General features: G+C 75.8%; 39 protein-coding genes (2 of these 39 cut by a window edge). 17 read left to right on the top strand and 22 right to left on the bottom strand.

What is annotated here, in order from left to right; translation table 11 throughout:
- From ABZW14_RS14180 to ABZW14_RS14165, 4 genes are all read left to right on the top strand, one after another.
- Positions 1 to 596: the 3' portion of a dihydrodipicolinate synthase family protein gene (locus ABZW14_RS14180; RefSeq protein ID WP_355345116.1), read on the top strand. Its footprint begins 307 nt before the window's first position; 596 of the gene's 903 nt are visible here — the last part of the coding sequence; its start codon lies beyond the left edge, outside the window; its stop codon occupies positions 594 to 596.
- Positions 597 to 759: 163 nt separating this feature from the next.
- Positions 760 to 2,817 carry a M6 family metalloprotease domain-containing protein gene (locus ABZW14_RS14175; RefSeq protein ID WP_355345113.1) on the top strand — a complete coding sequence of 686 codons (2,058 nt, stop codon included), beginning with the start codon at positions 760 to 762 and terminating at the stop codon, positions 2,815 to 2,817.
- Between the two features lie 71 nt (positions 2,818 to 2,888).
- Complete coding sequence (locus ABZW14_RS14170; RefSeq protein WP_355345110.1) at positions 2,889 to 3,320, top strand: hypothetical protein; 432 nt, start codon at positions 2,889 to 2,891, stop codon at positions 3,318 to 3,320.
- Positions 3,317 to 3,910 (top strand): TlpA disulfide reductase family protein, encoded by a 594-nt coding sequence (locus tag ABZW14_RS14165; RefSeq protein WP_355345107.1) that lies wholly within the window; start codon positions 3,317 to 3,319, stop codon positions 3,908 to 3,910. Before ABZW14_RS14170 ends, ABZW14_RS14165 begins: the two co-directional genes overlap by 4 nt.
- Before the next feature lie 8 nt (positions 3,911 to 3,918).
- On the opposite strand, the gene ABZW14_RS14160 is transcribed toward ABZW14_RS14165, so the two are convergent.
- From ABZW14_RS14160 to ABZW14_RS14150, 3 genes are read right to left on the bottom strand one after another with little or no spacing between them, the layout of a single operon-like run.
- Positions 3,919 to 4,524 (bottom strand): YdeI/OmpD-associated family protein, encoded by a 606-nt coding sequence (locus ABZW14_RS14160; protein WP_355345104.1) that lies wholly within the window; start codon positions 4,522 to 4,524, stop codon positions 3,919 to 3,921.
- A gap of 17 nt (positions 4,525 to 4,541) precedes the next feature.
- Positions 4,542 to 5,948, bottom strand: coding sequence for a CoA transferase (locus ABZW14_RS14155; protein WP_355345101.1), 1,407 nt, complete (start codon positions 5,946 to 5,948; stop codon positions 4,542 to 4,544).
- Between the two features lie 37 nt (positions 5,949 to 5,985).
- Positions 5,986 to 8,298, bottom strand: coding sequence for a transglycosylase domain-containing protein (locus tag ABZW14_RS14150; RefSeq protein WP_355345098.1), 2,313 nt, complete (start codon positions 8,296 to 8,298; stop codon positions 5,986 to 5,988).
- Positions 8,299 to 8,521: 223 nt separating this feature from the next.
- Between ABZW14_RS14150 and ABZW14_RS14145 the strand changes: the two genes are divergently transcribed.
- On the top strand, positions 8,522 to 9,781 hold the full coding sequence (locus ABZW14_RS14145) for a glycoside hydrolase family 6 protein (protein WP_355345095.1): 1,260 nt from the start codon (positions 8,522 to 8,524) through the stop codon (positions 9,779 to 9,781).
- Between the two features lie 44 nt (positions 9,782 to 9,825).
- Here ABZW14_RS14145 and ABZW14_RS14140 read toward each other — a convergent pair whose 3' ends face one another.
- Positions 9,826 to 10,506: a hypothetical protein gene (locus tag ABZW14_RS14140; protein ID WP_355345092.1), complete on the bottom strand. Its 681-nt coding sequence runs from the start codon at positions 10,504 to 10,506 to the stop codon at positions 9,826 to 9,828.
- Between the two features lie 145 nt (positions 10,507 to 10,651).
- Positions 10,652 to 12,043 (bottom strand): hypothetical protein, encoded by a 1,392-nt coding sequence (locus ABZW14_RS14135; RefSeq protein ID WP_355345089.1) that lies wholly within the window; start codon positions 12,041 to 12,043, stop codon positions 10,652 to 10,654.
- A gap of 153 nt (positions 12,044 to 12,196) precedes the next feature.
- On the opposite strand from ABZW14_RS14135, the gene ABZW14_RS14130 reads away from it, so the two are divergent.
- Genes ABZW14_RS14130 through ABZW14_RS14120 form a run of 3 tightly spaced genes read left to right on the top strand, consistent with a single transcriptional unit; the run spans position 12,197 to position 15,102 of the window.
- Positions 12,197 to 13,132 (top strand): diacylglycerol kinase family protein, encoded by a 936-nt coding sequence (locus ABZW14_RS14130; protein ID WP_355345086.1) that lies wholly within the window; start codon positions 12,197 to 12,199, stop codon positions 13,130 to 13,132.
- Positions 13,133 to 13,175: 43 nt separating this feature from the next.
- Positions 13,176 to 13,949 carry a nucleotidyltransferase domain-containing protein gene (locus tag ABZW14_RS14125; protein WP_355345083.1) on the top strand — a complete coding sequence of 258 codons (774 nt, stop codon included), beginning with the start codon at positions 13,176 to 13,178 and terminating at the stop codon, positions 13,947 to 13,949.
- Positions 13,950 to 14,004: 55 nt separating this feature from the next.
- Complete coding sequence (locus tag ABZW14_RS14120) at positions 14,005 to 15,102, top strand: hypothetical protein (protein ID WP_355345080.1); 1,098 nt, start codon at positions 14,005 to 14,007, stop codon at positions 15,100 to 15,102.
- A gap of 15 nt (positions 15,103 to 15,117) precedes the next feature.
- Here the strand turns inward: ABZW14_RS14120 and ABZW14_RS14115 are convergent, their stop codons facing one another.
- From ABZW14_RS14115 to ABZW14_RS14075, 9 genes are all read right to left on the bottom strand, one after another.
- Positions 15,118 to 15,981: a peptidoglycan-binding protein gene (locus ABZW14_RS14115; RefSeq protein ID WP_355345077.1), complete on the bottom strand. Its 864-nt coding sequence runs from the start codon at positions 15,979 to 15,981 to the stop codon at positions 15,118 to 15,120.
- Between the two features lie 413 nt (positions 15,982 to 16,394).
- Entirely contained in the window at positions 16,395 to 18,050 is a 1,656-nt protein-coding gene (locus ABZW14_RS14110; protein ID WP_355345074.1) for a hypothetical protein, read from the bottom strand.
- Complete coding sequence (locus ABZW14_RS14105; protein WP_355345071.1) at positions 18,047 to 19,846, bottom strand: hypothetical protein; 1,800 nt, start codon at positions 19,844 to 19,846, stop codon at positions 18,047 to 18,049. The genes ABZW14_RS14110 and ABZW14_RS14105 overlap by 4 nt, the downstream gene beginning before the upstream one ends.
- A 41-nt stretch (positions 19,847 to 19,887) precedes the next feature.
- The gene (locus tag ABZW14_RS14100; RefSeq protein ID WP_355345068.1) at positions 19,888 to 21,729 is read right to left on the bottom strand and encodes a hypothetical protein; all 1,842 of its coding nucleotides are present in this window, start codon (positions 21,727 to 21,729) and stop codon (positions 19,888 to 19,890) included.
- The gene (locus tag ABZW14_RS14095; RefSeq protein ID WP_355345065.1) at positions 21,726 to 26,240 is read right to left on the bottom strand and encodes a hypothetical protein; all 4,515 of its coding nucleotides are present in this window, start codon (positions 26,238 to 26,240) and stop codon (positions 21,726 to 21,728) included. The genes ABZW14_RS14100 and ABZW14_RS14095 overlap by 4 nt, the downstream gene beginning before the upstream one ends.
- Complete coding sequence (locus ABZW14_RS14090; RefSeq protein ID WP_355345062.1) at positions 26,237 to 31,036, bottom strand: hypothetical protein; 4,800 nt, start codon at positions 31,034 to 31,036, stop codon at positions 26,237 to 26,239. Before ABZW14_RS14090 ends, ABZW14_RS14095 begins: the two co-directional genes overlap by 4 nt.
- A 1-nt stretch (position 31,037) precedes the next feature.
- Positions 31,038 to 34,655, bottom strand: a complete 3,618-nt coding sequence (locus ABZW14_RS14085; RefSeq protein WP_355345059.1) for a DUF6603 domain-containing protein — start codon at positions 34,653 to 34,655, stop codon at positions 31,038 to 31,040.
- 28 nt (positions 34,656 to 34,683) lie between these two features.
- The gene (locus ABZW14_RS14080) at positions 34,684 to 39,045 is read right to left on the bottom strand and encodes a peptidoglycan-binding domain-containing protein (protein ID WP_355345056.1); all 4,362 of its coding nucleotides are present in this window, start codon (positions 39,043 to 39,045) and stop codon (positions 34,684 to 34,686) included.
- A 280-nt stretch (positions 39,046 to 39,325) separates the two neighbouring features.
- Entirely contained in the window at positions 39,326 to 40,186 is an 861-nt protein-coding gene (locus tag ABZW14_RS14075) for a S1 family peptidase (protein ID WP_355345053.1), read from the bottom strand.
- Positions 40,187 to 40,373: 187 nt separating this feature from the next.
- Here ABZW14_RS14075 and ABZW14_RS14070 point away from each other — a divergent pair, with 187 nt between their 5' ends.
- The 4 genes from ABZW14_RS14070 to ABZW14_RS14055 all read left to right on the top strand — a co-directional run bounded on the left by ABZW14_RS14070 (position 40,374) and on the right by ABZW14_RS14055 (position 45,742).
- Positions 40,374 to 43,166: an FAD-binding and (Fe-S)-binding domain-containing protein gene (locus tag ABZW14_RS14070; RefSeq protein ID WP_355345050.1), complete on the top strand. Its 2,793-nt coding sequence runs from the start codon at positions 40,374 to 40,376 to the stop codon at positions 43,164 to 43,166.
- A gap of 24 nt (positions 43,167 to 43,190) precedes the next feature.
- A complete protein-coding gene (locus tag ABZW14_RS14065) occupies positions 43,191 to 43,613 on the top strand; it encodes a glutaredoxin domain-containing protein (RefSeq protein ID WP_355345047.1) in 423 nt (140 codons plus the stop codon).
- 47 nt (positions 43,614 to 43,660) lie between these two features.
- The gene (locus tag ABZW14_RS14060) at positions 43,661 to 44,692 is read left to right on the top strand and encodes a nitronate monooxygenase (protein ID WP_355345044.1); all 1,032 of its coding nucleotides are present in this window, start codon (positions 43,661 to 43,663) and stop codon (positions 44,690 to 44,692) included.
- Between the two features lie 171 nt (positions 44,693 to 44,863).
- Complete coding sequence (locus ABZW14_RS14055) at positions 44,864 to 45,742, top strand: SDR family NAD(P)-dependent oxidoreductase (protein ID WP_355345041.1); 879 nt, start codon at positions 44,864 to 44,866, stop codon at positions 45,740 to 45,742.
- Between the two features lie 79 nt (positions 45,743 to 45,821).
- On the opposite strand, the gene ABZW14_RS14050 is transcribed toward ABZW14_RS14055, so the two are convergent.
- From ABZW14_RS14050 to ABZW14_RS14030, 5 genes are read right to left on the bottom strand one after another with little or no spacing between them, the layout of a single operon-like run.
- A complete protein-coding gene (locus ABZW14_RS14050; RefSeq protein ID WP_355345038.1) occupies positions 45,822 to 47,060 on the bottom strand; it encodes a styrene monooxygenase/indole monooxygenase family protein in 1,239 nt (412 codons plus the stop codon).
- Positions 47,061 to 47,078: 18 nt separating this feature from the next.
- Positions 47,079 to 47,684, bottom strand: a complete 606-nt coding sequence (locus tag ABZW14_RS14045; RefSeq protein ID WP_355345035.1) for an ATP/GTP-binding protein — start codon at positions 47,682 to 47,684, stop codon at positions 47,079 to 47,081.
- Positions 47,662 to 48,003 (bottom strand): DUF742 domain-containing protein, encoded by a 342-nt coding sequence (locus ABZW14_RS14040; protein WP_355345032.1) that lies wholly within the window; start codon positions 48,001 to 48,003, stop codon positions 47,662 to 47,664. Before ABZW14_RS14040 ends, ABZW14_RS14045 begins: the two co-directional genes overlap by 23 nt.
- Positions 48,004 to 48,023: 20 nt before the next feature.
- Complete coding sequence (locus tag ABZW14_RS14035; RefSeq protein ID WP_091258455.1) at positions 48,024 to 48,473, bottom strand: roadblock/LC7 domain-containing protein; 450 nt, start codon at positions 48,471 to 48,473, stop codon at positions 48,024 to 48,026.
- Complete coding sequence (locus tag ABZW14_RS14030; protein ID WP_355345029.1) at positions 48,473 to 49,609, bottom strand: ATP-binding protein; 1,137 nt, start codon at positions 49,607 to 49,609, stop codon at positions 48,473 to 48,475. Before ABZW14_RS14030 ends, ABZW14_RS14035 begins: the two co-directional genes overlap by 1 nt.
- 280 nt (positions 49,610 to 49,889) lie before the next feature.
- On the opposite strand from ABZW14_RS14030, the gene ABZW14_RS14025 reads away from it, so the two are divergent.
- On the top strand, positions 49,890 to 50,513 hold the full coding sequence (locus tag ABZW14_RS14025; protein ID WP_355345026.1) for an SGNH/GDSL hydrolase family protein: 624 nt from the start codon (positions 49,890 to 49,892) through the stop codon (positions 50,511 to 50,513).
- 37 nt (positions 50,514 to 50,550) lie between these two features.
- On the top strand, positions 50,551 to 50,931 hold the full coding sequence (locus ABZW14_RS14020; RefSeq protein ID WP_355345023.1) for a VOC family protein: 381 nt from the start codon (positions 50,551 to 50,553) through the stop codon (positions 50,929 to 50,931).
- Positions 50,932 to 50,975: 44 nt separating this feature from the next.
- Here the strand turns inward: ABZW14_RS14020 and ABZW14_RS14015 are convergent, their stop codons facing one another.
- Positions 50,976 to 54,449, bottom strand: coding sequence for a glycosyl hydrolase (locus ABZW14_RS14015; RefSeq protein WP_355345020.1), 3,474 nt, complete (start codon positions 54,447 to 54,449; stop codon positions 50,976 to 50,978).
- A gap of 235 nt (positions 54,450 to 54,684) precedes the next feature.
- On the opposite strand from ABZW14_RS14015, the gene ABZW14_RS14010 reads away from it, so the two are divergent.
- Positions 54,685 to 54,951: a YegP family protein gene (locus ABZW14_RS14010; RefSeq protein ID WP_355345017.1), complete on the top strand. Its 267-nt coding sequence runs from the start codon at positions 54,685 to 54,687 to the stop codon at positions 54,949 to 54,951.
- A gap of 10 nt (positions 54,952 to 54,961) precedes the next feature.
- Here the strand turns inward: ABZW14_RS14010 and ABZW14_RS14005 are convergent, their stop codons facing one another.
- The gene (locus ABZW14_RS14005; RefSeq protein WP_355345014.1) at positions 54,962 to 56,071 is read right to left on the bottom strand and encodes a glutamate--cysteine ligase; all 1,110 of its coding nucleotides are present in this window, start codon (positions 56,069 to 56,071) and stop codon (positions 54,962 to 54,964) included.
- Between the two features lie 188 nt (positions 56,072 to 56,259).
- Positions 56,260 to 56,607, bottom strand: a complete 348-nt coding sequence (locus tag ABZW14_RS14000; RefSeq protein ID WP_355345011.1) for a hypothetical protein — start codon at positions 56,605 to 56,607, stop codon at positions 56,260 to 56,262.
- Between the two features lie 119 nt (positions 56,608 to 56,726).
- Here ABZW14_RS14000 and ABZW14_RS13995 point away from each other — a divergent pair, with 119 nt between their 5' ends.
- Together ABZW14_RS13995 and ABZW14_RS13990 are read left to right on the top strand one after the other, a co-directional pair.
- A complete protein-coding gene (locus ABZW14_RS13995; RefSeq protein WP_355345008.1) occupies positions 56,727 to 57,347 on the top strand; it encodes an L-threonylcarbamoyladenylate synthase in 621 nt (206 codons plus the stop codon).
- Positions 57,348 to 57,423: 76 nt separating this feature from the next.
- Positions 57,424 to 57,671, top strand: partial view of a Na+/H+ antiporter gene (locus ABZW14_RS13990; RefSeq protein WP_355345005.1) — the 5' end (the start) only. It continues 1,327 nt past the right edge of the window; 248 of the gene's 1,575 nt are visible here — the first part of the coding sequence; its start codon is at positions 57,424 to 57,426; the stop codon falls past the right edge of the window.

The following is a 57,671-nucleotide window of genomic DNA, read 5'->3' as shown; positions in this document are numbered from 1 at the left end:
GGGCGGTGCTCGTCCCGCCGCCGGTCGGCTACCCGGGTGGCCCCGCCGAGGTGGTCGCGCACTACCGCGAGGTGGCCGCCGTCGGGCTGCCGGTGGTGGTGTGCCGCGACCCGGCCGAGGCCACCGTGGACCTCACGCCGGAGCTGGTGGCCCGCATCGCCGAGACCGACGGCGTGGTGGCGGTACGGGAGGACGACGTCCGCCGGCTGCACCGGGTCCGCGACCTCTGCCCCCACCTCGACGTGCTGGCCGGCGCCGACGACGTGCTGCTGGAGCTGACCGTGTGCGGCGCGACCGGGTGGCTCGCGCGCTGCCCCAACGCCCTGCCCCGGCTCTGCCTGCGCCTGCACCGGCTCTGCGCGGCCGGCGACCTGGCCGCCGCGCTGCCGCTCTACGCCCGGCTGCACCCTCTGCTCGGCTGGGGCGCCCGCACCGAGGGTGTGCAGGCCATGAAACTGGCCATGGGGCTGGCCGGCCGGTACGGCGGCCCGTGCCGCCCGCCCCGGGGCGCGCTGGCGCCCGAGCTGGAGGAACGGCTGTGCCGGGACCTGCGGCGGGCCGAGCGGGCCGACACCGCGCCCGTCCCCAGTACGTGACCGTCCTGCACGTGTCGGAAGTCGCCGGCCCACCTGCCGACATCTGCACGGTGACCGCCCCGCCGGCCGGCTCCTAGGGTCGGAATCGGGCGTGATCAATGCGGGCGGCGAGCGCCTCCTGATCGTCCCGCCCTCACCCGCTCCCGACCTGAGAGGTGACTCGATGCACCTTCTGCCCACCAGGCGTGCGGTGTGGCGCTCGGTGCTGGCGGCCGCCGTCACGACCGTCCTGGTCGCGACCGGCTCCGCCGGGCCGGCCGCCGCCGCACCGGGCGACCCGCCGGCCGGACCCGCCCCGTTCCAGCCGCTCGACCCCCAGCGCTGGCAGAACCCCGACACGATGACCTGGGACGACTACCGGCAGGTGCCGGGCCGCAACTGGGCCGACCCGACCGTGCGCGGCTCGGTCCGCAACTTCAACATCGCCCTGGTCACGCTGGACTACGTGGACCAGCCGTTCGTCATCACCCAGCCGGCCGGCTCGACGGTCTTCGGCAACCCGCAGGCGACCGCCGCGAACGTGCCGCGCGACCAGGTCGCGGGGTTCTACACGGACTTCCTCAACAAGCCGGGCGACCTGAACCGGGGACACACCCTGCACGAGTACTGGATGCAGGACTCCAACGGCCGGTACGGGGTGGACCTGAGCGGCTTCGGCCCGTACCGGATGCCGGCGAAGTCCTACCAGTACGGCATCGACAACGGCTTCAACCCCGGCGCCTGCCCGACCGGGGAGGCGTGCGCCAAGAACATCCGCACCGACGGGCTGGGCGCCTGGCGCGCGGCGGTCGGCGACGCGGTGGCCGACAGCTTCGAGCTGGTCTTCATCCTCTCGGCCGGCCAGGACGAGTCGTCGACCTGGCAGGAGTTCGGCCAGATGATGTTCCAGACGAAGGAGGACGTGCCGGACGCGTGGGGCCCGCCGGACCCCACCCTGCCCAACTACGCGAAGACCCGGTACGTCGAGTGGACCTCGTGGAAGGCGGCCGCCACCATCTGGCCCAACGCCGGGGGCGGTTCCTCCACCCAGGCGGAGAGCTCCGGCCAGGGCGTGTACGCCCACGAGCTGAGCCACCTGCTGAGCATCGGCGACAACTACAACAACCCGTACGGCACGCCGTTGCGCCGCGCGTACACCGGCATCTGGAGCATGATGTCGCGCGGGTCGTTCAACGGTCCGGGCGGACCGCACACCCGCTGGCAGATCCCACCGGTCAACGGCGGCTCGATGGGCTCGCTGCACATGCTGCGGGACAAGCTGAAGATCGGTCTGCTCGGTGAGGAGCACGTGCTGCGGCTGTCCCGGGAGGGGCTGGCCACCTCCGGAATGGTGGTCGCCGACGTGACCGCCCGCGCCGTGGACGCCGGTCCCGGCGGTCTCACCGGCCTCAACATCGCGATGAACACCGACCGCTCGCCGGCGTGCAGCGTCACGACCGACCCGCTCTGCGACGGCGGCCGGTACAACAACTACACCGTCGAGGTCGTCGACCGCCTGGGCGCGGACTCGTTCACCCCGGACAACGGCGTGCTGATCAGCAAGACCAAGAACACCGACAGCGCGCCGTTCGTGTGGGTGGTCGACGCCAACCCGCAGGACATCGACATGGTCGACTTCTACCAGCCGAACGGCACCCCGCAGAAGATCACCATGGGCGACTACCGGCAGCTGTCCGACGCGCTGTTCCACGCCGGGGCCAACTCCGGCAGCGAGTACGAGTACGTGGACGAGGCCAACCGGCTGCACTTCTACGTGCTCAACCTGCGCCGGGACGGCGACGGGGTGCTGTCGTACACGGTGGCCGTCCGGTCGCTCGACGGCGCCGGGCCGAGCACGCACGGGGTGGCGTTGTCCAAGGGCCACCTGGTGACCCGGGGCCAGCCCACCGGCACGGGCGCCACCTGCACGTTCGACCTGACCAACACCGGGACGTACGTGGCCGGTGAGCAGCCGCACCCGGAGGACGCGGGGGCGTACCTGCGGTCCGACGTCTACCGGCTGTCGGCGACCGTCGGCGGCCAGGGCTGGCGGGTCGAGCTGCCGAACGAGCTGGCCACGGCCGAGTTCGGGGCCAGCACCCCGGTCGCCGTCTCGGTCGGCGCGGGCTCCGATGCGACCGCGACCACCCTGGTGACGCTCACCGCCACCTCGGAGAGCGACCCGAGCCGGACCGTGACCAGCCAGTGCCGGGTCGAACGGCCCCGGGCACAGCTCGGCTGACCGCGCACCGGGGCGGCGCGGCCCGCGTGGCCGCGTCGCCCCGGACCCGCCCCGACGACCAGGAGGACAAGATGCGCCGCCTGCTGGCAGCGCTGGTGCTGCCGTCGCTGCTCACCGGCGTGCTCACCGCGTGCGGTGACGCCGAGGAGGCCCGGAAGGCGATGACCGTGCGGGTGCTCGTCCGCGACATCAACATACGGCCGGCGGGCGTCGAGTGCGCCGGCACGGGCCCCTACACCCACTTCCACAACCGGTCGCCGTTCCAGGTCGTCGACGCCGCCGGCCGGACGCTCGCCGAGGGCGCGCTCTCCCCGGGCCGGTCGGTGGCGACCTTCGCCGAGGATCTGGAGGTGCCGCGCGTGCCGACGTACTGCGAGTTCGCCGTGCCGGTCGACCTGGTTGCGCGGGACGCCTACCGGCTGATCGTGGACGGTCACCCGCCGGTCGACCTCACCCCGAACGACAGCGAGGGACCGGCCCTGGTCGCGGTGGTGCCGTCATGACCCGGGGGTACGCCGTCCGCCTGGCCGCCGTCGCCCTGGCGGCGGCGCTCGCCGTGACGGGCTGCTCCGGCGGCGACGAGCCGCCCGCGCGGCCGGCGCCGGTCGCCGGTGGCGCCGCGGCACTGCCCGGACCGGCCCCGGCGGGCCTCGCGCTGCGCCCGGCGCCGTCCGGGGCGCCCGGCGCGCCCGCCGTCACCGGCACGCTCACCGACGGCAGCCCGGTCGCCCTCGCCGACCTGTGGGCCGACCGTCCGGTCGTGCTGGTCTTCTTCACCTCCTGGTGCACGGTCTGCGCCGATCGCCAGGCGGCCCTGAGCGAGCTGGCCCGCCGCCACGCCGACGAGGTCGTCCTCGTCGGGGTGGCCACCGAGGACCGGCCCGAGGACGTCCAGCGTTACCTGCGGGAGCACCGGGTCGGGTACCCGGTGGTGCTCGACGCCGACGGCACGGTGTGGCGGTCATACGCGGTCCGCGAGCCCCCGGCCGTGGTGGTGGTCGCCAAGGGCGGCGCGCTGCTGCGCGGCTGGCCGGGCGGCGTGGACGCGGCCACCCTCGACATCGAGTTGCGCCGGCTCGTGCTCGCGGGCTGACCGGGGGATCAGTCCGCTGCGGGAGGCCGGCGCTTCTGCGGGTGCGGGGTCTCGCCCCGGGCCAGCATGTCGACGAACTCGGTGATCCGCCGGGCCCGGGTCTCCGCCCGCTTGAGACTGGCGAGCCGGTAGATGATCGACCACCGGTTCTGGGCCGTGAGCACCTCGAACATCGCCCGGGCGCGGTCGTTCCCGGCCAGCGCGCCGGCCAGGTCCGCCGGGACCTCGGCGGTGGCCTGCCCGGCGTACGCGGCGTCCCAGCGGCCGTCGGCCCGGGCGCGTTCCACCTCGACGAGCCCGGGCGGTCGCATCCGGCCCTCCTCGACCAGGCGGGCGACGATCCCCACGTTCCGCGCCGACCAGGGGCTGCGCCGCCGGCGCGGGGTGAAGCGCTGCTGGAAGGTGGTCTCGTCCCGGCGCCGCTTCTGGCCGTCGATCCAGCCGTGGCACAGCGCCTCGTCCAGGGCCTGGTCGTAGGTCAGGCTGGTGGGGGTGGTGGTGCCCCGCCTGGCCAGCACCAGCCACACGCCCGCCGGCTCGTCGTGGTGGGCGGCGAGCCAGTCCCGCCAGGCGTCCGCGTCCGGCACCACCAGCTCCGGCGGTTCCTGCGCCATCGGTTCCTCCTCCGTGCTCAGCGCGCCGGCCAGGCCGCCGGGTCGCCGCCCCAGCGCGTCGGCGGGGTCGCCCAGGTACGCCGGCCGCCGGGCAGGGTGAGCGGCGGCAGCGCGTACCGGAGGCGGCCCGCGGGGGCGTCCCGCTCGGCGCACCACGGGTCGGGGTCCGGCGGGGCGCCGGCCGGGGCCGATCCGGCCGGCAGGTCGTGCCGCAGCCACCGGGCGGTACGCGCCAGCGACAGCTCCGCCGTCCAGGCGCCCCCGTCGTTCCCGCGCCGGGCCAGCGCCCGGAGCACCGCCGCGGCGAGGAGGTAGCCGGCGCCGTGGTCGAGCGCCTGGGCGGGCAGCACGCCCGGGGTGCCGTCCGGCTGCCGCTCGACCTCGGCGATGCCGGTGGCGGCCTGCACCAGGCTGTCGAAGCCGCGCCGCCCGGCCCACGGGCCGCTGCCGCCCCACGCCGACAGCCGCGCCACCACCAGGTCGGGGCGGTGCCGCCGCAGCGCCTCGGGACCGAGGCCCCACCGGTCCAGGGCCCCCGGCCGGTAGCCGGTGACCACCACGTCGGCGTCGGCGACCAGCGCCGCGAACCGGGCCCGGTCGCCCTCGCGGGTCAGGTCGAGCAGGGCGGAGCGCTTGCCGGCGTCGGTGTCCAGGTGCTGCGGCTCCAGCTCCGGCAGCCCGGGGGAGTCGACGCGCAGCACGTCGGCGCCGAGCAGGGCGAGGAACCGGGTGGCCACCGGGCCGGCGATCACCCGGGTGAGGTCGAGCACGCGTACCCCGTCGGCCGGGAGCCCGGGCGGCGCGGGCGGCGCCGGGCGGGCCGCCGCCGGGGCGTCGGCGCGCAGCCGGACCAGGGGCTCCGCCGCGACGGCTGCGGCCTGCGGGTGGGCGTCCCACTGCTCGGGGCTGCGGGCGGCGACGGCCAGCCCGTCGGCCGCGGTCACCCGCTGTTCGACCTCGGCCGCCGGGCGGGCGGCGATCCGCTCGCCCACCGCCGCCACCAGCGCCTCGTCGTCGGGGCGGTCCGGGTCGAGGTCGAGCGCGGCCAGCAGCCGCCGCCGGTGGTGCGGGTAGTTGGCGTGGGTACGCACCCAGCCGTCCGCGGCCGGCCAGTACCGGGACAGCGGGGCGAAGCCGCTGAACGCCCGCCCGTCCACCCGCAGGTGCCGTTCGCTCGTGAAGGAGACCGCCACGGCGCGGCTGTCCACCGTCAGCGGGCCGTCCGTCGCGGCCCCGCGTTCCCGGGCCAGCTCCAGGGCGGCCAGCCCGGCGGCGGCGACGCACGACACGGCCAGGCCGGTCACCGGCAGCCGCGCCGGCAGCACGCCGTCGGGGCCGGCCGGCCGCACCGCCGACGCGGCGGCCGGGTCACCGCCCAGCGCCGCCCAGGCCGCCCTGATCGCCTCCGTCGTCGGGTCCCCCACGCCGTCGATCATCGCACCGCCGGTGGCGGCCCGGGGCTCACCGGGGCCGCCGGGTCTTCGACGGCGACAGGCTCGGCAACGGGCTGAACGAGGGGGAGACGGTCGGCGGCGCGGTCGGCCGCTCGCTCGGGGTGGGGCTCGGGCGCGACGGCGCCGGGCTCGGGGTCGGCCGGGCGGACGGGGTGGGCGAGGAGGTCGCCGGCGGCGTTGCCGGTGCGCTGGTCTCCGGTGGGTCGTCCGGGAACGCCGGATCCTGGAAGCGGTACTTGCCCGGGTCCAGCTTCAACGCCGCGGTCGCGTCCGCCATGAACTGCCGCCAGATCGGCCCCGGCCCGGTGGAGCCGTAGACCTCGTAGCTGCCGTCCGTCGTCTTGAGCGGCTTGCCGTCGGTGGTGCCCAGCCAGACGGCGGAGGCCAGCGCGCCGGTCCAGCCGACCATCCACGTGTGCACGTTCTGGGTGGTGCTCTGCCCGGCCTGCCAGGTGCCCGTCTTGCCGGCGGAGTCCCAGTCGTTGTCGAGCTTGGCCGCCTTGACGCGGCGCAGCGTCCAGTCGAGCTGGTTGATCGCCTCCTGGTCGAGGCCCAGGTCGGTCGTCTTGAGCTGCTCGCCGTAGATCTTCTCGTCGCCCTTGGTCACCGACCGGACGAAGTGCGCCTCGGCGCGCTTGCCGCCGGCCGCGAACGTGGCCATTCCGTTGGCGTGGTCCTGCACGCTGATGCCGTACTGGCCGATGCCCACCTCGGTGGAGAACCGGCGGGCCACCTCGTCCGCGGGCTCGTTCCGCAGATCCACCCGCTGGGGCTGCGGGTTGCCCTTGACGGTCTCCCACATCGACTCGACCCCGGCCCGCTTCGCCATGTCGATGACCTTGGCGGTGCCGAGCTTCTCGGTCAGCTCGAAGTAGGTGACGTTCAGCGAGGCGACCGTCGCCTCCCAGAGCGCGCAGTTCGGCTGGCAGGCCGCGTGTTCGGCGTTGCGGATCGGGCCGGCCGCGCTGCCCTTGGTCCGCCCCGACTCGGGGAACTCCTTGGTGTCCGGCGAGTCGAACCGCTGCTTCACCGAGATACCGTTCTCCACGGCGGCGGCCAGGTCGTACACCTTGAACGAGGAGCCCGGCGGGTGCTGGCCGAACCCGCGGGCCTGGCCGTTCTCGTCGCGGTACCAGCCGGCGTAGTCGGCGCCGGAACCGCTGCCGCCCCCGTAGTAGCCGAGCACCCGGCCGGTGCCGGGCTCGACCGCGACCAGCGCGGCCTGCCAGTTCTTCGGCTGGTCCCGGACCGCCTTCGGCGCGGTGTCCCGGCGGATGTCGGCGGCGGCCTCCGCGGCGTCCTGCACCCGCTTGTCGATGGTGGTGACGATCTTGTAGCCGCCGTCGCGGATCACCTCGTCCGACTTGCCGCGGAACTCCTCGGTATCCCGCAGTTCGCTGAGCACGTGGTTGACGACCAGGCCGGTCGGCCGGTCCAGGTCCGAGCGGCCCGCGTCGCGGTCGATCGGCCGCACCGAGTCCGGGTACGCGAGGTTCGCCGCCTGCTCCGACGTGAGGTAACCGAGCTTCACCATGCCGTCGCGGATGTAGTTCCAGCGGTCGATCGAGTTCTGCTTCGCGAGGGCGTTGCGCCGGGGGTCGTAGCCGGGGGAGCCCTCGGGGTCGGCCGGGTCCGCCTCCGGCTGCTTCACCATGGCGCAGAGCACCATCGCCTCGGCCTGGGTGAGCTGCTGCTTCGGCGGGGCGTCCCGGCGCACCGTCTTGCCGAAGAAGGTCTGCGCGGCGGCCTCGATCCCGTACGCGCCCCGGCCGAACGGGACGGTGTTCAGGTAGAAGCCGAGGATCTCCTCCTTGCTGTAGGTGTCGTCCAGCTTCCAGGCGACGACCGCCTCGCGCAGCTTCCGCGAGTAGGTCACCCCGCGCAGGTCGGCGGCGACCCGGGCATACTGCTGGGTCAGCGTGGAGGCGCCCTGCCGCTGCCCGCCGGTGACGTTCGCCCAGGCCGCCCGGAGCACGCCCTTGAAGTCCACGCCCTTGTTGGTCCAGAAGGTGCGGTCCTCGGCCGCCACGATGGCCTGCTTGGCCGAGTCGTTCATCTGGTCGTACGGGACGATGGTGCGGTTCTCCGCGCCCAGCTTCGCCATGGGCGTGCGCCCGTCGGCGTAGTAGACGGTGGTCGACTCCGGCAGCTTGAGGTCGGTGGGCGTCGGCACGCTGTCGAAGTAGTAGCCGCCGGCCAGCAGGCCCGAGCCCGCCAGCAGCGCGAACACCGCCAGGAAAACCAGCAGGCGATGGCGTCGACGCTTCCGCCCTGGGGTGGGGGTCGCGGAAGCGTCGTCGTGGTCACCGGTCTGATGCATCCGCACCCGATACCCTCCGACTGCTCGGCCGAATCGTGTCCCTGCCCGGCTCGCAGGCTAGCGGAGCTGCGGCGACGGCACCGGCCTCCGGCGGATCCGGTGTGGTGTTGGTCGCGCGGGCCCGGCGCGGGACATTGACAGTCGCGGCTGCGCCGGGCAGGCTCGGACGAGCTGCGGGAACGCTCCCATCACCCGTTCCCCCGTCCCCCTCAGGAGCAATGACGTGGCCCTGACCCCCTTCCGGCGGCGCGCCCTGACCGGTGTCGCCGCCGTCGCCGCGACCCTCGCGGCAGCCGTGCCCTTCTCGCCCGCACCGGCCGGCGCCGAACTCCGCGACGGCGTGCGGTTCTACACGCCCCGGCCCGACCACGGGGCGGTGGCCCAGATCGCCGAGCTGACCGCCGCCGGTCACCGCCGGGAGGCCGCCGGGCTGCGCGCCATGATCCAGACGCCGCAGGCGGTCTGGGTGACCGGCGGATCCGCCGCCGCGGTCGGCCGGACGGTCAACGCCGAGGTACGCCGGGCGGCCGGCAAGAAGACCGTGCCCGTGCTGGTTGCCTACAACATCCCGTTCCGCGACTGCGCGCAGTACTCGGCGGGCGGCGCCACCTCGGTGGCCGAGTACGAGCAGTGGATCGACGCCTTCGCCCGCGGCATCGGCGGCCACGAGGTGGCCGTCATGCTGGAGCCCGACGGCCTCGGCATCATCCCCTGGTACACCACCATCAACGGCAGCCAGGACTGGTGCCGCCCGGCTGAGGCGGACCCGGCGACGGCCGCCGCCGACCGGTTCGCGATGCTCAACTACGCCGTCGACAAGCTCACCGCGCTGCCCCGCACGAGCGTCTACCTCGACGGCACGCACAGCGCCTGGCTCGGGGTCGGCGACGCCGCTGACCGGCTGGTCAAGGCGGGCGTCGGCCGGGCCGACGGCTTCTTCCTCAACGTCTCCAACTATGAGACGACCGAGCGGCAGCTCAAGTACGGCGACTGGATCTCCAAGTGCGTCCACTACGGCACCGAGGGTCCAGAGTGGGCGCGCGGCCACTTCGACTGGTGCGCCAGCCAGTACTACCCGGCCGACCCGGCCGACTTCAGCACCTGGGGCCGCACCGACGCCTGGTACGCCGAGAACGTCGGCGACGTGCCGGCGGACCGGCTGGCCCACTTCGTGGTGGACACCAGCCGCAACGGGCAGGGGCCGTGGACCCCGCCGGCCGGGGTGAGCTGGCCGGACCCGCAGACCTGGTGCAACCCACCCGACCGGGGGCTCGGGCTGCGGCCCACCACGGCCACCGGTGACCCGCTCGCCGACGCGTTCCTGTGGGTGAAGACGCCCGGCCAGTCCGACGGGCAGTGCGACCGGGGCACCGGCACCGGGCGCGACCCGGCGCGCGGCGGCATCGCCGACCCGGCCGCCGGCGCCTGGTTCGACGAGCAGGCTCTCGAACTGGTGCGGTACGCCAGCCCACCGCTGCGCTGAACCGATCCGGGTCGGGGCGTCGACCGCCCCGGCCCGGATCCCGCTCAGCTCAGGGCCCACCCGGCGGTCCGGCCGTTGCGGGCCCGGCCGCTGATCCGGCGCACCGGCCAGCGCCCGTTGGCGCCGGGCTGTTCGGCCCAGACCGGCGACAGCCGCCACATCGGGTGGGTGGTGGTGTCGCCCGGTCCCGCGAAGGGCTCCCGGTCGGCGTACCCGTGCCGCCGGAACAGGTCCCGGTCGGTCTCCGTGAACGCCTCCGCGTACGTCGGCAGGCTCAGCGTGTCCATCCACCGCTGGGCGCCGGCGAGCACCGCGGCGGCGCGGCGGAGGGTTGCCGGGCCGGGCGCCGCCAGCAGTGCGAGGTGGTTGTGCGCCTCCGCCGGTCGCCGGGCGGCGAGCGCCTCGTCGAGCCGCAGGAAGCGCTCCTCGTCCGGGCCGGCGGCCGCGGCCAGGCGGTCGGCGTACCGGGCCGGCGACGGGATGGGCCGGTAGCGGTGGAACCACACGGTCGCCGCCGTGCCGTCCCCCAGAAGGAACGCGTCGCCGAAGAGCATCGCGTGTTCGGTCCAGATCCGGGCCACGGCGGCCAGCACGGCGGTGCGGCGATGCGCGTCCGGGACGAGCCAGGCCGCGAGGGCGGTGGGGGCGAGGGCCTCGGCGACGAGGTCGGCGATCCGGCCGATGTCGCACCACCGGGCCCGGACCACGGGTGTGGCTGTACTCATGAAAACTCCTGGTCACCAGGGTGATCGCGGAAGTGGGAGGCGCCGGGAGCGGTGGTCGGCCGGCGCCGGCCGTGAGCGGCCGTGCAACTGACGCGGGGCGGAGGCCGGGGCGTCGGATGCCCAGGCGGTTGCTGCCGCCGGCCGCTCAGGCGGGCCGGGTGTCCGGGCGCGGCGAGCGCGACGCCGGCGCCGGGTCGTCGGCCCGGCCGCTGCGGCCGCCGGTCAGCACCGGCGGGGCCCAGGGGGTGGCGCCGACGACGGCCGTCACACCGTGACCGGCGCCCGGCGACCCGGCCGCCGCGCTACCCGGCGGGGCCGGCAACGCCGGGGTCCGGTCCACGTCCGTCTGGGTCGGGCCCGGCCGGGAGGGCTGTCCGCTGCCGGCCTGGCCCGGCCGCGCGGTACGGATGGCGTCCGACGGACCTCTGGTGGCCAGGCCCGCGTCCGCCTCGGCGGCATGGCCGTTGGCGTGGGCCGGAACCCCCGAGGTGTCGGCAGACCCGCGCGGGGCCGGACGATCAGCGCGGCCGGTGGTGCCGGCGGCGTCGGCAGGCGGCGACGCGCTGGGCAGCGTGCCGGGCGGCTTGCCCGGCGGCGACGCGCTGGGCAGCGTGCCGGGCGGCTTGCCCGGCGGGTTGGTGCCGGGTGGTGGCGTGGTGACCGGACCCCTGGGCGGGTGCAGCAGGTCGCTCACGGGCGTCAGCGGCGCCAGGATCGGACCCAGTGGCCGGCGCACCGGCTCCACGGCTCGCCACACGGGGGAGAGAATCGGGCCGAGCGGCCTGGTGACCGGCCGGAGCGCGCCGGCCACCGGGGCGAGCACCCGGTCCCGCACCGGGTCGGTGACCGGCCGCAGCGCCCCGGCCGCCGGGTCGAGCACCCCCGCGCGGATCGGGGCCAGGGCCTTGCCGAGCCCGCCGCCCGCCCGCCGCTCCGGCCCGGTCGCGGCGCGCCGCGGATCGACCGGCCGGCGGGTGCCGTCGCGGGAGTCCGCACGGGACCACCGGGCGCCGTGGGCATCCGCGTTGGAGCGCCGGGCTTCGTGGCGGGCGTCCGCGCCGGAGCGCCGGGCTTCGTGGCGGGTGTTCGGGGCGGACCGCCGGCCGGCGTGGCGGGCGTCCGCGCCGGACCGCCGACCGTCGTGGCGGGCGCTCGGGGCGGACCGCCGATCGTGGTGGCGGGCGTCCGGGGCGGTCCGCCGGCCGGCCGATCCCCAGGTGCGGGCCGAACCGGGACGGGTGGCGGGAGCGGCGGTGCGGCCGTCCGGCCGGGTGACCACCCGGCGGTCCGGTCGCGCCCCGGCGCGATCGCCGGAAACGGGTGCCGACGCCGCGCCGGAGATGGAGTGATTCACCGCGTCGAGGACCGGGCTCAGCGTGCCGGTGAGCAGGCGGACGGCGCCGGACGGGGGACGCTCGGCCGCCTGCGCGGCGCTGCCGGCGGCGGCCTCGTGGACGCCCCAGACCGCCGCGACCCCGCCCAGCAGCAGGCCGAGACGCAGCGCGACCCGCGTCAGCCGTCCGCCGCCTCGCGTCATCCCGGGCACCCCCCCGATCACCGGGCAACGCCGGCGATCGCCCGTACTGTACCGAACGAGGTCGGTCGATCACAGCCTGCGGCTGATCCGAATCGGGCGTGTCCCCCGCCCGGCAGGCGTGGGCGAGCGGGCGGCGGGGTACCAACGAAGGCCATGAGCACGAGCACGGCCGACCGCCCCACCACCGAGACCGGCGTGCCGCCGGCCGGCGTGGTAGCGGTCGTGGCCCACCGGAAGAAGACCTTCGGCGGCGGTCTCGACGAGCTGCGCGCCGGCCTGGTCGCCGCCGGGGTCGGGCGGCTCCTCTGGTACGAGGTGCCGAAGAGCCGCAAGGCGCCGAGGAAGGTCCGCAAGGCGCTGGACAAGGGCGCCGAGCTGGTCCTCGTCTGGGGCGGTGACGGCATGGTGCGGCGTTGTGCCGACACCCTCGCGGGATCGGACGTGCCCATCGGCATCCTGCCCGCCGGCACCGCCAACCTCTTCGCCACCAACCTCGGCATCCCCGCCGACCTCCCCGAGGCGCTCCGGATCGCCCTGCACGGCCGGCGGCGCGAGCTGGACCTGGGCCGGCTCAACGGGGAGCACTTCGCGGTGATGGCCGGCGCCGGATTCGACGGCGACCTGATCCGCGACGCCGATCGCAAGCTCAAGGGCAGGCTCGGCCGGATCGCGTACGTCTGGACCGGGCTGCGGCACGTCCGCGGCGAGTGCGTACGGACCCGGATCCGGGTCGACGGCGCGGACTGGTTCGACGGGGAGGCGAGCTGCGTGCTGTTCGGCAATGTCGGCACCATCACCGGCGGCATCCCCGCCTTCGACGACGCCCGGCCCGACGACGGCGCGCTGGAGATCGGCGTGTCCACCGCCAGCGGCGCCGTGGACTGGGCCCGCACGCTGGGACGGATGGCCGCCGGCCGGTCCGAGGAGTCGCCCTTCGTCCGGATCACCCGGGGGCGGAGGGTCACCGTCCGCTTCGCCGAGCCGAAGACGTACGAGCTGGACGGCGGCGCGCGGGGGACCGCCAAGAAGCTGAAGGTGAAGGTGGTCCCGGGCGCGCTGACCGTCTGCTGCCCCGACCCGCCGGACTGACCCCGGCCCGCGCCGCCGCGCCGCCGAGCGGCAGGATGCCGGCATGGACGACGACGTGCGCCGCTATCTCGACGAGCTGGTCGGGCGGGCCCGGGCCGTGCTCGGCGACGACCTGGTCGGCGCGTACGCGGCCGGCTCGGTGGGGCTGGGCGCGTACCAGCCGGGACGCAGCGACGTGGACGTGGCCCTCGTGGTCGCCCGGCCGGTGGACGGGCCGGCGAAGCGGGCGCTGGTGGACCGGCTGCGGCACGAGGCGCTGGCGTGCCCGGCGCGAGGGCTCGAACTGGTGGTCTACCGGCGGGTCACGGCCGCCTCCGGCACCCCCGAGCCGGGCTTCGAGGTCGAGCTGAACAGCGGCGCGACCATGCCGTTCCGGGCCACCTACGACCCCGCCGACCGGCCCGCCGCCGACGGGCGGTTCTGGTACGCCCTGGACCGCAGCATCCTGCGCCAGTCCGGGCTGGCCCTTCTCGGGCCGCCCGCCGCCGAGGTCTTCGCCGATCCCGGGCCGGTGGAGCTGCGGCGGCTGCTGGTCGAGGCGCTGCGCTGGTGGCTGGCCCTGCCCACCCCGCCCGGCGACGCCCCTGCCCCGGGCGCCGAGGACGCGGTGCTGGGCGCCTGCCGCGCGCTGGTCCGCTGCCGCGACGGCGTCTGGCTGGGCAAGGTGGACGCCGGGCGGCGGCTCGAAGCCGACGACCCGGACGCCGAGCTGATCCGCCGCTCCATCGTGGCCCGCCGGGGCGGCCCTCCACCGGCCGGCCCGGAGGCCCGCGCCTTCCAGCGACGCGTGCTGGACCAGATCGCCGGGACGCATTGACGCAGGTCGTCGCTTTACTGTAAACAAGGCGTACTGAACAGTCGGGGAGGTCCCCATGCGACGCTCGGTACTCCTTGCCGCTCTGCTGCTCGTCCTCGCCACCACCGGTCCGGCCGTCGCCGCGCCGAAGCCCGCGCCCGCGCCCTTGGCGGCCACCCCGATCCAGGTCTACGGCGCCTGGCACTGCGGCGACGACTTCTGCACCTGGGGAACGGCCCGCACGGTCGCCCAGTTCGACAGCCAGAACCACTGGCTGGTCGACCGGGGTGACGGCCGGCCCTCGGTCAACCTCGTGGTGCTGAGCTTCGTCAACCCGCTCGACCTGCTGCGCCAGACCACCGACGCCACCACCCTCGACGGGGTGCCGCGCGGCATGACCAGCGAGATCGTGCAGTACTTCACCAGCCGCGGCGTCCGGGTGATGCTCTCCGTCGGCGGCATCACCTACACCGACGACTGGGACGCGGCGCTCGCGGAGAACCCCACCCTGCTCGGGCAGCGGGCCGCCGCGGTGGCCACCCGGCTCGGCGTCGGCTTCGAGATCGACTACGAGCAGAACACCGCCCCGAACCTGGCCGGCCTCCAGTCCTTCATCGACGCCTACCGGGCCGTCCACCCCTACGACGCCACCGGCGCCCGCGCGCCGGCCCGGCTCACCATCGACGTGGCCGCCGGCGACCGCTGGCTGATCGACCTCAACCGCAAGGCCACCGCCGACTGGCTGCGTACCGGCGCCCCGGTGCTCGACTACGCCAACGCCATGGTCACCGCTCGGCCCGTGGCGGCCGGCACGGCCCAGGCGAACTGGCAGGAGCACGTCGACGGCAAGCCGCAGTACAGCCCGGCGGTGCCTCCGCTCGCCCCGGCCAAGTTCACCGGCGCGGTCTACCTGGCCTACGGCGGCAAGCCGCTGCCCGAGTGCGTCGACTACGCCACCTCGGTGCAGAAGGCCGCCGCCCCGTACGTGCAGAGCGTCGCGCCGAACGGCGCGGGCAGCACGGCCGGGATGCTGGGCTTCATGTTCTGGGCGGCGGAACGCCCCGCCACCCGGGGCATCGGCACCGTGCCGCCGAACACCTGCGAGAAGGGCGCGGGCGCCGGCGCCACGGCGCTCGCCGTGCCGGTGCCGATGCCGGCGCTGCGGCAGGGCTGACCGGGTCCGGCCCGGTCAGTAGGTGATCCGCACGCCCATCTGCCCCCAGGTGAGCCGGCCGACCACGCCGTCGTCGTCTAGCCCGCGCATCCGCTGGTACCAGCGGACTCCGGCCTCGGTGGCCGCGTCGAAGTCGACGCCGGCCGGGCCGCACCGGCGGGTGCCGATGAACCGCTTGACGAACGCCACGTCCTCGCCGGTGCTGCCCTGCTTCAGGGTGCGGCACCCCGGCGCCCGCCCCGCCTGCGGCTGCGGCTGCGGCCGGGCGGTGGCCTGCCGCAGGGCGGCCAGGGTGGCCGGGCCGACGATCCCGTCCACGGTCAGCTTCCGGGCCTGCTGGAACGCGCGGACCCAGGCGGCGGTGCGCGGGCCGAACGCGCCGTCGACGGTGAGCCGGGCGTTCAGGCGGTTGGCCAGGGTCTGCATCTCGCGGACGTCGCTGCCCCGGCACCCGTTCTTCAGCACCCGGTCGCCCAGCCGGGTCGCCGCCGCGGTGGCGATGCCCCACGCCCGCAGGCTGTCCTCCAGCGACCGCTGGTGGCTGACGCTGACGTGCAGGTGCTTCTGGTGCGGGTTGCTGCCGGTGTAGCGCGCGGCGGTGAACCCGCGGGTCCGGCTCCAGATCGTCCGGTTCCAGATCACGTACTGGCAGGACGGGTGGGTGATGGCGTGCCGCACCACCAGCAGCGGGTCGATGCCGTCGACGTCCACGTCGAGGGCGTTGACCGAGGCGTCGTCGCCGTCCGGGTTGTGGTCCGAGCGGCGCGCCTGGTGGGCGGCGTCGCCGATCCAGCCGTCCGAGCTGTGGTCCCGGTGCGGCCAGCGGCTGTTGATCTCGTCGCGCAGCACCCGCAGTGCGGGTGCCAGGTGAGCGCTCACGTCACTGCTCCTCGTCCGCGGCGAGGTCGTACTCGATCTCGTCGCCGATCAGGGTCTCCGGGTCGTCGTCCTCCTCGAAGACGGTCACCTGGTAGTCCGTGTCGATGCTCGCGGTGTCCATCGGGGTGCCTCCGCTTCCTGCTCGGGCCGGCGTCGCGCGGCGGCGCGACACGCCGGCGGATGACCGCCGCGGCGTGCGCGGCGAAGCTTGCGTCCACTCTCGAAACCGCAGGTCACCGGGGCAATACCTGAGTCGGCTATCAGCGCCACGCCGACCCGGGCGGCTCCCGGGTCCCGCCGATCGTGCGGGCCGCCCGCCGACCGGCGGGCCGAACCCGGGGATCGGCGGATCCCGCCGCTCCGCCGCCCGGGCCGCCCGCTCACCCGATCGGACGACCCGGCGGGCGGGCGGCTCAGCCCGCCAGCTCGGCCAGCGCGGTCCGGAACGCGGCGGTCAGGTCCCCGCCGGACACCCCGGAGGCGTCCGCCGGCAGCGCGGCGAGGACCCGCGCGGCCACCGCCTCGGCGAGCGCGTCGACCTCGGCCGGGGTCCGGGGCAGACCGGCGGGCCCAGGCGGCGTGCCGTCCGCCCGGCCGGACGGTTCCGGCGGGCCGGCGGCCGGGCGCGGCTCGGGCAGCCGGGCCAGCGCCGCCCGGACCGGGGCCGGGTCGGCGGCCTGCCGGGCCACGGTCTCGCCGATGACCCGGACCGTCTGCACGATCTCGTTGAGCACGCCGAGCGTGGACATGCCCTTCGGGATGCCGCCGCCGACGTACTGCCAGGGCAGCGCGCGCAGCTGGAGCGCCACCGCCGGGTCCTTCAGCAGCGCCAGGAACCGCGTGGCGTCGGACCCGGCCTCCTCGGCCAGGCCCCACGGGCGCTGATCCCGCTCGGCCGCCTCGGTGCACCGGATGCCCAGGTGCAGGCGGTCCTTTCCGGGGTCGGCCCCGGCATACGGCCGCCGGGTCCAGCCGTCGTCGGCGTCCGCCGTGGCGCCCGCGTGGATCCAGTACGCCGCCGACGGGTGGCGCTGGAACGCGGCCAGCAGCGCCGCGGTGTCCACGCCGGTGACGTCCACGTCGAGCGCGTCGATCGCGCCCCGGGCGTTGGGCCGGTGGTCGGCGTGGTGGGCCGAGTCGGCAACGGTCCGGCCGGCGCCCGGCCAGCGCCGGGTCAGTTCGGCGCGCAGCGTCTCCAGGGCCGGGGCGAGCCGGCGGGGCGCGGCCGCCTCGGCGGCGATCAGCTCGCGCAGCGCCTGCTGCTCGGTCTTCCGCTCGGTGAGGTCGCCCTCGTCGCGGTGGTAGTGCGACCAGACCTGGCAGCCGTTCGCCTTCGCCCAGGCGTGCATCCGCCGGTACCAGGCGGCGCAGCGGCTGCCGTCGGAGTCCAGGTCGGCCGGGTAGCCACCCGCCGTGGTGATCCGCGGATGGTTGATCTCGGCGATGCCCCACGGCTTCCCGGTGGCCCGCGACAGCTCCACCATGATCGCGAGGGCGGAGGCGGGCTCCTCGTAGCCGGCCGGGCGGAACGGGTTGCGGGCCGTCGGGTCGTACGGGTACCAGTCGGCGAGGACCAGGTCCACGGCGTCGGCCTCGTGCTCGGGCCACCAGGTGCGCCAGTCGTTGACCCGGCGTCCGGCGGCGTCGACCCGGCGTACCCATTGCAGGGTCCAGCAGACCGCGAGCCGCAACCGGCCGTCGAGCCGGGCGGGATGGTCGCCCACCTGCTTACGGGTCCGGGTCCACGAGGTGCGGAACGCGGCCGGGGCCGGGTCGCCGCCGGTCTGCTGCTCCGGCTCGTGGTGCGGCACGAGGATCAGCCGGCCGGTGCGGCCGGTGGCCTGCCAGGCCGCGACGAACGCGGCGGCGTCCACCTCCGGGTCCTTGTGCGACACGATCACGTCGGCGTCGGCGGGCGCCTGGGCCAGCCGCTGCCGCGGGTCGGTCCAGGCGCCCGCGGGCAGCCCGTCGCCCGGCCCGAAAAAGATCCGCACGCAGCTCGTCCCCGGGTAGGTGCCCATCATGGCGGTCACGGTGCGGGTGCCCGGGCACCAGCCGGTCGGCATCATGCGGGCACCTCCACGGCGAGCGGCTCCAGGTCGGCGCGGATCGCGGTGACCTGCCAGCAGAAGGCGTGCGAGGCGGGGGAGCCGTCGACCGTGCGAACCCGGAACGCCCCGTCCCGGACCCGGCCGGCGGCCAGCGCCGAGACCGGCTCGTCGTCCTCGAAGACCGGGGTGAGCTGCACGGTCCGCCCCTCCGCCCGGGTCAGCGCCTCGAAGTACGCGGGCAGCTCCACGGTGGCCCTCCCGTTCTCCAGCCGGCCCTCGCCCCGGTAGTAGACGCCGTTCTCCGGCCCCTCCAGCGCGGCGTGGATGAGCTGCCGGCGCTGCGCGGCGTCCGGCCCGTCAAGCGGGTGGTCGATGGCGAACTGCTTCGACTTGCCCTTGATGACGCCGGTGCCGGCGTTGAGGCTGATCGTGTAGCCGCTGGCCTCGCTGTTGCCGAGGTAGATGGCGCCGGAGGCGAACAGGTCGAAGGTGCTGATGCCACCGCCGCTCCACGAGGCCAGCGGCGGCGTGGCCGGGCCGACCACCATCTTGCCGGTGACCCGCATGTCGCCGCCGAAGGAGCTGCGGTTCTCGACGAACAGGCAGCCGCTGTCGGCGCCGGCGACACCGCCGAAGCCGACGTAGACGCCGGCGGCGTTGAGCAGGTGCAGGCGTTCCGGGCCGCCGATGTGCAGCCGGGTGCCGCCGTTGATCCAGCTCCAGTTCGGCAGGTTGAGGTGGCCGTTGACCCACGCGCTGCCCTGGACGGTCAGGTCACCGTTGCCGCTGCCGTCCTTGACCACGCTGACCCCGCCGGTGGCCCGCAGGCCGAGGGCGCCCTCGGCGACCACGGACAGCCCACCGCGCCCGCGTACGGTCGCGGCGCGCAGTTCCTTGACCGCCAGGTCGGCGTACGGCTTGCTGTTCTCGGTGTAGGCCACGTTCGGGCCGTCGGCGCTGCGGTCGACCAGCTCGAAGCCCCGGCCCGCGCGGAACGAGAACTGGGCGTGCTGCACGCCCGGCCCCCAGAAGCCGAGGGAGCCGACCACCTGCCCGGCGCTGACGTTGACGCCCTCCATGCTGCCCAGGTGCAGCATGCCGCCGCCGATGCGCAGCCGGTCCGCGCCGTACTGGGTGAACGCGATCAGGTCGTCGGGATCGTTGTTGTTGGCGATCCGCAGGATCGTGTTCTCCCCGCTGTACGGCCAGTAGCGGACGTACGCCTCGTCGCCGGTGCCGCCGCCCGGGTCGGTGGGGAACGTGATGCCGGCCTGCGGTCCGGCGCCCACGGCCGGCACGATCGCGCCGACCGGCACCCGTAGCCCGGCGACCTGCCGGCCGGTGCCCTGCACGGTGACCGTGCCGCCGGTGCGGGCCACCTTGCCGAGCAGCACCGCGTGCGCCGTGTCGGTGGGTGCGGTGGCGCTGACCTTGACCAGCCCCTCCTCGGTCCACCGGGTCTCCGCGGCCACGCCGCCCTCGTCCCGCCGGTCGGTCAGGAACTCGTGGTACTCGATCCAGACGAAGAAGGTGCCGTCGCCGGGGAGCGTGGTGCGGCGGTTGTCCGGCAGCACGATCACGTTGCCGTCGCCGTCGATCGCCACGCCCTGGCCGACCGTCACGTCGCCGCCGGTGGCGGTGAGGTCGAGGCCGCTGACCACGCCCACCGGGCGCAGCAGCCGGGCGGCCAGGTTCTGCCGGGCCAGCAGGTAGTCCAGCGCCTGGGTGAGGTCGTCGGCGCGCAGGTATTCGTAGTCGTAGTACCGGGGCCGCGCCATCGGCAGCGGCAGGTCCTTCTTCCAGATGATCGTCATGAGCAGTTCTCCGCTGTCTGTGTCGGTCGCGGGCGGGATGGTCAGCGCGGTTGGACGGTGTCGTAGCGCAGGCCGCTGGAGACCTCGCCCGCGCCGCCGTGCCGGGTACGGCCGAGCCAGAGGTGCACCGACCCGTCGGCCCACCGGGCCAGCTGCCACCGGCGCAGCAGCCGGCTGCCGGCGCGGGGCACCTCCTCCTCGGGGAAGGCCAGCTCGACGAGCCGCCCGTCCCGTTCGCGCCAGTCGAGCAGCCGGCTGTAGCCGGTCACCGCGACCGGCGCGCCGTCCCGGTTCGGCTGTTGCAGCGGCACCCGGCGCAGCCGGACCACGTCGGGGCGGTCCTGCGTGGGGCCGGGCAGCAGCGGCACCCAGTTCTCCGGCACGGTGGTGGCGAAGGCGTACGACAGCGCGGGCACGTCCGCGTCGGGGTCGGCCGGCGGGCGCGGCGGCACGGCGGCCCGGCCCACCTGGGCGGCCCGGTCGATCGGCCGGCCGGTGGCGCCGGTGACCGTCCGCTCGATCGCCCAGGCCAGGTTGGCCGTCTCGTCCCGGCCGAGCCGCACCTCCTCCACGGGCGCCGAGTCCAGCGTGGCGGCCGCGGTCGCGGGCAGGACCAGCACGTCGGCCGCCCCGCCGCCGGTGGCACCGGCCGGGCGGAACAGGGCGACGCCCTCGGGGGCGGCCGGCACCAGCGTCTGGGTGCCGAAGGTGTCGGTGACCAGCAGCGAGCGGACCCGGGTGGCCGAACCGACCGGCAGTTCCAGCGGAAGCAGGAAGTGGTCGTTGGCGTAGACCAGGCCGTACTCCAGCACGAACATCCGGGCCAGGTCGCCCGCGCCGGCGCCGATGCCGGCCAGGTTGACCCGGGCGTCCTCCAGCTCCCAGAACCGGGTGGACGGCATGCCGGCGTACGCGACGGAGGTGGGCAGCAGCACCTTCACCACATCCTGGACGGCCGGCCGGGCCTCCAGCGTGGTGCCCGGCTCGTGGTCGAAGTGGTACCAGTCCAGCCGGTTCCCGTCGTACTCGTGGGCGGTGAGGACCAGTTCGGCCCGGCCGTCGTGCGCGGCGACGGCCGCCTCGTGCTCCAGCCGCTCCCGCAGCCAGGCCGACCCCTCCAGGCCGGGGGTGCTGTACAGCGGCGTGAAGTCGGCCGGCGGCCACGGCGGCGCGGCCGGCCGGGTGCCGCCCGGTGCCAGCACGGCGGGCAGTTGCAGCAGGTAGCCGGGGCGGGGGCCGGCGGGCCGCACGGGGACGCCCAGCCAGGCGTACCAGTCGGCGACGGCCCGGTCCACGGCGGCGGTGAGCGTCGCGGGCACCGTGACCTCCCGGGCGAACCGCCCCTCGGCGCAGGCCCGCAGCGCCAGGTCGCCGTGCGGCACCCGGCCGGCGGCGATGCGCAGGTAGCCGACGGTCTCCGGGTCGGCGGCCGAGGCGCCGTCGGGCGGGGTCGCCGGCACCGGGTACGCGGCACACACCCGGCCGGCCAGCTCGCCCGCCCCGGCGTCGGCCAGCAGCCGCAGCAGTTGCTGGCCGCTCTCCACGGCGTGCCGCAGGTCCCCGGCGGTCGCCGCCGCCTCCCGCTCCACCAGCGCCTCCCACGGCACCCCGGCGGGCAGCCCCACTGCACCGGCGTACGGGCCGGGCCGGTAGCGGGTGAACGGGGCGACCTCGGCGTGCACCCGGGCGGTGACCGGGGAGCCGGCGTCCTCCCCGGTGAACTCGCCGAGCTGCCACTGCCGGGCGAGCAGCCAGAGCGGGTCGGCGATCCGGGCGTCCACCGCCGGTGCCAGGTCGGCCCGGCGGGTCCGCGGCTCCAACCGGGTCCAGGTGGTGACCGAGGGCCCCTCGTTGGTCGTGCGCGGCTCCTCGACGGTGGTCATCGGTTGGCCTCCTGTCCGCCCTGCGGGGTGAGCGTCGCGTCCGGCACGAAGTCGGTGGTGGTCGTGGCCTCGGCCACGTTGGTGGGGAAGTAGAGGGCGGGCAGGAACTGCCCGGCCGCGCCGAGGGAGTCGAGGTCGACGGCCCGGGCCAGGGCCAGGTCCAGCGCCTCGTCCAGCACCTGGACCAGGCCCGCCGGCTGCCAGTTCGTGGCGCCCTGCGGCGCCAGGCCGAGCAGCACCGCCTGCGGGGCGGCCGCGCCGGGCGCGTCGTACTCGAACGTGAGCCCGGTCTGCACCTTCTCGGCCGGCACCACCTCGGTCCACTCGTCGACCACGATGCCCTGCAAGGGGCGGGCCGGGTCGATCCCGCCGGGTGCGACCACCACGAGCGACAGCGGCTCGGTGCCGGCCCTCGGCGGGGCCTCGCCGACCCAGCGGTCGCCCGGCGCGTACGGCAGCTGCGCCACCGTGACCGTGGCGGGCACCGTCACGACGCCCCCGGCATCGAGGGCGTCCGCGCTGGTCAGCACCTCCTGCAGGCGGCCGACGGCGGGGCGGACCCGGCCGTAGCGCGACAGCCAGCGGCGTACCGGATGGGCCGACCCGCCCTGGAGGGCGTCGCTGGCGGCCAGGGCGGTGGCGAGCTCGGCCGGCTGCGGCGCGAGCGCCTTGGGCAGCACCGGCATGTCGGGGCCGAGCAGGGCGCGCAGCCGCGCGATCTGGGCCTCCCGGCGGCGGGCCGGCGGGGCGTCGGGCCGGTCGAAGTCGGTGGCCGGCTGGCAGGTGCAGCCGCCCGGCGGGCAGGGGGTGCGGTCGTGCAGCTCGGCGACGACCCGGCAGTGTGCGGCGAGCCGGCGGTCCAGCTCGAACCGGGCGGTGGCCGCCGTGTCCGCGACCGCGCCCGCCGCCCCCGGTTTCGCCGGAGGGGGCACCGCGCCGATGACGCCGAGGCCCGCGGCGACGGTGAGCAGGGTACGGGCGGCCGGCTCGTCCCAGCCGGCCGCGTCCGGGGCCGGCAGCGCGGCCAGCCCGGCGGCGGCCTGCCGGGCCGCCTGCCACGTCTCGTCGGCCTGTGCCTTGGTGGTGGCGTCCATCTGGGGCGGGACCGACGGGTCGACGCCCAGGTCGGCGGCGGCCGCCGGGCGGGACCGCCCGAACAGGTCGCGCAGCACCGCGACCGCGTGCAGGAACTCGGCGAGGCTGACCCGGTCCAGCGGCCAGGCGGGATCCCGGTCGTAGTCCAGTTCGAGGGTCCAGTCGTCGCCGACGTCGGCGGGGCGCAGCGGGCCCCAGGCGTCCAGCGCGATCCGCCGGTCCAGCTCGGCGTCGTCGGGCCGGCCCGGGGGCGGCGGCGCGGCCAGCAGGTCCACCGCCGGAACCTGCATCCGGTCCAGGCTGGCCGGCCGCCAGACGGTCGCGGTGACCCCGTCCGGTGCGTGCCACCGGTAGCGCCAGAACACCCGGAACGACGGCGGCAGCAGCACGCTGGCGAGGGCGTCCACGGCGGCCCCGGCGAGCCGGGGGTGGTGGCCGCGGGCGGCCGGCCAGTCCTGGCGGAGCCGGTCGAACCGGGTGTCCACGTTGACCAGCAGCAGCACCCGGTGGGTCAGGGCCGCCCCGGTCGCCGGCGTCCGGGTCACGTGCAGCTCGGGCGGGTTGGTGGCCGCGCCGGAGGCGGCGTCCACGGCCGCGGCGGCCCGGTTCGTGTCGCCCAGGGCGAGCTGGTGCACGCTCTCGGCGAGCAGCGTGTCGGAGACCGCGTCGACCGCGTCGGCCAGGTCGGCCAGCACGTCCCGGACGGCGGCGCGCTCGCCGGCCGGGCGGGCCGCCAGCCAGGCGTCGAGGCCGCCGGCGGTGTGCAGCCGGTGCAGCTCCAGGCCGTCCACGGTGGCCGTCGACTCGACGGTGATCGCGACCCGGGTACGGCCGTCGTCGGCGGGGTCCACCCGGTGCGCGCGCACCGGGGCGAGCCCGCGCAGCGCCGGCAGCAACTGGTCCCACGGGCCGGCGGGGTGGTCGTGCAGGCCGCGCTCGAAGCGGTAGCCGAGCAGCGCGCCGAGGCTCTGCCCGGAACGGACACCGTCCAGGAGCTGCTCGGCGAGGCGGACCCGGCGGGAGGACAGCTCCACCGCGAGCGCCCGGTCGCCGCCGTGGCTGCGCGACGCGCTGCGCAGCACCGCGGCGGTCACCGCCTGCGCGGGGGAGGGCGCGTGCACGTGGCCGGCGCCGGCGGGGGCCAGCGGCAGGGTCGGCGGGGCCACCGACTCCGGAATGTCGGCCGGCCGGGCCACCATGGTCGGCTTGCCGGCCGGCGCCAGGTCGACCACCCAGCCGTAGCCGCCGACGTGCACACCGGGCGCCGGGCCGGCGGTCACCTGGGCGAGCCGGCGCGTGGCCAGCGAGGTGATCCAGGCGTCCAGGCGGTGGCTGGCCAGCCCGAGCGTGCCGGCCACGTGCCGGTGCAGGTCGGCGGCGGGCAGGCCCGCGTCGAGGGCGTCGCGCAGCCCGGCCAGCGCGGTGCGGAAGTCCCGCAGGTCGGCGGTCGCCCGCACCTGCCGCGGGTCCGCGGAGGTGCCGGCCAGGTAGCCGCCGACGTTCTGGTCGGTGCCGGGCACCGACAGGGCGAGCCGCCGGCGCAGCACCGGGGTGCGCTCGCGCGGGCGGATGTCGACCAGCTCCGGCTCCGGCAGCTCCGCCGCGCCGGGCAGGTTCGCCTCGGCGGCGAACGCGTCCGCGGCGGCCGAGTGCTCGGCGATCAGGGCCGCCCGCAGCAGCCGGTGGAACAGCGGCACCGGCCCGTCGCCCGGGGCCACCGGCACCTGGTCGCCGCGCAGCCCGACCGTGGCCAGCGCGTCCACGTACGCCCGCACCCGCCCGGCCCGGGGCGCGCCGGGCCCGTCCAGCAGCGGGGTGCCCAGCGCGTACGCCTGCTTCGCGAAGACCGCCAGGGACAGCCGCGGGTCGGTGGGACCGCCCAGCCCGAGCGCCGCGAGCAGGTCCCGGGCCGGCTCGACCACCTGCTCCCGCCAGTCCGGGCCGAGGCCCAGCCGGGCGAAGCGCCACAGCCAGCTCACGTACTCGTTGCCGAGCATGCTGCGGGCCCGCACCTCCAGCACCCGGGCGTCGGTGCCGAGGATCTCCAGCAGGGTGGCCTCCGGGTCGGCCAGGCCCGGCACGATCCGTGGCACCGGGGAGGTCAGCCAGACCTTGCGCCACAGGTTGGTGAGCAGCGCCACCGCCTTCGCCTCGCCCGGCCCGGCGGCCTGCCAGTCCCGCAGGCTGGCCACCGGCAGCAGCCCGTACGGCTGCCGGCCGATCCGCAGCGTGGGCAGGGGACCCTCGGCGTGCACGTGCGCCACGAAGTGCGCGCGGACCGCGGCCCGCTCGGCCGGGGTGGCGACCGGCAGCAGGTGGTGCAGCAGCCCCCCGAAGCTGGCCGGCCAGAGCAGCCGGCGGACCAGCCCCCCGGCGGGCCGGTCGACGGCGGTCGCGCCGCTGCCCCGGGCCAGCCCGGTGGGCGCGCCGGCGCGGGCCGGCGCCCGGCGGGCGGCCGTGAGGGCGTCGTCCGGCGCGGCGGTCAGCGGCACGCCCAGCGCGGCGGCGGCCAGCGCGGCGGCCGCCTCGGGCGCGGCGGCACCGGCGGCGCTGTCCGACATGGACACGGCCCCGGCGGTCGGCGCGGCGGCCGGCGCATCCGAGCCGGTGTTGTTGGTGGGTGTGTCGGGCGCGAGGAAGGCCAGCCCGTCGGTGGCGGCGTGTGCCTCCAGCAGCCGGGCCAGCGCGCGGGCCGACCCGGCCGGGCCGGTGGCGGCGTCGAGGCCGAACACCACCAGCCGCTCGATCCGCTCCGGCTCGCCCTTGGCGTCGAGGGGCACGGTCACGGTGAACGCCATCCCGGCGGCCTTGGCGGCGGCGAAGTCGACCGTCCAGCGCATGCCGGCGTCGATCGGCAGCGCCTCGTCCGAGGGATCGATGGTGCCGGCCGCGGTGTCGGGCACCGGGCTGGGGCCGACCGCCAGGTCCCGGGTGACCGGGTCGGAGGCGCCGCTGAACAGCTTGCCGCCGGCGGTGCGGCCGACCGCGTACCACTGGGTGGGCAGCAGCCGGGCCCGGGCCGGCTCGCACCAGGGGCCGGTGCGGGTCAGCGGGTCGGGGAAGACACCGCCGACCGGTTCGAGGACCCGGGCGATCCAGCCGGCCCGCGGCGCGCCGAAGCGGCGGACCAGGTCGGTCCAGGCCGCCTCGTCCGGGGTACCGGTCGGCCCGTCCGGCAGCCCGTCCCCCCAGTACGCCCGGCCGGCCGCGATCTCCTCGGCGGTCAGCCCGGGCTCGTGGTCGTCCACGTGGATCTGATCGGGGTAGACGCGGATCTTCAGGGTGGCCCCGGCGAACCGGGTCTCCAGGCGGACCGGCAGCAGGACGGCCGGGGCGGCGGCCGTCAGCGTCCACGGGGTTCCGGTCAGCGCGCCGGACAGCGGCGGCCGGTCGGCGGCGTACGTCGAGGTGCTCATGACTGGCTCTCCGGCGTCGGTAGCAGGTCGCTGGCGTGGCGGGCCAGGAGGACGGGGCGTTGCAGCACCGCGCGGGCGGTGTCGGCGGCGTTGCGGCCCTGCCGGGCGGCGAACACCACCGCGTCCGGCGGCGGCGGGTCGCCGGTGAGGTCCACTCCGAAGCGGGGTGCGGCGGGCTGCTCGCGGAGGACGAAGAAGTGCCCGGCCGACCCGTCGGCCTGGCGGCTCGCCCCACAGGCCACCTCGGCGGTGTACGGGAAGCCGAACAGCAGCAGGTCGGGGGAGAGCCAGGCGTTGAAGATGGGCAGCACGTCCGGCCCGGTCGGGGTGCGCTCCTCCGGCCCGGTCCACGTGGCCGCCCGCATGGTGACCACGGTGGAGGGGTATCGGCGCAGCAGCTCGCCGCGGATGACCAGCACGAGCGACTGCTCGCCGGGCGCGCCCACCGCGGTGAGGTGGCTGCCCAGCGGGCCGTTTCGCCAGGCCGGGTCGGTCAGCGGCGGGATGTCGGTCAGCGGCGCGCCCGCCGACACCGCGCCCCGGACGTCCCAGAACTGCCGGAACCAGGTCTGCCTCGGGTCGGCGGGGAACTCCCGCCACAGCATCTCCCGGCTCATCTCGTGGTTGAGCCCGACCAGGAACGCCTCGATGAAGCGCGGGTTGGCGGCCAGCGCCGTCATGGTCTCCGGCGCGACGGCCGGCAGGTTCGGCACCACGTGCTCCTGGGACAGCCCGCGCAGCAGCTCGTAGGCGGGCACGTCGAAGGTGACCCCGGCGAGCAGCCGGCGCAGGGGGTCGCCGCTGTCCGGCAGGGCGTCGACGAGGTCGCCGTCGCCGAGGGTGAGCCCGGCCAGCACCTCGCCGGCCACGGCGGTCTCCGGGCGGACCGTCTCGCGGACCGCCGCGGCGGCGTCGTCCAGCGCCACCGGGGCCGGGCTGTGGTCGCGGGCCAACGCCTGGGCCGGGGCGAGCCGGCCCTGGTGGGCGGCCGCCGCGGACATGAAGTCGTCGCCCATCTTCGCCCGGTCGGCGACCAGGTCGGCGCGCAGGTCGGCGATCGTGACCGTGCAGCCGCGGGCGCCCGCGTCGGCGGCGCCGGTCGCCGTGACAGCGGCGGTCCAGCTCACCGGGACGCCGCCGGGGTCGAGGTCGAAGGCGGCCCGCCAGGTGACGGTGCCGCCGTTGCGCCGGGCCACCACCAGGTCGGGGCGGCGGGTGCCGGTGATGTCGGCGACCGCCACGCCGGCCCCGTCCGCGGTCGCGAAGGCCGCCTCGTCCGGCACCGGACGCGCCACGGTCCACCCGCCGACGACCCGGCCGCGCCGGTTGACGCCCTTCCCGGTGAGGTAGCGGGCCACCGGCCCGCCGCCCACCGTGCCGGTGGCGAAGACCAGCAGGTCCGGCGTCTGGTCACCGGTCAGGTCGACCACGTCGACGCCGACCGCGGTGACCGAGCCGAGCTGCATCGGGGTGGGCAGCGAGTCGGTCCAGCCGTCGGCGACCGCGCCGGTCTCGTCCAGCCGCCAGCCGATCCGGTAGAACACCGTGTTGTCGGTGCGGCCGGCGCGGTTCACCGCGTAGGCCACGATCAGCTCGGGGCGGCCGTCGCCGTCCAGGTCGGCGAGGGCCACGTCGAGCCCGGCGGCATCCGCGCTGACCGGGTCGGGCAGCTCGAACGGGCCGGTCCAGCCGCCGGCCGCCGCCCCGTTCGCGTCGGCCTCGCGGCCGATCCAGTAGGCGATCCGGGCGGTGCCGGCCGTCGTGCCGGGCAGCAGCGCGGCGGTGACCAGGGTGGGCCGGGCGGTGGGCAGCACGGCGCCCAGGGTGGTGGCGGTGGCCCGGGCGACCGCCGGGACGGCCGGGCCGTCCACCGCAGCGGTGAGCGCCGGCTCCCGTACCGCGCCGTCCTCGGCGAGGCTGTGCGCGACCTGGGTACGCGGCCGGCTGCCGGCGCCCTGGGTGACGGTGTGGGTGAAGACCAGCGAGGACAGCAGCCCCACCTTCGGGGCGAACCGCACGTGCGCCGGCGCGGGCGCGTCGGCCGGTCCGCTGCCGCGCGGGTCGGCCGGGGTGCCGTGGTCGACCCATGCGGTCGGCCGCGGGTACGCCCAGCGCCACGAGGTGAGCCGGCCGTCCGCCGTGACGGCGAAGAGCTCGCCGTCGCGCGAGTCGCCGACCAGCGGCCCGGGCCGGTGCGCGCCGAACCCGCCGGCCGGCACCTGGGTGGTCTCGGTGCGCCACGCCCAGAGGTAGCGCTCCTGGATGTCGTGGTACCAGAGGTAGCGGGTCGTGAGCCGGATGTCGGCGGGGTTGGTGGTGCTGGCGGCGAGCGTCACGATCGCCAGCTCCTCCTCGTTGCCGAACGGCGCCGCCTCCTGCGCCAGCGACACCACCCGGCGGCCCTCGGGCGCCGGGTCGTGCAGGTACGTCGACCCGTCGGAGAACAGCGACACCAGCCGGCCGTCCGGCGTGACGTACTCGATCCCGTACTGTCGGTTGGGGTAGAGGTGCTCGGCGGCCGGGGAGCCCCAGGTGGCCGGGCCGGTGAACGCCCGCCACTGCCCGTTGTGGGCGAACAGGCGGTTGTTGCTGGTGGCGACCAGTACGCCCACGAAGGACGGCCGGGGCGTGCCCCAGAGCCGCTCGTTGCCGCCGACCGGGGTGCCCAGTGAGGTCCAGGATCGGGCCGTCGGGTCGAACCGCCACAGTGCGGTGTCGCCCCCGAGGACGTAGATCAGCCCGCCGCCGGCGGCCGGGCGGCTGTGCACCCCGCCGGCCGGGGCGCCGCAGTCCGCCCACACCCACCGGTCCCCGTCCCAGCTCCGCTCGAACAGCCGGCTGTCGTGGGTCCGTACGTAGACCCGGCCGGGGGCCAGGACGGCGCCGGAGGTGGCGACGGCGGTGCCGGGCGGGGTGCCGTGGTCCCGCCACACCCAGCGGTCCGGGCCGAGCCGCCGTCGCTCGAACAGGCGGCCGTCGGCCGCGCCGACGAAGAACCGGTCGCCGGTGAGCAGGTCGCCGCCGTTGGTGACCACGCGGGTCACCGGGTCGTCGGCGGCCAGCGCCGGGGCGGCGAGGGCACGCACGGCGCCCGTGCCGGTGTGCCACCACGGGTTCGCGGCAGCCGCCTCGATCACGGCGCGGGTCAGGTCGCCCACCCCGCGCCCGTCGCTGACCAGCGTGTCCAGCACGGCGCCGCCGGCCGGCACCCGGGCGGCGGGGACCGCGCTGGCGCCCCCGGCCAGCCGGGTCAGCGCCGCCGCCCCGTCGGTGTCGACCCGCCGGGCGAGGGGGCCGCGCGGGCGCAGCAGCCGGCGTACCGACGCGGAGGTGGCCGCCGCCGCGCCGGGATTGTCGGCGAGGCGCCGGTCCAGCGGCTCGGCGGTGTCGGCCGCCAGCCCCGGGTGCGACACCTCGACGAGGTCGTGCACCGGCCGGGTGAGGGCGACCAGCCGGTCGTCGCCGACCGTGGCCCCGGGCGCGTCCGGGTCGACCCGGCGGGCGTACAGGGCCTCGGCGGTGTCGCGGGCGGCCTGGCCGCGGCGCAGTTGCTCGTTGGCCTCGCGGATCTCGGCGGCCCGCTGCCAGGCCGCCGCCGCCAGGTCCTCCTGGTGCCGCTGCACGACCTGGGTGCCGAGCGCGGCGGCGGCGCGGTGCCGCGGGTCGAGGTTCAGCCCGGACAGCCAGCGCGGTTCCGCGCCGGGCGCGGGAAGCTGCGTCTCCTGGCTGTGCAGGTCGCCGTAGAGCGGCGGGGTGAGCCGGTCGGCGGAGTGCCGCAGCAGCCCGGTCAGGGCGCCCTGCCAGGCGGCGCGGACGTCGTCGGCCCAGGCGGTCGGGGTCATCGCGGGCGAGGAGAGCGCGCCCTCGAAGCCGAGCACGGACCGGCCCTCGACGCCCTCCTGCGCCTGCGCCGGCAGGCCGCCGCCGGGCGCGGCGATGTCCACCGGCTGCCGGCCGACGTCCGCCGGCAGCGGCCGGGCCCGCAACCGCCGCGCGAGGGACTCGAAGTCGCCGTCCGGCCCGGTGCGGAAGGTCCAGTGGTGGTAGACGGGCAGCAGCACGGCGTCGTCCGGGCCGGGATACGCCGACCCCGGGCCCCAGGCCGGGGCGAGCGGACCGGTGTCCGCCACCGGCTCGCCGAGCCCGGCCCGTACGCCCGCCTCGAACGCCGGGACCACCGCGGCCAGGTACTCGGCGCCGGCGGCGAGGCGGCGGGGGCAGACCAGCCGGGACAGGGTCCGCTCCGGCGCGGTGGCGATCACCGCGGCGACGTCCTCGTCCTCGGTGGTGACCAGCACCTGGGCGTGCGCCCACGCCCACGACTCGGCCAACGCCGGCAGCTGGCGGACGGTGGTGGCCAGCCGGGGCAGCGCCTGACCGGCCTCGGTACGCACCTCGCCGCCGCCGTCCACCGGCACCACGACCAGCACCAGCCAAGGGCGCAGCCCGCCGTTGGCGTCGGGCCGGGCCGGGGTGTAGAGCCAGGGCAGGTCGGGGCGGTCGAACTCGACGGCCGCGAACATCGACACCTCGACGTTCTCCGCGCCCGGGGCCGGGAAGCTGCGGATGATCTCCTCGGCGTCGACGCCGACCACGTCGCCGGGGCCGTGCAGCAGCGCCGTCGAGGTGCCGATGATCTCCCGGGTCGTCCCGGTCGCGGTTTCGGTGCCCAGCGCGGTGACGGTCAGGTCGACCGCGGCCCGGGCCCGCGGCAGCGCCCCGGCGAGCGGGTCGGTGTCGGCGACGACGCGGGCGACGCCGTCGCGTACCCAGGGCAGGAAACGCAGGCCACCCATGTCAGCGGACCTCCAGTTCGGCGGGGACGATCCGGGGCCGCGGCACCCGGACCCGGGGCCGGCGCAGCGTGCCGGCACGGCGGGACGGTTCGGTGGCCTCGGCCGCGGGGCGCGGCGCCGGGACCGGCCCGCGGGCGGGGGCGCGGCGCGGCGGGGGCGCCGTGAACCCGGCGTCGCCGGGGCCGGCGTCGACGAGGCCGAGGGCCGGGCCGGTGAACCGGGCCGGCCCGGCGCGCCGGCTGCCGGCGAACGCGGCCGGCGCGGTGGCCGCGAACCGGGCCAGCAGGTCGCCGCCGCCGGTGGCCGCGAGGCGACGTGCCGCGGGCAGCGGCCGGCCGGCGGCGTCCGGGTCGTCGATGACGATCCGGTCGTACGCCGAGTCGTCGCTCAGCGGGGCGAAGGCGGTGAGCGTGGTGTCGGGCAGCGCCGTGCCGTCGGGCAGCGCCACCGTGCGGCCGGCCGCCAGGCGGACGAATCCGGGGGTGGTGAGCTGCTCCTCCGGGGACAGGTCGCGGAACTGGCCGGGGGCGAAGTCGTCCTCGACCGGCTCGCCCAGCGCGCCGGCCAGCTTGTCGTCGCCGGCGCCGACGCTCACCCCGGTCAGGGTGAACCGGTTCGGGCCGCTGATCCGCGAGGTGCCCATGCGGGACAGCTCGGTGTCCAGCGGCAGCACGTTCTCCCGCACCGAGAGCAGGGCGCCCGGTTGCAGCAGCACGGGGCCGCTCCAGCCGGCCAGGTCGCGCAGGGTCACCGGCTCCCCGGCGGTGAGGGCCGGGCGGACCTCCCACGCCTCCGGAGCGGACAGGGCCGTGCGCAGCGCCTCGCCGGCGTCCACGTAGGTGGGCTCGTCGGCCGCGGCGGTGTCCCCGTCGGTCCAGCTGAACTTCGCCGACACCTCCCAGAACAGGAACTTGATCCGCGCCTCGCCCCACGCCTTCCACGGGCCGGGACCGCTGATCCCGACCAGCAGGTTGACCGCCAGCAGCTCCTTGTCCTTGAACTTCAGCGACACCGTGGCGCCGATCTCGGCGGTGAACCAGAACGGCTTGAACTGGAACATCACGTCGAGCCAGGCGCGGCCGTCGATGACGAAGCCGCCGCCCTCGAAGTGCAGCTTCAGCTCGGCCCCGAACTGGGCGGTGTTGCTGGTCACCGCCAGGTACGCGCTGAGGTTCAGCCCCTTGCCGGACTTCTGCAGGGCGATGGTGAACCGTTTGACGGGCGGGAAGCCGGGTGGCGGGTCGTAGCGGGGGTGGAAGCCGCCGATGGAGACCGCGAAGGTGCTGCCCGCGCCCCACCGGGCGCGCAGCGCCATCTCCCCGGAGACCGGCCGGCCGAAGAGCTTCGAGTCGATCAGCGCGGCGTCGACGCTGATCTCCCGCTTGGCGAAGTCCACGATGCCGGCCGAGTCGAGCCGGAATCTGCCGGCGTCCTTGAAGTCGATGACGAGCTTGCCGAGCAGCAGGATGCGCACCGGGTCGGGGAACTCGACAAGCACCGCGAGGTCGGCGACGACCTGGCCGGCGAGGAAGTTGAGCCGGACCATCGCGCCGAGGACGGTGCCGGTGGTGTCGACCGGGAAGATCCGGCTCAGCGTGGCGATGACCGCGGGCGCGTTGCCGACCGGGTCGGCCGGGAAGAGCAGGGCGTCCAGGGTGCCGGCGCGGGCGGCGTTGCGCACCTCGTCGGGGTTGGTCCGCCGGTTCCAGCCGACCACCAGGCCGAGGCCGGTGATGGAGATGCCCCAGAACAGCATGAGCCCGGGGAACCACTCGTACGTGCCGGCCAGCAGCAGCGAGAAGGTGTGGCCGCCGTCGGCCTCGGAGAGCCGGCTGCCGTCCGGGTTGCGGGTGTTGAGGATGGCGGTGGCCTGGAGCCGGAAGCCCTTCATGGGGGCCAGCGGCGTGGTGGAGGTCATGCCGAGCTGGAGCACCCCCGCGTACATGCCGCGGGCCTCGTCGACGAAGAGGTAGCCACCGCCTGCGACGATGCCGTTGTCCATCCGCAGCCCGACGCCGTCCGGGCCCTTGAACCGGGGGCGCAGGTTCGCGGCGCCCAGGTTGCCGCCGGTGGCCCGGTCACCCGATTCGGTGGGCAGCGCGGGCGGAAAGGTCAGGTCGGCCGCGACGCCGATGTTCTGCACCACGGCGTGCAGCGGGCCCAGCGCGGCCCGGACCGTGGTGGTCAGGGTCAGGCTCAGCGCGCGGGTGGCGGTGGACGCCTCCAGCGCGATCCGCAGCCCCTCGATGCCCAGCCCGTGCCAGGACAGGTGCACCGGGTACTCGGCGGCCAGGGCGGCCGCACCGGACAGGTGCAGCCCGCCCCGCATCGACCAGGCGAGGCCGAGGTCGAGGCCGACCCGCAGCCCGTCGGCGGGGAGCAGCTTGGCCAGCAGGCCGTCGCCGTCGCCGGCCCGGACCACCAGTTCGGCCCGGCCGGCGCGGATGCTCAGCTCGACGTCGTCGCGGCCGGCGCCGAGGGTGGCCCGGCCGTTGATGACGAGCTGCTCGACGGCGAGGTGGGTGCCGCCGGGTGAGCCGAGGATCCAGCCGGGCTGCCCGGCCGGGGCGATCCGGGCGACCTCGGCGGCCCACTTCACCACCGCGGCCGCGCCGCTGAAGGTCACCCCCGCGCTGTTGATCGCCAGCGCCGGCCCGGCGCCGCTCAGCTCGGTGGCGACCGTCCACTTGCCGATGGCGCCGTCCAGGCGCGCCTCGCCGGTCGGGGCGAGGATCACCGTGAAGCGGCCGTCCCAACTGGCCAGACCCAGGGTGGCGCCGAGGCCGAAGGTGGGGGTCCAGGGCGCCAGCCCGGCGCCGGGCGGCGGCGTGCCGTCGGGCGTGCGCAGCCCGCTGAACCGCAGCCGCAGCAGGCTGTCCGCCAGCCGCCGGCCGACCTCGCCCTGGTCGGGGCCGAGATCGGGGCGTACGCCCTGGTCGGCGTCGAGGCCGAGGGCCCGCAGCGCCCGGGCCAGCCGGGGCAGCAGCCGGGCGGAGAACTCGGCGACCCCCTCGGGGGTGTCCAGCCCCTGCGGCGCGTACCGCTCGGTGAAGTACGCGCCGGGGTCGCGGACCAGGTCGACCACCCGGTCCAGGTGCAGCTCGTCGCGGCGCTTCGGCAGCCGGACCGGCGAGTCGCCCGGCGGCATCGGCGCGCTGGGCGGGTTGGCGGCGGCCGGATCGACCAGGCCGAGCAGGTCGAGCAGCGGCACCACCCAGGGCGCCCGGCGCAGCAGGTAGGTCAGCACCAGCAGGTCGACCAGGTCGTCGGCCAGCTCCTCGGCGAGCCCGGGCACATCCGGCAGGCCGTTCTTCACGGTGGGCAGGTCGCCGATCTTGCCGACCACCCCGCCGACGGCCTCGCCCAGCTTCGTGAGGCCGGCGATGCTGTCGAGCTTGGCGTCGTCGCGCACCGCCGCGAGCGCCTCCAGGGCGTCCCCGACGGTGCCCGCCCACTCCTCGAAGCGGGCGGCGTCGAAGCCGCTGACCGCCTCCAGGTCCCAGCCGAGCGCGCGCATCAGCCGCGCCCGCCGCCACGGGTCGTACGCGGCCAGCACCGGCTCGGCGAACAGCTTGATCTCGTCCCAGAGCAGGGCGAGCACGTTCTTCGGCTCGGTCATCGCAGCTCCCGTCCTCGCTTGCCGCCGGTCATGCCGTTACCCGCGGCAGGTCGCTCAGGTCCAGCCGCAGCGAGCCGCGGGCGGCGGAGAGGGTCCGCTCGCCCGCGGGCAGCGCCGACACGGGCAGCGTGTAGCGGTGCCCGGCCGGCCAGGTGGGCCAGCCGACCAGCGTGGCCAGCGCGGTGGCCACCGGCGCGTCGGCGCTCACCACCTGCCGGATCGCGGTGACCAGCGCGGTCTCGTGCGCGTCGGTCCACCCGGTGGGCGGGCCGTCGAAGTTCTGCAGCGCCTTCGCCCGGGTCAGCACGGTGTGCAGCTCGCTGGCCGCCCGGGGCCGGGTGCGGAACTCCGGCTTCTCGCCCACCGAGGCCGGAGGGCCGACCGCCACGAGCTGGTGCGCCCGGTACTGCTGCCAGCAGGCGAGCAGGGCGACCGACCGCTCGGAGGTGAACACGTCGCCGATGCGGGCCCGCCGCGGCTGCCCGTCGGCGCCGGTCACCCCGGCCACGGTCGGGGTGGCCGCCGGGTCGGGCGAGTCCCAGTCGGTGACGAGCAGGTCGTGCAGCCGCTGCCGGGCGGGCGTCCACAGGCCCCGGCGCACCCCGTCGTGGCCGCGCAGGGCCAGCGCGTAGCGGTGCAGCCAGTGCCAGGAGCGCAGCCCGAGCAGCTCCAGCGTGGTGCCCACCGACTCGCGGGCCGCGCCGGTCGAGTCGGTCTCCGCCGGGCGGGCGCGCAGCACCCGCAGCTCCGGGTGGAGCAGCCCGCCGCCGTCCTTGCCCCAGCCGGGCACCGCGTTGATGCCGCCGAGCCCGCCGAGCGCGTCGTACGCGTCCCGGTCGGTGGCCCGCAGCCAGGCCAGGAACGCCCACATCTCGCCGGGCTCCGCGCCGATGTCCAGCGCCGGTGGCAGCGTGGTGGGCGCGGTCCGCGGCCCGTCCGCCCGCCAGCCGAACGGGCCGAACCGCAGCACCGCCGGGTCGTCGGCCGCGACGGCGTCGAACCACCCGCCGGCCGCGTCGGGCACCCGGTTCTCGGCCACGGCGCGCAGCACCTTGAAGGTGGAGAGCTGCCGGGCGGCCCGGGCGCCGGGGTCGCCGCCGGCCGCGATCGCGGCGGCCAGCGCGGTCAGCGTGGGCCCGGTGCCGTGGTCCTGCGGCCGGGGCAGCAGCGCCTCCGGCAGCAGCTCCGACTCCGGGTCGAGCACCGGCCCGCTCCACTCGGCATCCGTGGCGTGCCCCCGGTAGGCGCCGAGCCGGATCAGCTCCGGGTGCCCGGGAGGCGGGTTGCCCGCGTCGGCCGGCCGGCCGGTCACCACCCGCGAGTAGAGCCGCTGGTCGGTGGCCGTGACCTCGTCGAAGAGCCAGACGTTCGGCTGGGCCAGCCGCTGCGGGGTGTCCCCGGCGACCTGCCAGGACTCCACCACCACGGGGCAGCGCCAGCGCTTGTCCAGCCAGTGCTTGATGGCGACCTGGGTGGCCAGGTCGGCCACCCCGCTGATCGGCCCGAGGTAGCGCTCGGACTCCGGCACGTCGACCGGCTGCAGCCGGTCGGACCACCGCGGCGCGGTCGCGCCGGCCGGCTCGACCGCCGCGCGCTCCCGCCGGGCGTACGCCTGGAACTCCCGCACCGCCCAGTAGGTGACGAGGCCGTACGTGCCGTCGGTCGCCCCCGGGGTGCGGAAGCCCAGCGTGGCCAGGTCCTGCTGGAGGCGGCTCACCCAGCGGTCGGTGACCAGCTTCGCGGGCCGCTCCACCCCGTCGTAGCGGGCCAGCGACGTGCCGGCGGCGTCCTGGTCCCCGGCGCGCAGCACGAACCCGCCGTATGGTGCCGGGGTGGTGAGCGAACAGCCGAACGACAGGTCCACGGTGTACGTGGTGAGCGCGGCGGCCCGGTTCTCACCGGGCAGGTGCCACCACAGCCGCTGGGTGGCGGTCTTGCACTCGCCGGCGGGCCAGTCGAAGGTGATCTCGCCGAGGTTGTTGCGGCCGACGATCTCCTTCCCGTTGCCCCAGGAGCCCTTGTAGTGGTCGAGGTTGCGGGCCGCCGCCAGGTACTGGGCGAGCGCCTGGTCGCGGGGGAGCCCGGTCGGATCCACCACGGCCTCCGGGATGCCGTCCCGGCGGACCTCCGGGTCGGCCTCGTCGTGCCGGAGGAACTGCACGTACACGTTCCACTCGGGCTGCCGGCTGAGGATCTTCAACGCGTCGTAGTCGCTGACCGAAGGCCGGCCGGAGACCCACCAGCCGGTGGTGGCGTCAGCGCCGACGGTCACGCGCACGCCGGCCTGCATCCGCTGGCCCTCCTTGTCGGGCAGCTCGTTGGCCCAGCCGACCAGGTCGATGCGGCCGGTCGCGTCGAGCAGCGGCACGTAGCCGACGTCGTGCAGCGCCCGCGTCGCCGTGTCCTCGTTGCGGAACGCGCTGGCCACGAACCCGGCCAGCACGCCCTCGGTGCGGTTGACCCCCTCGTACGGCTTGGTCCGGTCGGGCCCGCACGCGTAGGGGAGCGTCGCCGAGTAGCGGATCCGCTCGGCCGAGCCGAAGTGGATGTCCCCGCCGAGCATGACGAGCCGCCGGCGGCGTACCCCGTCGGGGCCGGGCGGTGCGGCGGCGAAGAGCCGGGCCAGCACCTTGTGCACGGCGGCGTCGCTGGCCACCCAGGCGTCCTCGGCGTCGGCGGTCCAGCGCCCCGCGGTCGCCTTGGCCAGCGGCTGGGCGAACTGTTCCAGGATCGGCACGCCGAACAGCGCCACCGGCTGCGCGACGACGGTGACGCCGTCGTCGCCGAGCACCCCGCCGCCGGTGAGCATCCCGTCCAGCGGGTCGTCGTCGAGGAGCAGCCCGCCGGGGTGGCCGGGGCCGCCCGGATACTGCCGCCAGGTCCTGGTGTCCAGCGCGATGAGCTGGTAGCGCGGCCAGGTGACCGTGTAGTGGTAGGTCAGCGCGCCGGCCGGGCGGACCAGCTTGCCCTCCGGGGTGACGGCGGTGGGCAACCCCAACCGGGTACGCATCGCCAGGTCGTCGGCGTCGTTGGGCGCGGCGGACCAGCCGCGCAGGGCGTCGAGCGCGGCCCGGCCGGGCTCGCCCGCGGGGCCCTCGGCGAACCGGTCCGGGGTGTTGCCCCAGGCCTGGAAGACCACGAAGGCGGCCATGGCGTTGCGCACGATCCGCCGGCCCAGCGGCGAGGTGACCACCGCGTCGTTCACCCAGGACCGGGTCATGTTCCAGTCGTCGGTCACCTCGTGGTCGTCGGCGACCATGTACGTCGTCACATTGGCGAGCTGCCGCCGCACCGCGGCCAGGCCGGACCGGAATCCGGTGAGCGCGATGGCCTGCCGCTGCCACCGTTCCCAGCGCTCGATGATCTCCTTCTGCTGCGCGCTCGGCGAGTACGGCCGGCCGGCGCGCATCAGGTCGTAGACCGTCTCGCCGGGCCGGCGGTCCTGCGGGTCCTTCAGGATCCGGGTGTCCGCGGGCAGCACGTGCTCGAAGGTGGGCCAGCTCGCCGGCCACAGCACGTCCGACCAGGCCAGCAGGTACATGCACAGGTACTCGCGCAGCGACATGAGGTGGCTGTCGGCGGCGCCGGAGGTGAACTTCGCGTCCCGGGCCATGGCGGTGGCCCGCTTTCCCGGCAGGTACGTCAGGTCGGTCGGCGGCGAGCTGGTCCCGACCGGCATCGCCTCCGGGGCGAGCCCCAGCCGCGCCGCGACCCCCTCGTACGCGGGGACCGCCGGCTCGCTGCCGACGGCCGGCAGCGCGTCGTGGCCGTGGATGATGCCGAGCAGCGGGTCCGCCACGTCGTCGGCGTAGATCTGGTCGCCGCCGAGGACGAGCTGGTGCGGGCGGCGTGCCGGGTCCCCGCCCGCGGCGGCGATGATCGGGTCGAGGGCGGGGAAGGCGTCCTGGCCCTCGCCGTGCGGCTTGCGGCACGAGCCGTGGAAGATCCGCAGCTGGTTGGGGTCGCCCGGCGGGGTGACGAAGGTGGGCACCGCCGGCACCGCGGCCGGCGCCTGCGGGTGGCCCTGGTAGGTCAGCGCGGTGCGGGCGGCCGCGGCGGTGGCGGCCACCACGTCCGGGTCGAAGAGGCTGCCCGCGCTCATCCCGCCGGCGAACGCCAGGTCGTAGCCGTAGAGGGTGCCCGGGGCGAGGGTCACCCCGGTGACGGTCACCGCGGCGACGTGCAGCCGGTCGGCGAGCTTGACGGTGGCCCGGCTCCCGGTGCCGACGGTGGCGCCGCGCGCGTAGCCGGGGCCGGCGCCGAGCGCGAAGACGGTCAGCGTCACCGTGCACTGGGCGCGCAGGGCCACGAAGACGGTGACGCCGGTGGGGTCGGCGCGGCGCACGATCGGGCCGCAGAGTACGAGGGGCAGGCCGGTCGGAGCGGTCATGCGGTGTCCCTTCACCCACGGCCGGTGTTCGTTCGGCCTTGATTGAAGTCACTGCGTAACCACTCGCGCACCCGCGCAACAGCGCGAACGTTCGACCTTGCCGGATGACAACCATCGGGCCGACGACGACGGGCCCGGCCCGTCCGGGCGGGCTGAACGTCCACTCAGTTCTTTCCGGTGGCGGAGACCCGACAGCTGCTTGCCCGGGAGGACGACCGGACGCTAGGGACACACGAGGGGACCCGCACCCGGTGCGGGTGCGGGTCCCCTGTGCCGCGTCTCAGTAGACGGTCACGCCGTACGCGCTCGCCGCCTCGGTGACCGGCTGGAAGAAGGTGGTGCCGCCGGTCCGGCAGTTACCGCTGCCGCCGGAGGTGATGCCCAGCGCCTTGGTGCCGTCGTAGAGCGGGCCACCGGAGTCGCCCGGCTCGGCGCACACCGTGGTCTGGATCATGCCCTTCACGGTGCCGCTGCCCTGGTAGCGGACCGTCACGTTCAAGGCGGTCACGGTGCCGCTGTGGGTGCCGGTGGTCGAGCCGGTGCGCTTGACCGCCTCGCCGACGAACGCGTTCGCGGCCGTGTAGCCGCCCGGGTGGCTGAGCGAGGCGTTGTCGTAACGGACCAGCGCGTAGTCGTTGCCGGGGAAGCTGGAGTTCGTGGTCGGGCCGATGAGCGTGGTCTGGCCGGAGTTGGTGTACCAGGTGTTGGCCACGTTCCCGCAGTGCCCGGCCGTGAGGAAGTAGTAGACGCCCGACTTCACCACGTTGAAACCGAGCGAGCAGCGGTAGCCGCCGCCGTAGATGGCGTCACCGGCCGCGAGCAGCGGCCGGAAGACCCCCTTGGCCCGGTCCACCCGGATCGCGCCGGCCTGGGCTCCGGCGCTCTTCTTGAGTGTGGCGAGTTCGGCGGCCGAGACGCTCTCGTCGGCGGTCACCACCACGCGGTGGGATGCCGCGTCCACGCGCCAGGCGATGCCGTCGACGCCGGAGGCCGCGACGGCGGAGTCGACCCGGGACAGCTGGTCGGCGGTGAAGCTCGGCGCGGCGGCCGAGGCGGCGCCCGGCACGGCGAAGGCGCCGGCGGCCACCAGTCCGACGGTCGCGGCGAGCAGGGGGGTGAGTCGGCTTCGGCGGATTCTCACGGTCTTCTCCTCGGACGGTGAAGGCCGCCGGTTGCGTCGGCGTCCATGCCGTGTCGCCGGGGCCGGCTCGGGATGCGACCTCGACGAACGCTGTAGCGGCGAGTATCCACCCAGGTCGATGCGGAGGCAAGGGGTCATGGCGCGTCGCCCGGTCCTGACTAGGGTGGGCTCGGGAGGTGCGGCGATCATGGTGGAGCTGAGCGGCGACGCGCGGGCCGGACTGGAGGCGGTGGTGCCCGGTGGGGTGGCCACCCGGGCGGCGGACCGGCTCCGGCTGGCCCACGACGCGTCGCACTACCTGCTGCACCCCAGCGCGGTCGTCACCCCGGCCGACGCCGACCAGGTCGCCGCCCTGCTGCGGCACAGCGGCCGCACCGGCACCCCGCTGACCTTCCGCTCGGGCGGCACCAGCCTCAGCGGCCAGGCGGTGACCGACCGGCTGCTCGTGGACACCCGGCGGCACTTCCGCGACCTCGACGTCCTCGACGACGGTCGGCGGGTGCGGGTGCAGCCCGGGGTGGTGCTGCGGCACGTCAACGCCCGGCTCGCCCCCTACGGCCGCAAGCTCGGCCCGGACCCGGCCAGCGAGTCCGCCTGCACGGTCGGCGGGGTGGTCGCCAACAACTCCAGCGGGATGACCTGCGGCACCGAGTTCAACACCTACCGCACCCTGGAGTCGCTGCTGCTGGTGCTGCCCAGCGGCACCGTGCTCGACACCGGCGCCCCGGACGCCGACGCCCGGCTGCGCGCCGCCGAGCCGGACCTGCACGCCGGTCTGCTGCGGCTGCGCGACCGCGTCCGCGGCAACCCCGACTCGGTGCGCCGGATCCGCGCCCAGTACGCCATGAAGAACACCATGGGGTACGGCGTGAACGCTTTCCTCGATCACGACGACCCCGCCGACCTGCTGACCCGGCTCGTGGTGGGCAGCGAGGGCACGCTCGCCTTCGTCGCGGCGGCGACCTTCCGCACCGTACCCGTGCACCGGCACGCCGCGACCGGCCTGCTGGTCTTCGACACCCTGGGCGCGGCGATGGCCGCCATGCCGGCGCTGGTGGCCGCCGGGCCGGCGGCGATCGAGCTGCTCGACGCGGCCGCCCTGCGGGTCGCCCAGCGGGACCCGCGGGCGGACGCCGCGCTGCGCGGCCTGGCCGTCCGCGACCACGCGGCGCTGCTGGTGGAGTGGCAGGAGTCCGACCCGGAGGCGCTGGCCGAGCGCGTCGCCACCGCCCGGCCGGTGCTGGCCGGCCTGCCGCTGACCACCCCGGCCCGGCTCAGCGGCGAGGCCGCCGCCCGGGCCGCGCTCTGGCACATCCGCAAGGGCCTGTACGCGGCCGTGGCCGGCGCCCGCCCGTCCGGCACCACCGCCCTGCTGGAGGACATCGCCGTCCCGGTCGACGCCCTGGCCGGCACCTGCGCCGCGCTCGCCGACCTCTTCGACCGGCACCGGTACGAGGAGAGCGTCATCTTCGGTCACGCCAAGGACGGCAACCTGCACTTCATGCTCAACGAGCGGTTCGCCGGCGGCGCCGCCCCGGCGCGCTACGCCGACTTCACCGAGGAGATGGTCGACCTGGTCCTCGGCCACGGCGGCACACTGAAGGCGGAGCACGGCACCGGCCGGGTGATGGCCCCCTACGTGCGCCGCCAGTTCGGCGACGAGCTGTACGCGGTGATGCGCGAGGTCAAGACGCTCTGCGACCCGGACGGCGTGCTCAACCCGGGCGTGCTGCTCAGCGACGACCCGGACGTCCACATGCGGCACCTGAAGACGGTGCCCACCGTGGAGGAGGAGGTGGACCGCTGCGTCGAGTGCGGCTACTGCGAGCCGGTCTGCCCGAGCCGCGACCTGACCACCACGCCCCGGCAGCGGATCGTGCTGCGCCGGGAGATCGCCGCCGCCCGCGCCGCCGGCGACCCGGCCCTCGCCGAGGAACTGGAACGCGCCTACGACTACGACGCGGTGGACACCTGCGCCGTGGACGGCATGTGCGCCACCGCCTGCCCGGTCCTCATCAACACCGGCGACCTGGTGAAGCGGCTGCGGGCCGACCGCAACGGCGGGGTCGCGCAGGCCGGCTGGCGGGGCGCCGCACGCCGCTGGGGCGCCACCACGCGGGGCATGTCCCGCGGGCTGGACCTGGCCGGCGCGCTGCCGCCCGCGCTGCCCGAGGCGGCCACCCGGGCCGCCCGCGCCGTCCTCGGCCCCGAACGCGTGCCGCAGTGGCGACGCGACCTGCCCCGGGGCGGCCGGCCGCGCCGACCCCACCCGTCCGACGAGCCGGACGCCGTCTTCGTGCCGTCCTGCCTCGGCACCCTGTTCGCCCCGGCGCAGGGCGGGTCCGGCGTGTCCGCCGCCCTGCTCACCCTCGCCGACCGGGCCGGCGTGCGCCTGCTCGTGCCCGACGGCATCGGCAGCATGTGCTGCGGCACGCCCTGGTCCTCGAAGGGCCTCACGGCCGGCTACGAGGCGGTGCGGGACCGGGTGCCGCCGGCGCTGCGGGCGGCCAGCCGCGACGGCGCGCTGCCCGTGGTCAGCGACGCCGCCTCCTGCACCGAGGGCTTCGCGAAGCTGCTCGCCGACGCCGGCGACCTGCGGGTGGTCGACGCCGTCGCGTACGCGGCCACCGAGCTGCTGCCCCGGCTCACCGTGCGCCGCCGGCTCGGCTCCCTCGCGCTGCACCCCACCTGCTCGTCCACCCGGCTCGGGCTGGACGACGCGCTGCTCGCCGTGGCCCGCGCGGTCGCCGACGAGGTGGTGGTGCCCGAGGGCTGGCAGTGCTGCGGGTTCGCGGGCGACCGGGGCCTGCTGCATCCGGAGCTGACCGCGTCGGCCACCCGCGCCGAGGCCGCGGCCGTCGCCGGCCGCCCCTTCGACGGGTACGCCTCGGTGAACCGCACCTGCGAGATCGGCATGGCCCGGGCCACCGGGCAGCCGTACCGCCACCTGCTCGAACTGCTGGCCGACGCGACCGCGTGACCGGGGCGGGTAGCATCCCGCGACGTGCTGCGTAGTTGGTGGATGGCCGGCCTGATGCTGGTGCTCGGGGTGGTCGTCGCGGTCCGGGCGTACAGCCCGGTGGTGGGTGTCGTCGAGCTGCTGGTCTTCGGGGTGCTGGCGGCGCTCTTCTCGCCGCTGGTGTTCCCGCGGTCGCTGACCGCCGCCGAGGCGCGGGAGCGCAGCGCGCGCGACGGCCGCCCGGTGATCTACTGGCGGCCCGGCTGCCGCTACTGCCTGCGCCTGCGGCTGCGGCTCGGTCACCGCGCCGGGCGCGCGTACTGGGTGAACATCTGGCGCGACCCGGACGGGGCGGCGGCGGTGCGGGCGGTCACCGGCGGCGACGAGACCGTCCCGACGGTGGTGCTGCCCGGCGAGGCCGTGGTGAACCCCGAGCCGTCCTGGCTTCGCGAGCGCCTCCCGGCCTGACGGAGGGCCCGGGGGTGTGGCGGTCGGTGGGCGGGCAGACTGGGGCCGTGGACGCGATACGGGAACTGCTCGGGGTGGACCTGCCGGTGGTCGCGGCGCCGATGGCCGGCGGGCCGACCACCACGGGGCTGGCGACGGCGGTCGGCGCGGCCGGGGCGTTCGCGTTCCTGGCCGCCGGCTACAAGACGCCGGAGGCGGTCGCGGGGGAGATCGCCGAGCTGCGGGCCGCCGGGCGGCCGTTCGGGGTGAACGTCTTCGTGCCCACGCCGGTGCCTGTGGCCGAGGCGGAGTTCCGCCGCTACGCGACCCGGATCGCCGCCGAGGGCACGCCCTACGGCCTCGACCTGGCGGCCGCCGCGCGCACCGAGGACGACGACCACTGGCCGGCGAAGCTCGACCTCCTGCTCGCCGACCCCGTGCCGGTGGTCAGCTTCACGTTCGGCCTGCCGCCCGAGCCGGTGGTCCGGCAGCTGCAGCGGGCCGGAACCCGGGTGCTGGTCACGGTGACCGACCCCGCCGAGGCGGCGGCCGCGGCCGGCCGCGGGGTGGACGGGCTGGTCGCGCAGAGCGGCGCGGCCGGCGGGCACCTGGGCACCTTCACCCCGGACGCCCCGCCGCCGCCGCGCCCGCTACCCGACCTGGTCGCGCTGGTGGCCGGCGGCACCGGGCTGCCCGTGCTCGGGGCCGGCGGGATCGGCGGTCCCGGGGACGTCCGGGCGGCGCTGGCCGCCGGCGCCACCGGCGTGCTGGTCGGCACGCTGCTGCTGCGGGCCGGCGAGGCCGGCACCGGCCGCACCCACCGGGACGCGCTGGCCGACCCGCGGCGGGACCGGACCGTGGTCACCCGAGCCTTCACCGGCCGCCCGGCGCGCGGGCTGCGCAACGAATTCATCGACCGTAACGAGGCGGCCGCCCCGCTCGGCTACCCCGCGCTGCACCATCTGACCCGGCCGCGGCGCGTCGCCGCGGCCGCGGCCGGGGACGCCGACCGGCTGCACCTGTGGGCCGGCACCGGCTGGCGAGGCGGCCGGGACGCCCCGGCCGCCGACATCCTGACGGACCTGACCCGCACCCTCTGACCCACCCGGCCGCCAACCGCCGCAGATCTTGGAGACTTCCCGTTCGAAGCAAACGGTAAGTCGCCAAGATCTGCAGGACCCGGCGGTGGCGATCCCCGGGCGGGGCGCGGCCGGACCGGTCTACGGTGCGAGAGGACGCCGTCGACGGGCGGCGGAACGGGGGGTGGTCCGATGTCCGCAGCGCCGTCGGCACGACCGCTGTCCGGGCGGGTCGCCGTGGTGACCGGCGCGGCGCGCGGGATCGGCCGGGCCGCCGCCGTGGCGCTCGCCGAGGCGGGCGCGGACGTGGCCGGGGTCGACGTGGCCGGGCCGGTGAGCCCGATCCTCGACTTCCCGCCGGCCACTCCGGACGACCTTGCCGAGACCGGCCGGCGCGTCACCGGCGCTGGTGTGCGCTGGTCCGCACACGTCGCCGACCAGCGTGACATCGGGGCGGTGCGCGCGGTGGCCGCGGCGGTCGAGCGCGAGTACGGCGGCGTGGACGTGCTCTTCGCCAACGCCGGCATCCAGGCGTTCAAGCCCCTGCTCGAGATGGCCGACCCGGACTGGCACGACCAGATCGATGTCAACCTCACCGGCACCGCGAACGTGCTGCGGGTGTTCGCCCCGCTGCTGGTCCGCCGCGGCGGCGGGCGGATCGTGGTGACCTCGTCCACCCAGGGCCAGCACGGCACGAAGAACGGCGCGGCCTACTCGGCGTCGAAGTGGGGGCTCATCGGGCTCGTCAAGTCGGCGGCGCTGGAGCTGGGCGCGCACGGGATCACGGTGAAGGCGGTGATCCCCGGCCTGGTCGACACGGCCCTGACCCGGCACGAGGACCGCTACGCGCAGGCCGTCGTCGAGGGCGGGAAGACGCCGTCCGGGGATCCGGCCGCCGACGAGCGGAGCGCGGTCGAGGCGCTGCGGGCGAAGACCCCGCTGGGTGTGCCGTGGGTCCAGCCGGAGGATGTCGCACCGCTGGTGGTGTTCCTCGCCTCGGACGGCGCGCGGATGGTCAGCGGCACGTCGTTCGCCGCCACGGCCGGCGACAGCGCCCACGTGACCGCCTGACCGGCCATCGACACCCGTCCCGCGAAGCCGCGGCGGCCGGGAGCCACCCGGAGGGCGGCGGCTCCCGGCCGCCGGACGGTCAGCCGGCGACCGAGGCCAGGTAGCGCTCGGCCGCGTCCGGGGTCAGGAACCAGTCCCGGAAGTCGTTCGGGTCGCCGAACCCGTTGGCGAACCGGCGGGCCACCACCGGGTTGCCGGCGGCCGCACCGAGGATCTGCTGCACGTGCGGCGGCAGCGGTTGCAGCATGGCGTTCGTCCAGCCAGTGACGGCCTCTCCGGTCGCGGTCCAGAAGCGCTCGAAGGTCCGCGTCATCCAGTCCCGGTCGAAGGGCCGGTCGCCGTGCTCCAGGATGGCGCCCAGGTACGCGTCGGCGCACTTGGCGGCGGTGTTGCTGCCCTGGCCGGTGATCGGGTCGTTGGCCACCACCACGTCGGCCATGCCGAGCACCAGCCCCCCCGAGGGCAGTTCCGCCACCGGGTGCCGGACCGTCGGCGTGTACCGCCCGGACAGGGTGGCCCGCCCGTCGGTCAGCTCCACCTCGGCGCACCGCTCGTAGATCCACGGGGTGTAGCGGTGGATGAGGTCGAGGGTGAGCTTCAGGTGCTCGGCCGGGTCGCGCCGCTCGGTCCACAGATCCAGCGGCCCACCGGGCACCGCCTCCCAGAACAGGATCTCGCAGGGACCGGAGTGGGTCAGGGCGGGGATGACGAACAGCTCGCCCAGCCCGGGCACCGCGTTGAAGCTGACGTGCGGCACGGGCAGCAGCGGGTCCGGAGTCATCCCGTGCACGTACGCCACGGCCAGCCCGCGCTGCGGCGCGTCGTACACCGAGCGGGCCGGGTCGCGGTCGAAGACGCCCACCAGGTCTCCCTTGCCGGCGGCCACCACGGTCAGGTCGTAGCGGCCGAGCCGGGCCAGGCCGTCCAGGTCGCTGGTGGTCACCGTCTGGTAGAGCACCGTCCCGCCACGCTGCTCGAACAGCTCCAGCCAGTCGGCCATCTTGATCCGCTGGTCGGTGCTCTGCGCCGGCTCGTCGAGCGGGCACGCGATGCGCAGCGCCCGCTCGCCGGGCGGCGCGGAGAGCGAGACGTGCAGCCCCTCGATCCGGGGTGCCCGGTCCTGCCACCGGTCCAGCCCGTACCGGCGTTCGGTGGCGAGCGCGGGGCCGAACATGGCCTGGGTGCTCATCACCCAGCCCCGGCGGATCTCGTCGGGCGTGCGGGCCGACATCACCGTGACGTCGTACCCCTCGGCCTGCAGGGTCAGGGCGAGCTGGAGCCCGGACTGTCCGGCCCCGACGATCAGGATTCTGCGCATGGTTCCTCCAGGGTTGTGCTACCGCGCCGCGAGCGCGCCCGCGGTGGGCCGGGGGGTGCGGGACATGGCGTGTTCCACGACCGTGAGCAGCGCCCGCGCCACCGACGAGGGGTCGCGGGCGTCGCACGCGGTGAGGGGTACGTGGGCCGGCAGCGCGAGCGCGGCGCGGACGTCGTCGAGTGGGTGCTGCAGCATCCCGTCGAAGAGGTTCACGCAGACCACGAAGGGCACGTCGCTGTCCTGCTCGAAGTAGTTGACCGCCGGGAACGAGGCCGCCAGGTCGCGGGTGTCGGCGAGCACCAGCGCGCCGACGGCGCCCCGGCACAGGTCGTCCCACATCGGCCAGAACCGGGGCTGTCCCGGCGTGCCGAACAGGTAGAGCACCAGGTCGGGGCCGATGGTGAGCCGGCCGAAGTCCATGGCCACCGTGGTGGTCGTCTTGTCGATGCCGGGGTCGAGCCGGTCCACGGTCTCGCTGGCCGCAGTCATCCACGCCTCGGTGTTGACCGGCGGGATCTCCGAGATCGACCCGACGCAGGTGGTCTTGCCGACCCCGAAGCCGCCCGCGATGACGATCTTCGCCGAGGTCAGCAGCGGGTTGTCAGGCGAGTTTGCGGAGGCCATCGCGCAGTCTCTCCAGGAGGCGGAAGTCGACGTTGTCGTGGTCGCTGTGGACCAGCAGCCGGTCGGTGGCGGCCAGGTCGTCGACGACGACCCGGGTGACCCCCAGGGAGATCCCGCACACCGCGGAGAGTTCGGCCACCGAGCGCGCCGCCCGGCGGGCGTGCTCGTACAGCGAGCGGGCCTCGGGCAGCAGCCCGGCGGCGAAGACGGCGTCGTAGTAGGGAACCGACACCAGGGTGTGCACCAGCAGCGGCTGCCGGGTGCGGGTGCGGCCGGCGGTCAGCACGTACGGCCGGACCTTCCAGTACCTCAGCGGCATGATCCTCGTCCTCCGGCCGGTCAGCGGGCCTGTGCGGCGGTCATCCGGTGCAGCTCGTGCCGCACGGCCGGCGTGAGGGCGTGCCACACGGCGCCCACGAACTGCGTCATCCGGTACGACACGACCCGCAGGTCGCAGCCCGGCGCGGCGGCCACCGCCAGGCCCGCGGACTCGCCCACCCGCATGAACAGCAGGTGCCCGCGGGGCAGCCGGACGGTCAGGTACTCGGCGGAGCCCAGCTCCAGCAGGGCGGCGCTGCGGTCGGCCATGCTGAGCAGGCCGGCGGTCAGCGCGGCGAGCTGGTCGCCCAGGTCGCGGCCGACGCCGCGCGAGGCGGCGAGTTGCAGGCCGTCCAGCGACACCAGCATCGCGTGGTTGACCCCGGGCACGTCCTCGACGAACTGCCGGATCAGCCAGGCGCAGTCGGGCAGCCCGTTGCTCGTGCCGCTTCCCGGGTACGCGTGGGTCATCACTGCCGTCCTTCTCGGTAGGTGGGGGTGCGGGCGTCGCTGACGCCGGCCGCGAAGGCCGCCGTCTCGTCCGGCCAGTCCTCGGGCGGGGAGCCCGCGCCGGGGTCGGCCGGGGTTCGGGGCGCCGGGACCTGGTCGCGGACGCTCCCGGGCACCCGCCGGGGCAGCCCGGGGGTGTCCGGCGCGTCGCCGGCCGGGCCGTCGAGGGTGGTCAGCCGGAGGGTCGGCGTGTTGGCGCCGTCGCGGGGCGCGGCCATCGGCGTACTCCAGGGGTCGGTCCCGCGGCGGGCGGGCGGCCAGGCCGGCGGCGGCGCGGGCGCGGCGGCGGCCGGTTCCGGGGCCGGGATCTCGCAGAGCAGCGCGCCGGGGACGGCGACGGTCGCGGTGGTCCCGCCGGGGGGCCGGGTGGTGAGGGCGACCCGCAGCTGGTGGGCGACGGCCAGGTGGGCCACCACGGCGAGCCCGAGGTGGGCCGCGGGGTCGAGGGTGACCGGGGTGGCCGGCCGGCCGCTGAGCAGCGCGTTGAGCTGCGCGAGGTGGTCGGGGTGCAGGCCCACCCCGGCGTCCTCGATCCGCAGCAGGACGCCGCCGTCCTCGGTGACGAACGCCGACACGGTCACGGCCGCGGTGGGCGGGGAGAACCGGGTGGCGTTGTCGAGCAGCTCGGTGAGCACGCGGATCACGTCGTCGGCCGCGAACTCGACCACCGCCAGCTCGACCACGTGGCCCACCCGGATGCGCGGGTAGTGCTCGACCGCGGAGGCGGCGGCGCGGACCACGTCGACGAGGGGGACGGTCTGCGGGTCCGCGTCCTCGACCCGGCGGCCCAGCAGCACCTGGAGGTTCTCGGCGTGCCGCCGGATCCGGGTGTTCGCGTGGTCGATGCGGTAGAGCCGCTCCAGGCGGTCGGGGTCCTGCTCGTCGGCCTCCACGGCCTCCAGGTGACTGCCCATCTGGTACGCCGCGGCGAGGATCCGCAGGGCGAACTGGTCGCAGATGGCGGGCCACGGGCCGGACCCGGGTTCCTCCCGCGGCGGGGGTTCGGGGGTCTCCGGCGGCACGACGTCCCAGCGGGCGACGGTGGGATCCAGCCAGCGGGCCGCCCGCTGCCGCCAGGTCGTCCGCCGCCGGCTCATGTCCGTGCTTCTCACGAAAGAACCGGCCTGTCCGTGATCTTCGGCTCTGGCATGGTGCAGCAGTCAACCATCGCTTGTGCGCCGATTGCAACGTTGCAGGGCAACTTGGTGAGGTTTTCACACTTCGGTTGTCGCGCTGCCACGGATGTGTGATCGGTCCCCGGCCGCGAAACGCAACAGCCGGACGGCGGATTTTTTCCGGCGGTCGGCCGCCGGAAGCGCGGCGATCGGCCTACGGCATGATCATGGAAAGGCCGGGGCGCGGGAAGGGGACGGGCGGATGACGGTGGAGGTGCCGCAGGGCGGCCGGGTGCTCTTCATCGGCGACAGCATCACCGACGCCGGCCGGGACCGGTCCGGTGACGATCTCGGCACCGGCTACGCCATGATGGCCTCCGCCTGGTTCACCGCCCGCCACCCCCGCCACGGGGCCACCTTCCTGAACCGGGGGATCAGCGGCGACCGCGTACGCGACCTGCGGGCCCGCTGGGAGACCGACTGCCTGGCCCTCGCCCCGCAGGTGGTGTCGGTGCTGATCGGCATCAACGACACCTGGCGGCGCTACACCCGCGACGACCCGACGAGCGCCGCCGACTTCGGCCGCGACTACCGGCACGTGCTGGAGTCCACCCGGCCGCTGGGCGCCCGACTCGTCCTCGTCGAGCCCTTCGTCGTCCCGCTGGACGACGCGCAGCACGCGTGGCGGGAGGACCTCGACCCGAAGGTCGCGGTGGTCCGCGAGCTGGCTGCCGAGTTCGGCGCGACGCTGGTGGCGGTGGACGAGCTGTTCCAGGCCGCCGGTGTGGACGGTCGCGTCTGGGCCCGCGACGGGGTGCACCCCACCCCGTTCGGCCACGCGCTGATCGCCCAGGCCTGGCTGCGGGCGGTCACCCCGTCGGCCTGAGCCTGCCATCGACGCCGATCGTCGTTAGGCTCGGCGGATGCACCGCTCCCGCCTGTACGCCCTGATCCTCGACGCGCCCCGCGACGCCGCCGCGCCGGCGACCGCGTTCTGGTCCGCCGCGCTCGGCGCGCCGGCCCGCACCGACCCGGCCGAGCCGCAGTTCACCGACCTGGTGGACGTGGTGCCCGGTCTGATCACCGCCGTGCAGTCGGTGGACGACGCGCCCCGCCACCACCTGGACATCGAGACCGACGACGTGGCTGCCGAGGTGGACCGGCTGGTCGGCCTCGGCGCCACCCCGGTTTCCCGCTGGCTCGACTGCCACGTGCTGCGGGCGCCGGGCGGCCACCTGCTCTGCGTGATCCCGGTGGCCAGCGACCCGGAGCTGTTCGCCGCGACGGCCACCCGCTGGGAGTGAGGCGGCGCCCCGGCCTCGGTGGGCCGGGGCACCGCCGGTCGCCGTCAGGCGGTGTACGGCAGGGTGAGTTTCGAGCGGTTGCCGGTGCCCAGTGTGGTGCTGCCGCTGCCGATGGCGTTCCACACCTCGACCTTCACCGTCCCGCCCGCCAGGTCACCGAGCGTGCCCACGCCCGCGTACAGGCCGCGGGCCTCGGTGTAGTGCTCCCAGCCGGTGACCGGGTCGGTGGCGAAGTACTGGTACGTCTCCACCCGCTCGACGCTGCCGTCGCCGGTCAGGTCGTAGGAGACCCGGACCTGGGTGCCGTTTCCGACGGTGGTACCGGCGTCGAGGAACAGGTCGAAGCGGGTCTGGCCGCCGGCGTACCGGGCGGTGAGGCCGGTGGCGATGAAGACCAGCGGGTTGTGCGGGCTGCCCACCCAGGAGCCGCCGGCCGCGGGCACCGGCGCGCCGGCCGCGGCGCCGGCCGCGGCGGTCAGTGTCTGACCGGCCAGGTACCGGTCCGCCGCGAAGCCGGTCGGCGGATCGCCGGGCGACGGGGTCGGGCCGGTGGCGGTGTACGGGAGCACGAGCTGGGAGGAGTTCCCGACGCCCAGCGTGGTGGCCCCGCTGCCGATGGCGTTCCAGACCTCGACCTTGACGCTGCCGTCGACGAGGTCGCCGAGCGTCCCGGTGGCCGACTTCAGGCCCTGGGTCTGCCGGTAGTGCTCGACCCCGGTCACCGGGTCGGTGGCGTAGTAGGCGTAGGTCTCCACCCGGTCGGCGGTGCCGTCGCCGGTCAGGTCGTACGAGACCCGGGCCTGTACGCCGTTGCCGACCGCGGTGCCCGCGTCCACGGCCAGGTCGAACACCGTCGACCCGCCGTTGTACGCGCCCGTCAGCCCGGTGGCCGTGAACACCTGCGGGTTGGCCGGGGTGCCGTCGTGGTTGCCGTTCGCCGCGGCCACCGACACCGTGCCGGCCGCGCCGGCCGTGCCCCCGAGCGCTCCGGCCGCGAGCAGGTACCGGGTCGGGTTGAACGACGGGGGCGGAGTGGTCGGGCTCGGGCTGGTCGGCGACGGGCTGCTCGGCGTGGGGGTGGGCGGGTCCGTCGGGGTCGGCGGCGGTCCGGTGGGGACGACCACGCCGCCGGTGGCGTTGCCTCCGCTCCAGGTCAGCGCGCCCGAGGTGGCCGTCCGGCCGGCCGGGACGGTCAACGTCGTGCCGTCGGAGAAGCTCACCGTCAACGGCTGGGCGGTGATGTTCGACGCCACGTACGTACGGGCGGTGCCCTTCTTGAAGACCTTGGCCAGCGGGTGGTTCGCGGTGACCGTCGGGTCCACGTTGCCCAGTGCGGCCAGATTGCGGATCCAGTGGAAGGTGTGCGCCCTGCTCTCTCCCTCTTCGCCGGCGAACGTGCTGTTGGCCCGAAGGTTCTGCAGCGCCTGATCGCCGTCGCCGAGGGCCAGGAACTCCCAGAGGATGTCCTGCCACACCGTCGGCGGCCCGCCCTTGTTGGTGACCAGCTCGTTGTAGTTGGCCTTCACGTAGGCGGGGTCGTCGCCGAGGTAGAGGTGGCCGCCGGTGATCGGCAGCATGTTGATGCCCTGGATCATCTCGGGCGCCGCCGAGAACCAGGTGGAGTACGCCGCGCCGTCGCCCCACACCATGCCGACCGTCTTGTGGCCGAAGGCGGACGGGAAGTTCTCGTCGTGCACGTCGAACCAGTATTCGGCGATCGCCGCGGCCTGGGTGGTCCAGATGAAGACCCCGGCGTCGCGGACGGCGGTGTCACCGGTCGCCTGTCCCCACTGGATGAGGGCGTTGGCGAAGTTCATCCCCTCCGAGGAGGACTCCTGGTTGTTGCCGGCGAAGAAGGGTGCGAGGCCGGAGGCCCAGTCGTGGCCGGCGTAGATGTCGAAGTCGCGCAGGTAGGGGAAGCGGCTGTCGGCGCGGTCGTAGTTGTTGGCGTCGCGGATGAGCAGGTCCACCATGCCGCCGTAGCGGGTGTCGTCGGCCCAGGCCGGGTCGAACTTGGCGACGGTGGCGGCGGCGGCGACGAAGTAGCCGTAGTGGAAGTGGTGGTCGTTCAGGTCCTCGTCCGAGCCGTACGAGGCGGGGTAGCCGATCAGCGTGCCCCAGTTGCGGTCGTAGTGGAACAGCTGGCCGGTCTCACCGGAGCCGGCGGTGAGCCAGTTGGTCAGCCGGGCCTTCATGGCGGCGACCGCCGCGTCGCGGACCGTGGTGAGGCCGAGCTGATCGGCGATCTCGGCGATCCGGGCGGCCCGCCCGAGGCCCTTGCCGGCCCAGTAGGTGTCCTTGCCGCTGATCCCCTCCGGGTTGGCCAGTTCGGCGTTGAGGTAGCCGGTGACCGTGCTCAGGTCCGCGCCGGACGAGTCGCCGACCGCCGGCACCTCGGGCAGCACCCCCGTGAACCGCATGCTCGTGGTGAAGGACGAGACGCCGGTGAGGACCCGCATCGCGCCGCGCGCCGAGACGTACGCCGGGGTGATCGGGGTGGCGCCGGTCAGGCTGCGCCACTGGTGCGGGTAGAGCGCCACGACAGTCTTCGTCTCGGTGCCCTCGCGCGGGGTGGTGGTGACGGCGTAGGTGGTGCGGACCGTGCCGGTCGCCGGGTCGTAGGCGTAGCTCATCTTCGTGCCGGTGACGTGCGCGTGGGCGTACCGGCCGAACTCGGTGGCGAGGGCGGCCCGGTCGGCGTTCCCGGGGAGCACCGCGACCGAGAAGTAGTTCCTGCCGGCCAGGGTGGAGCTGATGCGGGCACCGCTGACGCTCCAGGTCGCACCGGTCGGGGCGTACGCGACGTAGTCGTGGCCGTGGACCGTGAAGCCGATGGTCGAGCCGGAGTTGGTCCACACGGTGGGCGTCACCGCGGCGGTGAGCTGCGCGCCGCCGCCGCTGACCGTGTAGTAGCTGAACGGCAGGCCGTGCCCGATGGTGGCGCGCATGGTGCGCGTCCCGTCGCTCCAGTCGGCGGTGACCGTCCAGTCCGTCCAGTCGGCGGCCTTGACCACCGGCGCGGCGAGACCGGCCATACCGACCCGGACGTCCTCGGTGTACGGGAAGTGGTACTCGCCGACCCCGGTGGCGCTGCCGCTGATCGCCGGCGTGGTGGTGTACGACAGCCCGAGCCCGTCGTTCTCCGCGTGGTACGCCAGCGGGTGGGCCTGCATGTTCTCGCTGGTGGCGCAGTTGTTGCGCTTCCAGATCAGCGACGACCACCAGTCGTTGGTGGGGATCGCCCCCTTCGGGGCGTCCGCGGTGGTGAAGAGGCGCGGGTTGGTGCTGATGTCGCCGCAACCCTTCGGCAGGACGGCGCCGGGCGGCAGCGTCTCGGTGTAGCTGCCCGCGCCGACCGTGCCGGCGGTGGCGGTGCCGCCGCCCGCCACCACGACACCGAGCCCGGCCACGAGGACGGACGCGGCGGCGAGGACGAGCACGCGCCGGCCGGCCGGACGCCGGGCAGGGCTCGCCGGTGGAGGGTCGCCGGGCGAGAAGGCCCGGAGGGAGAGTGTCATGGGAGGGGTTCCCTTCACGATGAGGGAGGTGGGGGGTGCGGGGTGCGGCCCGCCGTGAGAGCGCTCTCTTGAGGAGCGAGGTTAGGTTCCGGTTACGCGCTCGTCAATGTCTCGTGACGAAAGAGAGCGCTCTCTCGATCACCCTGAACGGGCCGGACGCGGTGATCCAGAGCCGCCTGACCAGCCCCGCGGCCGCCCGGAGTGTCGCCGCGCGCCGCCCGGGTAAGGGGCGGGGATGAAGTTCCTCATCGCCGCCTCCGACACCGGCACCTACGGGTTCACCCTGCTGGCCGAAGACGGCCAGGTCATTGCCACCGGGCGGCAGTACCCCGACAAGGCGACCGCGCTCGCCGTCGTCGCGGACATGATGCGCGAGATCGGCGGCGCGGAGATCGAGGAGGGGCCCGAGCCGGCCGAGCCGACCGGGACGCCGCCGAGCCGGACGGTCGACGGGGAACCCGACCTGGCCCGGATCGGGCGGTCGGGGATCCCGCCCGTCTGAGACCCGCCGCTCAGGCGTCGAGGGTGCGCGCGGCCAACTCGTCCAGGACCGCCCGGACGTCCCCGTCGGTGCCGGCCAGGATCCGCCGCTGCCGCGTCGCCCCGTTGCCCTCGCGGCGCAGCCGGTCGAGCTGGCGACGCACCAGGTCCAGGTCGCCGTAGTCGGCCAGCGCGGGGCTCACGGTGGCGATCATCTCGTCGATCAGATCCCAGGCCGGCCGCGACCCGCCCGCGCGCAGGTCGACCAGGTCACCGTCCACCCCGTCGTGCGCGGCGCGCCAGTGCGCCGCGGCCACCAGGCAGTCCCGGATCCGCGGCGCGGGCCGGCCGGCCCGTACGTCCTCGGACGCCGTGGCGACCAGCGCCCGCAGCACGCCGGCGACCAGCACCGTGTCGTCCACGGTCGGGCAGACGTCGCCCACCCGGATCTCCACCGTGGGGTAGGCGACGGACGGGCGGGCGTACCAGTAGACCATCTGCGGGTCCAGCATGATGCCGGCGTCGACGAGGTCGCGGACGGTCCGGTCGTAGTCGGCGGCGGACTCGAAGTGCGGGGTCGGCCCGACGCTCGGCCAGCGGTCGAACTGGATGGCGCGCCAGCTCGCGTGCCCGGTGTCCCGCCCGTCGTGCAGGGGGGAGTTGGCGGTGAGCGCCTGCACCACCGGCAGCCAGGGCCGCAGGTGGTTGCAGACCTGCACGGCGAGTTCCCGGTCCGGCACCCCGACGTGGACGTGACAGCCGCAGACCGCCGGGTCGTGCGCCACCGGCCCGAACCGGTGCGACATGGCCCGGTAGCGGTCCTTGTCCGGCACCGAGCGGTGCGGCTCGCACACGGGCGTCGCCGCGACGGCCACCAGCCGTGCCCCCGCCGCCTCGGCCGCCTCGGCCGCGGCCCGGCGCAGCATCACGAGGTGTCCCCGCAGTTCGGCCAGGTCGGTGCAGATCGGGGTCACCATCTCGACCATGCTGTGCCGGAACTCCTGCCGGCTCTGCTCGCGGCTCGGGCCGGAGAGCGCGGCGAGCACCCGATCCGCCACGGGCAGGCTCTGCCCGGTCACCGGGTCCAGGAGCAGGTACTCCTCTTCCACGCCGAGCGTGCAGACCGCCGGGACGGGCGCCACGGGCTCACCTCCGGGTGCGGCCGGCACGCGGCGCGGCGAACCCGTGCCGGTGTGCCGCTCGGGCAGGTCGGCGACGGGCGCGTCGCTGGCGCGCGGGCCGACTCACCTCGACGGTACGGGCCGTTCTGGGCGGCCGGTGGCCGTTTCCGCTGGCCCGCCGCGGGGTGGGCCGCCGCGGAGGAGACCCGTCAGGCGGCGGTGACGGCGAGCCGCTCCGCGCGGCCGGCCGGCACCAGGGCCGTTGACCATCCGGTCAACGGGTCGTCCCGGCCGGGCCCCGCGACCGTGGCGTCGCCCTGCTCCGGGGTCGGCGCCTCGGCCGGTGGGGCGGGGGGAAGGCTCCGGGCGGCCCGCAGCCCCTCCTGGGCGTTGTTCCAGGCGGCGCACGGCCAGGCCGCGCCGGCGCAGCTCGGGCTGACGCACACCTGGTCGTCGTCGGGCTGGTGGGCGTCGGCGACCGCCGCGGACAGGCCCCACAGCAGCGGATCGGTCACCTCGGCCGGACGGTCGGCACGGTCTGTGCTGGTTTCGGACATGGTCAGGTCCCCCCTCTTCGAGCCGCCCCTCTGTTTCCAGAACGCCCGTACGCCAAACCTGGTCACGCCGATCTTTCTCCGCTCGCTCCCACGGGGGCCCGCGGCTTAGGCTGACCGACGTGGCGAGGTACTACGACCTGCATCCCGACAATCCCCAGCCCCGGGTGCTCCGGCAGGTGGTGGACCTCCTGCGCGCCGACGGCCTGATCGCCTATCCGACCGACTCCTGCTACGCGCTGGGGTGCCGGCTCGGCAACCGCGCCGGGGTCGAGCGGATCCGGGACATCCGCCGGCTCGACGAGCGGCACCCGTTCACCCTGGTGTGCCGCGACTTCGCCCAGCTGGGCCAGTTCGTCAAGCTCAGCAACGCGGTCTTCCGCCAGGTCAAGGCCGCCATCCCGGGCAGCTACACGTTCATCCTGCCGGCCACCCCCGAGGTGCCCCGGCGTCTCCAGGACCCGCGGCGGCGGGCCGTCGGTGTCCGCGTACCGAAGCACACGGTGACCCAGGCGCTGCTGGCCGAACTCGGCGAGCCGCTGCTGTCCAGCACCCTGCTCCTCCCCGGCGAGGAGGAGCCGCTGACCCAGGGGTGGGAGATCAAGGAACGGCTCGACCACCTGGTCGACGCCGTGGTCGACGCGGGGGACTGCGGCCTGGAGCCGACCACGGTGGTCGACCTGTCCGGGCCGGAACCGGAGATCCTGCGCCGCGGCGCCGGCGACCCGTCCCGCTTCGAGTAGCGATCGGCCGTTCCACCCCGCCGCGGCCCGACCGTGGGGCACCGTGGGATCCGGCGGACGGTGACGGGGGTACGGCGTGAGCGCACTCGTGCTGATCACGGTGCTCGGCGCCACCGTGCTCGTCGGCACCACCATCGGCGGCCGGTACAGCGTCGCGCCGCCCGTGCTGCTCATCGCCATGGGGGCGGGGCTCGGGCTGCTGCCGCCGTTCGACAACGTGATCCTCGAACCCGAGGTGGTGCTGCTGCTCTTCCTCCCGGCCATCCTCTACCGGGAGAGCCTGGTCGTCAGCCTCCGCGAGATCCGGGCCAACCTGCTGGTGAT

Source organism: Micromonospora sp. NPDC004551 (assembly GCF_040609975.1).
In the GTDB taxonomy this organism is placed as follows: Bacteria; Actinomycetota; Actinomycetes; order Mycobacteriales; family Micromonosporaceae; genus Micromonospora.
Note: the sequence above shows the minus strand (reverse complement) of the source record. Positions and strands in the feature narration are given on the sequence as shown.

What these genes read in the sequence shown, in the direction of transcription:
- ABZW14_RS14175 (WP_355345113.1), top strand. Translation starts at nt 760, where the DNA reads ATGCACCTTCTGCCCACCAGGCGTGCGGTGTGGCGCTCGGTGCTGGCG.
- ABZW14_RS14170 (WP_355345110.1), top strand. Translation starts at nt 2,889, where the DNA reads ATGCGCCGCCTGCTGGCAGCGCTGGTGCTGCCGTCGCTGCTCACCGGC.
- ABZW14_RS14165 (WP_355345107.1), top strand. Translation starts at nt 3,317, where the DNA reads ATGACCCGGGGGTACGCCGTCCGCCTGGCCGCCGTCGCCCTGGCGGCG.
- ABZW14_RS14160 (WP_355345104.1), bottom strand. Translation starts at nt 4,524, where the DNA reads ATGGCGCAGGAACCGCCGGAGCTGGTGGTGCCGGACGCGGACGCCTGG.
- ABZW14_RS14150 (WP_355345098.1), bottom strand. Translation starts at nt 8,298, where the DNA reads ATGCATCAGACCGGTGACCACGACGACGCTTCCGCGACCCCCACCCCA.
- ABZW14_RS14140 (WP_355345092.1), bottom strand. Translation starts at nt 10,506, where the DNA reads ATGAGTACAGCCACACCCGTGGTCCGGGCCCGGTGGTGCGACATCGGC.
- ABZW14_RS14135 (WP_355345089.1), bottom strand. Translation starts at nt 12,043, where the DNA reads ATGACGCGAGGCGGCGGACGGCTGACGCGGGTCGCGCTGCGTCTCGGC.
- ABZW14_RS14130 (WP_355345086.1), top strand. Translation starts at nt 12,197, where the DNA reads ATGAGCACGAGCACGGCCGACCGCCCCACCACCGAGACCGGCGTGCCG.
- ABZW14_RS14125 (WP_355345083.1), top strand. Translation starts at nt 13,176, where the DNA reads ATGGACGACGACGTGCGCCGCTATCTCGACGAGCTGGTCGGGCGGGCC.
- ABZW14_RS14120 (WP_355345080.1), top strand. Translation starts at nt 14,005, where the DNA reads ATGCGACGCTCGGTACTCCTTGCCGCTCTGCTGCTCGTCCTCGCCACC.
- ABZW14_RS14110 (WP_355345074.1), bottom strand. Translation starts at nt 18,050, where the DNA reads ATGATGCCGACCGGCTGGTGCCCGGGCACCCGCACCGTGACCGCCATG.
- ABZW14_RS14105 (WP_355345071.1), bottom strand. Translation starts at nt 19,846, where the DNA reads ATGACGATCATCTGGAAGAAGGACCTGCCGCTGCCGATGGCGCGGCCC.
- ABZW14_RS14100 (WP_355345068.1), bottom strand. Translation starts at nt 21,729, where the DNA reads ATGACCACCGTCGAGGAGCCGCGCACGACCAACGAGGGGCCCTCGGTC.
- ABZW14_RS14095 (WP_355345065.1), bottom strand. Translation starts at nt 26,240, where the DNA reads ATGAGCACCTCGACGTACGCCGCCGACCGGCCGCCGCTGTCCGGCGCG.
- ABZW14_RS14090 (WP_355345062.1), bottom strand. Translation starts at nt 31,036, where the DNA reads ATGGGTGGCCTGCGTTTCCTGCCCTGGGTACGCGACGGCGTCGCCCGC.
- ABZW14_RS14085 (WP_355345059.1), bottom strand. Translation starts at nt 34,655, where the DNA reads ATGACCGAGCCGAAGAACGTGCTCGCCCTGCTCTGGGACGAGATCAAG.
- ABZW14_RS14080 (WP_355345056.1), bottom strand. Translation starts at nt 39,045, where the DNA reads ATGACCGCTCCGACCGGCCTGCCCCTCGTACTCTGCGGCCCGATCGTG.
- ABZW14_RS14070 (WP_355345050.1), top strand. Translation starts at nt 40,374, where the DNA reads ATGGTGGAGCTGAGCGGCGACGCGCGGGCCGGACTGGAGGCGGTGGTG.
- ABZW14_RS14055 (WP_355345041.1), top strand. Translation starts at nt 44,864, where the DNA reads ATGTCCGCAGCGCCGTCGGCACGACCGCTGTCCGGGCGGGTCGCCGTG.
- ABZW14_RS14050 (WP_355345038.1), bottom strand. Translation starts at nt 47,060, where the DNA reads ATGCGCAGAATCCTGATCGTCGGGGCCGGACAGTCCGGGCTCCAGCTC.
- ABZW14_RS14045 (WP_355345035.1), bottom strand. Translation starts at nt 47,684, where the DNA reads ATGGCCTCCGCAAACTCGCCTGACAACCCGCTGCTGACCTCGGCGAAG.
- ABZW14_RS14040 (WP_355345032.1), bottom strand. Translation starts at nt 48,003, where the DNA reads ATGCCGCTGAGGTACTGGAAGGTCCGGCCGTACGTGCTGACCGCCGGC.
- ABZW14_RS14035 (WP_091258455.1), bottom strand. Translation starts at nt 48,473, where the DNA reads ATGACCCACGCGTACCCGGGAAGCGGCACGAGCAACGGGCTGCCCGAC.
- ABZW14_RS14030 (WP_355345029.1), bottom strand. Translation starts at nt 49,609, where the DNA reads ATGAGCCGGCGGCGGACGACCTGGCGGCAGCGGGCGGCCCGCTGGCTG.
- ABZW14_RS14025 (WP_355345026.1), top strand. Translation starts at nt 49,890, where the DNA reads ATGACGGTGGAGGTGCCGCAGGGCGGCCGGGTGCTCTTCATCGGCGAC.
- ABZW14_RS14020 (WP_355345023.1), top strand. Translation starts at nt 50,551, where the DNA reads ATGCACCGCTCCCGCCTGTACGCCCTGATCCTCGACGCGCCCCGCGAC.
- ABZW14_RS14015 (WP_355345020.1), bottom strand. Translation starts at nt 54,449, where the DNA reads ATGACACTCTCCCTCCGGGCCTTCTCGCCCGGCGACCCTCCACCGGCG.
- ABZW14_RS14010 (WP_355345017.1), top strand. Translation starts at nt 54,685, where the DNA reads ATGAAGTTCCTCATCGCCGCCTCCGACACCGGCACCTACGGGTTCACC.
- ABZW14_RS14000 (WP_355345011.1), bottom strand. Translation starts at nt 56,607, where the DNA reads ATGTCCGAAACCAGCACAGACCGTGCCGACCGTCCGGCCGAGGTGACC.